Genomic DNA, 46,059 nt, shown 5'->3' with positions numbered 1-46,059 from the left:
CTTTAATATGATTTCTTCTTTGTTTTGGGCTCATAATATTTTTATCCTTCTACAAAGTTATCCACATTCCTGCAAAAGCATAATTTCCTATATAACAAAAAAAGCGACTGCCCAACGGCAGCCGCTCATAAGTAGTTAATTATTTTTTTAGCTCACAGTTTCTTTTATAAATTAGAAGAATTTTCTGAATCACTTAAATTAAAAATTTAAACTGGCAGTGAAATCTTCTAGTGAATCATGTTTTCTTATGGCCTGCTTAATCTCTTTTAATTTATCGTAATCATTTATCTTTTTTATATCCTCTACAACATCCTTGCTGTTCAATCCAAATTTTAACTCAAGTGCAAACTCAATCATTTCTTTCATATTTTCGATTTTACCTTCTTCTCGTCCTTCTTCTTTTCCATCATGATAAATTTTTTCTGCTATAGTCATAATTACAGCACTCCCTTCAGCTGAAATATTTTTGGCTTTTTGATCCAACTCATTTAAAGAGATTTCTTCTCCAATATTTAAAATATACTTCACAACAGTTTCAATATATTCAAGTCCGGTTGTTTTTTCTCTTAATTCAATTAATAACGGCAGAACTTCCCGGAGTCCATCATCAAAATTATCATCGAATATATGAGATATCAACTTCAAAAACAACCTTAACTTAATCTGTCCCTTTATTTCTGCATCAGAATAATTGGAGAAATCATAAAGTAAGTACTTATGATCAGGTAAATAATCTGAAATAGCTTTGGTAGTGTCTTCAATTAATTCCGATAATCTACTGCCGTAATTCCATTTTCTTTCTCCATGATAAATTAAGATAGGTATAATAGGTGGCAATTTCTTGTTTTTAGTCTGATTATTATAAAGCTCCCAGATATCTGTAATATATCCCAGCATCTGGACTGGAGTCATCTTATCAAAATAGCTTTTGTGTTCAAATAATAGATAAATAAAACCATTTTTACCTTCTATACTTACATTATATAAAATATCAGAAAAACTTTCTTCTAATTCCTCGTCAATAAAACTATCTTTGGCTATCTTAATTTCTGTTAAATCTATTTCTTCTAAAATATTATCTGGCAGATAGTTTTCTAGAAAATCTATTGCTACCTCTTTATCTCCAAGAGTTCTTTTGAAAAGAGAATCATGTGGATTTTTAATAACCTTCAATACTTTTCCTCCGTCTCTTCATTTATATTTTACCACAACTTAAAGATCAAGTTCAATGACAATATAAATATTATACCATTATTTGTAAATTATAGCAAATATATAATAAGGAGGTCAATATTTTTTTAAAAAAAGCGACTGCCCAACGGCAGCCGCTCATAAGTAGTTAATTATTATAATAAGAAGCAATAACTTGATCCATTATCTCTGTTGTTCTGGCAGCAGTTTTACCGGTAGAAGGAGAATCCCCTCGTCCAAGCAAACTGGCGACTACCTTTTCCAGAAGGGGCTGCTGCACATGTTCTGGGTAGGCAAATTCTATTTCTTCTCTCCCTGCTTCATTTTCTAAAATTATCGGTTCCTCGTCAAATGATGAAAATAAGAGACGGCCCCTGCTGCCTATAATCTCATTCTGATCGAGATCATGATAACCATTAAAAGTCCAGCTGCCAGTTCCCTGAATCTCATTTTCAAATCTAAAACTCATAACTACATTATCTTCGGCAGGGTAATAGCCTCCCTGATTAATTGCAAAACCAGAAGCTGATTCAATTGGTCCAAAATAATAGTCGAATAAGTCCAGGGTGTGAGCAGCAAGATCTAAAAATTTACCCCCACCTGCAATTTCAGGTAAAACTCTCCAGGGAAGATTGGCTTCATCTTTTTCTATATCCTCAACCGGCTGGGCCACCCTGATATTGACATTCCTGATCTCTCCAATAGCTCCAGAATCAAGTAATTCCTTAATCTTTAAAAATCTGGGCATAGCCCTGCGATAATAGGCTACATGGAGCTGAACCTCACTTTTCTGACAGACTTTAATCATCTTCTGGGCTTCTTTGTAATTTCGAGCCATTGGCTTTTCTACATAGACAGGCAGTCCGGCTTTAGCAGCCAATACAGTATATTTTTTATGGGTAGAAGGTGGTGTTGCAATATAAACTGCATTTACTTCCGGATCATTGATCAATTCTTCTGCCTTATCATACCAGCGAGGCACATTGTGGCGCTCTGCATAATCTTTTGCCAGCTCTCCCGTCCGCCGCATCACTGCTACCAGCTCCGAATCTTTAATTTTCTGGAGTGCCGGTCCACTTTTCTTTTCGGTTACATCTCCACAGCCAATAATTCCCCATTTTACTTTTTTCATTTATAATTACCTCCATTTGAGGGATCCTGTCCCTCTCAATATTGTTGGAATTCTATATTTAAATTCTAAACTCCTTTTAATAAATCAGGTTTATAATCTGCAGAGTTCACTCTATTTCCCTTGATGACCGATTGGCTCAATGTGTACATACACTAAATCTACTTCTTCCAGCTCTTCAACTGCATTCCTTACATCTTCTCCAATTTTATGGGCTTTACTCAAAGGAATATCTCCATCGACATTGATATGCATGTCGACCCTTAATTGAGGGCCTACATATTCAGCCACAATCCGGTGAACATCTGCAACCTCGGATACTGAAAAAGCAGCCTCAGCTATTTTTTCAGTTAATTCCAGATCAGCTCCTCTACCGATTAGATAACCCACATTTTCCCAGGTGATTTCCCAGGTTGCCTTGAAAATCCAGAGGGCTACAATGAGACCAGCAATCGGATCTAAATAAGGATGGATAAAATGAGATCCCCAGACACCTATCAGAGCAAGAGTGGTACTAATAATATCAACCAGATTATCCCGGGCACTGGCCTGAATGGCCGGACTATATACTTTCTCTCCAATCCCGGAAACCAGATAATACATTATATATTTTACAACTATAGCAATCAACATTACAAAAGATGTCCATCCCAGAGCTATAGGTTCTGCCTGCCCCAGAAGGCTTTGAATGCTCTGCCAGACTGCAGCAATTCCTGCAGAAGCCATGGCAGCTGCAATAAAAAGGCTGACCAGGGGTTCAAACTGACTGTGGCCCTGAGGATGTGATTCATCGGCCGGGCGCTGAGATACATAGAGGCCGATCCCCATAATTATACTGTAGAGTGCATCAGATAACGAGTTTGCTGCATCGGAGAAAACAGCACTACTACCTGAAATCCAGGCCAGTATGCCTTTAATGACTGCTAATAAAAGATTGCCTCCAATTGCAAAAATGATTGCCTTGATATATAATCTACTTCGTTTAGAGTCAGAAACATCAGTTCTTACTCTTTCAATATAACTATTATTGTAATATGTTATTTTTTCTCCAGAAGATAAATCATTTTTCTCCTCTACCTCTTCCTGCTTATTCTCTTTTTGATTATTTGTCGACTCCGGTTTAGTCATACCTACAACTCCTTATGCTTCCAATTAATAAAAAACTAAAAATTTAAGGCGGTACTGGCTTGATTAATCTTAATTATATTCTTTTCAACTATGATTTTCAAATAAGCTTTTTACAACAAACTTCTTTATTATGATTGAATTAATAGCTGCCGGTCTTTATAATATTTAAAACTCCCCTTCAATAAACAGATTTTAAAACAATAAATCCGTTTATCTAAAGGGGAGTCTAATATTTAATCTTATTTTTGATAAATTACTTAACAACCATCACTGAAGTTTTAGCATGCCTGACAATTTTATCACTGATACTTCCAAGCAGAAATCTTTCTACCTTACCGTGACCCTTATCAGCTACCACAATCAATTCAAAATCATTTTCTTCTGCATAATCACAGACTGTGTCAGCCGGATCACCGTGAAGCAGCACTTTATCAGGGTTGATACCTTTTTCTTCAAAAAACTCAGCATCATCATCAAGAATTCTCTGCCGTTTTTCTTTAATTGTATCTTCCTGCTGATCCATTATATTTTCTAAGGTTTCAGCAGAGAGATAAGAGGCTACTTCGTTAAACTGGTTAACTGGAATTTCGGCGGACTCTGTATAAACATGGATCAATGTTACTTCTGCCTTTATTTCTTCAGCAAGTTCTGCAGCTTTTTGGGCGGCTTTTTGAGCACTTTGAGAACCATCAACAGCTACCAGAATTTTTTTCATAATATCAACCTCCTCGTATAATTATATTTCGCGATTTGTTGAAAAAGTCCTTTTTTAAAGTTTTAAAATTAAAATTTACTGGTTTTCTCTGTTTTTATAAGCTGTTTTCTTTTTGATATTTAGAAGGAGCAATCCCCATTTCTTTTTTGAAAGTTTTATAAAAATTAGAATAGTCACCAAAACTGAGGCAGTCGGAAACCTCTCCACAGCTGTAGTTCCGGGAAAGAAGTTCTCTGGCCTTCATGATTTTTTTATAATTAATATACTGCATCACAGAAAAACCTGTATTTTCTTTAAAGAGATGGGAGAGATAATATTTATCTAGGTAGAACTTTTGGGCCAGCAAGTCCAGAGAAAAATTTTTTCCTAGATTATTATTAATATACCTTATAATTTTAGTAACTTTTTGATTATAGATTATAGAATCCTGATGATAATTAGTGTCCTTTTCAAAAGCCTGGTTAAGCAAATACAGCATCTGCACAAAAAGAGTTTCGAGCATAATTTTTTTCCCTTTTTCTGCTCTACCCCGATAATCATTTAAAGCAGAAATTATTTGATCAATCTTATGTTCTTTAATTTTAGCTCCCGCAATTCTATTATAGTGTCCGCTTTTTCGCTCCTCAAAACAGGAGAGCAGATTATAATTTTCACTGCTGTATTCTCTAAAATACCAGGGGCTGAAATGGAAAGCCATCCTCTCATAAGCTCTGTTAGAATTAAAGACTGGTTTGTGAAGCTCCTGATTATTGATCAATAATAAATCACCTGCTCCAATCTGATAACCATGTCCTTCTATCTGATAGGTTACATCACCACTTATAAAATAATAAATTTCATATAAATCATGAATATGGAAGCCAAACTCTTCTTCTGACTTTTCTATATCAGTTTTTTTATGAAAAAAATTAAAACTTTCGCTCGCAAAGGAAGAACAAAACTCCTCCATACTAAAAACCTCCCACCTCAATCTAGCTTTTTAAATTATCAATTTTGTCATCTAGCTAAATTATATAACAAGATTTGCAATATATAAAGCAAGATAATTAAAGATATTTACTAATAACTATATTATAATATGATTGTAATAATGAGATAACTATCCAATCAGGAGGGATTAATTTGTATTATACAGGTTTTGCAGATGAAGCAGCTGATTCTATTGAGAAACAGATTGAGGTAACTAAAGAACTGGGCTGGCAGTATATTGAAGCTCGCAATATTGACGGAAAAAATCTGACTGACATTAGTGAAGAAAAATTTGAGGAAGTTTACGAAAAATTAAAAGCCAGCGGAATTAAAATAAATTGTTTTGGCAGTGCAGTTGCCAACTGGGGCAAAGATCCCCGCCAGGAGGAATCCTATACTCAGAGTCTGGAAGAGTTAAAAAGGGCCATTCCCCGCATGCAGAAGCTCGGCACAAAAATGATTAGAGGTATGAGTTTTGGTATCCCCCGGGATCTTTCTCCGAGAAATCCTGAGCTGGAAGAAAAAATTCTGACTAACCTGAAAAAGTTGGTGGAAATGTGTGAGCAAACAGGAATTACCTATGTTCATGAAAACTGTATGAATTATTTTTCGCAGTCCTATGAGCACATGGAACTGCTGCTGGAGGAGATTAAGTCTCCCAATTTTAAAATAGTCTTTGATACAGGAAATCCACTGATGGCTGATAACCGGATGGGAGAAGAACCTTATCAAAAGCAGAGCAGCTGGAAAGCCTATCAAACTCTTAAAGATAGAATCGCCTATATCCACATCAAAGATGGGACTTACTTAAAAGAAACCGGAGGCATTTTCCCGGAAATGGAATACTGCTTCCCCGGAGAAGGTCAGGGGCAGGTTAAAAAAATAGTTAAGGATCTATTGCAGGACGGCTATAATGGTGGGTTTTCTATAGAACCACATATGGGAGCTGTCTATCATAATGATCAGGCAGACTCCGAAGCAGAGGCAAAATATAATACTTATTTAGAATATGGTAAGCGTTTTATGAAATTAATGGAAACAGTAAAAGCTGAAATCAAGGAGGCTAATAATGGCTGAAGTTAAAGTCGGAATTATTGGAATTGGAAATATGGGCAGCAGTCATGCCCGGAATATTTATCAGGGAAAGGTTAAAGGGGCTAAATTGACAGCTGTCTGTGATCTGGATGAACAGCGCCTGCAGTGGGCTAAAACGGATCTGGGAGAAGAAATAGCTTGCTATTCTACCCCTGCAGAATTTTATGCTGAGGCAGAAATTGAGGCAGTTATTATTGCCACACCTCATTATGATCATCCTCCTCTGGCAGTAGAGGGGTTTAAAAGAAATCTCCATGTTTTAATTGAAAAGCCAGCTGGAGTCTACACTAAAGCGGTCCGCGAAATGAATGAGGCTGCAGCAGAGTCAGATAAAGTTTTTGCGATTATGTACAATCAGCGCACCCGGGCCATCTATCAAAAACTAAAAGATTTAATTGACTCCGGAGAACTGGGTGAGATTAAAAGAACCAACTGGATTATTGACTGGTACCGCTCTCAAAGCTATTATAATAACGGCGGCTGGCGGGCCACCTGGGAAGGAGAAGGTGGTGGAGTTTTACTAAATCAGGATCCCCATCAGCTTGATATCTGGCAGTGGACCTGTGGGATGCCGGTTAAAGTTAGAGCTTTTGCCGAAAATGGTAAATACCACAATATTGAGGTCGAAGATGATGTGACAGCCTATGTAGAATACGAAAATGGGGCCACCGGAGTTTTTGTTACTTCCACTGGTATTGCTCCCGAGACCAACCGGCTCGAAATTACTGGTAATAAAGGTAAATTAATTTTAGAGGATAATAAAATAACTTTCAGAAGACTGAGAACTCCCGAAAGAGAATTTAACAAAAATTTTGAGGGAGGATTTGGCAGCCCGGAATGCTGGGAATGCAAAATACCTGTGGCTGATAAAAACCCTGAGCACCTCGGAATTTTAAATAACTGGCTTGATGCAATTTTAAATGGAGCCGAGTTAATTGCTCCGGGAAAAGAAGGAATCAAGGGCTTAACTATTTCTAATGCGATGCACCTTTCTGCCTGGACAGATGACTGGGTGGAACTGCCTCTGGATGAAAATTTATTCAAAGCAAAGTTAGATGAAAAAATTAAGAATTCTACTTTTGTTAAGGAAAGTTCTCAAACAAGCACAATGGATGTTGAAGGTACTTTTTAATTTAAAATTCCGAGCTGAAAATAAATCGAATTGGAAACAGATAATTACTGGTCAGCCAAATTTTCAAACCCAAGAAGGTGAATTTAAAAATGAAAAAGTTAAAGGCAGCCATTATTGGCTGCGGCAATATTTATCCCGTACACGCTGATATTTTAGCCAGCAAAGAAAATGTTGAACTAAAACACATGATTGACATTAAAGAAAATAGAGCTCAAAAAGCAGCTGAAAAATATAACTGTGAGTATTTGACAGATTACAGTAAACTCCTGGATAAAGAGCTTGATGTTGTCCATATCTGTACTCCTCATTTCCTGCACAGCCCAATGGCCATCAAATTTCTTGAATCTGAGATTAATGTCCTGGTGGAAAAACCTCTTGCTTTAAATTATGCAGAGGGCAGAAAATTAATCCAGGCAGCTGAAAAGAGCAGAGCTCATCTGGGAGTAGCCTTTCAAAATAGATTTAACGAAAATAATCAGCGGGCCAAAAAAATACTGGAGGCTGAGACTCTGGGAAAAATTACGGGAATCAAAGGTCTGGTAACCTGGCATCGCGACAGAGACTATTATCTTAATGATGAATGGAAGGGATTTTACAAAACTGAGGGTGGTGGTGTCCTGATTAACCAGGCTATCCACACTCTGGATCTGATTCAGTGGTTTGGAGGTCCGGTAAAAGCAGCGAGAGGAAATGTTGATACCAGAGTTTTAGATGACGTAATCGAGGTTGAAGATACAGCAGATGCTACTCTTTTTTTCGAAGCTGATTTTAACGGCATCTTTTATGCCACCAATGCTTTCAGCAGCAACAGTCCGATCGAGATTGAAATTGACTGTGAAAAAGGCAGTATGAGATTATTTGAAGATCAGCTGCTGATTAAAAAAGACGGCCAAATTGATAATTTCAAAGAAAATAGTGATACTGATTATAAAGCCTACTGGGGCTATGGTCACCAGCGTTTAATCGATGGCTTTTATCAGGATATCTGGAACGATACTCAATCTAATACCATCAATGCTCAAGAAGGAATTAAAACTCTGGAATTAATCAAGGCAATTAACACTTCTTCAAAAAACAGAAGCAAATATTATCTAACAGGAGATGATTCAGCATGAAAATAGCGGCCCAATTATATACAGTCCGAGATTTTACTCAGACTCCAGCAGAGATTGAAAAAACATTGAAAAAGGTTAAAAAAATTGGTTATGATGCGGTTCAGGTTTCAGGTTTTGGTCCAATTGAAGCAGTAAAATTAAAAGAGTTAGTTGACGAGATCGGACTGGAGATTTGTGCCACCCACATCAGTTTTGACCGTTTAAAAAATGATCTTGATAATGTAATTAAGGAACATAAACTCTGGAACTGCAAACAGGTAGGACTCGGTATTATGCCGGAAGAATATCGCAGCAGTGCAGATGGCATTCGTGAATTTTTACAGGAGATCGCTCCAGTGGCAAAAAAATTAAAAGAAAATGAGCTGCAGTTTATTTATCACAATCATAATGTTGAGTTTGCTAACTACGGAGACAAAACTGGAATGGATATTTTACTGGAAGAAAGCGACCCTGATTTTTTTGATTTTGAAATTGACACCTACTGGATTCAGGCGGGTGGAGCTGATCCGGCAGAGTGGATTAAAAAGGTTAAAAATAGAATGGATGTAGTTCACTTTAAAGATATGACTGTTGACGGCTGGGATCCACAGATGGCTGAGGTTGGAGAAGGTAATCTGAACTGGCCAAGAATTATAAAGGCCTGCAGTGATAATCAGGTTGAATGGGCCTGTGTAGAACAGGATGTCTGCCAGCGTGATCCTTTCGAAAGTCTGGCCATTAGTCTGCAGAATTTAAAGGCAATGGGGTTGTAAGCTAAAATTATATTTGCTTAGTCGATAAATGTTCTCTCCAGAAAAGCTCTCTGCCGGTAAATTTACAGAGAGCTTTTTAAATTATTATTTTATTTTGGCGGTGCTTTCTCTTTTAATCAGCTGCACATCAAGTGTCATGTTTTTATGCTTGATTTTTTCGTCTTCTGATTTGTTAAGTCTTTTTAATAATATTTGAGCTGAGATTTTTCCAATATCAGCAATCGGTCTGCCGATAGTAGTCAGGGCCGGACTCGAATATTCGGCAAAGTTTACATTGTCAAAACCAATCACACCGGCTTCCCGGGGCACATTAATCCCTCTTCTTTTTAGTTCTTTTAAAACCCCAAAAGCTGCTGCATCATTGGCCGCAAAAATACCCAGGCGCTTAGACTTAAAATTATTCCCCTCCAAAAAATCTGACATATCTTGAGCCGCTTCTTCTTCCACAAATGAGGAAGAAAGCAGCTTATAATTTTCTTTATCAACCGAATATTTTTGCATACAATCCTTAAAACCACGGGATCTATCTGCTGCCGTTGCAGTAAACCCTGCCCCCTTCAAATGAATAAAATATTGATAGCCAGATTCAATTAAATGCTCGGCAGCCTGATACCCCCCCTTATAATCATTAATTCTAATTTTATCAATTTTATCCGAATTAATCTCGCGATCTAAAACTACCAGGGGAATTTCCTTCTCGGCCAGCTGCTCAATATACTCAGAACTTAAAGAAGTGGAAGCTAAAATAAAACCATCAACCTGTCTCTGAATTAAATGTCTGATATATTCTTTTTCTCTTTTTCCATCCCATTCTGTATTGCCAATTACAGCATAATAGCCGGCAGCTCTCAGTTCTTTTTCAATACTTTTGACCAGGTAGGAATAATATAAATTACCAATATCTGCAATTAAAACTCCGATCGACTTGCTTTTTTTAGTGACCAGTCCCTGAGCCAGGCCATTAGGAATGTAATCAAGTTCATCCACTGCTTTTAAAACTGCTTTTTCCTTTTCACGTGAAACATTTGCATTTTGATTAATGACTCTGGATACTGTAGAAATTGATACATTTGCTCTATCTGCTACATCATTAATTGAAACCACTGTTATCACCTCTTTTACTTAAATTTTAATTTTTTTACAAAATTAATTATCCAGGCTATTTTGAAAGACCAGCTATTATTTCTAAATCACTAACCCAACCAGTTAAACAACCAGCCAGATAAAGATCGGTAGTGTTGCTCCCATAAAAACTATTGTGGCAAAGATTGCAGCCGAGGCAAAATCACTTTGATGACCGTACTTTTCCATAATTACTGAAGAACTCGCAAAAACAGGCATTGCTGCCAGAATTGTCATTACACTGCGTAATAAGGGTTGAATTGGAAATAAACCCAGTCCGAAATAAACTAAGGCTGGAAAAAGCAGAAGCCTCAGTGAAGTAAGCAAATAAACTTTTTTATTACCCATAACCTCAGCAAAGGTGCTTTTGGCAAGCTGTAAGCCAATGAAAATCATGGCCAGAGGAATAGTAATTGCTCCAATGCTGTCAGTAATATTAATAACTGCCGCTGGCATAGAAACTCCGCTGAAAACAACAACTAATCCAAGCAAAAGCCCTACAACTGGAGGTGAAAATATATTAGCCAGAAAATGACTGTCTGCATTCTGACCGCTGTCCTTTAAAAGCCAGATACCGACTGTCCATAAAATTAACTGCATTCCAAAATCATATAAAATAGCTAAAATCAAACCCTGCGCTCCAAATAAAGCCAGGCAGATTGGAGCCCCCACAAAAATATTATTACTGAAAACAGTAACAAAAGCAAACTCCTCCTGCTCTCTTCTGGAGTAGTTTAAACTGCGGGTGACTATAATCACTATCATAATAGAAAGAAGTGTAATAATTAAAGCCGAAAATGGTACTATTAAATACTGTCTAAACATGCTTAAATCAAAATCTTTGACGATATTCGTAAAAATCAAGGCAGGAAAAGCGATATCTATTGTCAGCTCAGCTATTCCTTTTTCTGCTGCCTGCTCAATTTTCCCTGATTGATTTAAATAATATCCCAGAGCTATTAAAACTCCCATCAATAATAATTGTTCTAAAACCGGATACAGATCTGCCATTAAATAAACTCCTTTTTCTTCTTAAAATTCAACTTTTAATAAATTATAAAATTTGCTGTCTTTTTTAAGCTTTAAAATTCATTATTTTCCCATCAAAAGTAAAGCCAGCTCATTATACTCTAATTCTGAAACTTTTCTTGTTCCCTTATTTTGTTCTTCTTTTAAAACGCTAACAAAATCTGAAACTGCAAAGACTTCTTCTATTTCTTTGGTAAAATAGATAATTGTAATCCCTTTCTGCTTTAACTGCTGCATAAAATCAAAAAATATCTGCTTTTCTGACTCAGACAGCTCAATTACAGCCTGATCAATTAAAATAATTTCTGCTCCACAGGATAGAGTTTTCAACAGCTCTACCAGCTGTTTTTCTAAAGGGCTCAATTCCAACATTTTCTGATCTGGATACAACTCTACTTCCAGCAGCTCCAGCAGTTCTGCCGTTTTCTCGATCATTTTTTGATTATCTATTGACTTAAAAAACAGAAATTTTTTTAGTGGTTCTCTGCCAAAAAATATATTTTCAGCTATAGTCATCTCAGGGAAAACTGTCGATTTATTTTCTCCCTCTCCTTTTTTATTGAACTTAAAAATCCCCAGTGGATCTTTGTCTGGATTAACTGCTGAGTATTGATTAATTAAAAATATTTGATCCTGGTAAAGATTTTTAATAACTGAAGGTTTAAGAAGTGTTCCTTGATAGTTCAACTCTGCCTCCACCTCAACCTTTTCTCCGATTAAAAAATCAAGCAGCTGCTTTTTAAGTTTATCATTTTTAAACAAAATAGAATGAATACTATTTTTCTGTACTTTTAAATTAAAATATGTATTTTTAGGCTGCTCTTCAAACTTTAAATTTTTGATTTCCAAAATATTTTGTTCCATCTTTTCACCTCTAAGTTAATGCTTTTTTGGTAGACTACAAAGTTAATATACCATATATCTGCGTTAAGATGAAGTAGAGAGCATAATTAATTTAAATTACTTTCTTAATAAAATGGAAAAAGCCTGATCGGAAAAAGACCAGGCTTTTTAAAAGTTCAATTTAGCTTAGAGCAGATATTTATTTAAGGTGGCTCTAACTGCTCCTTTTTCTGCTATCATTTCCTTAAAGTAGCCTTCTATCTTTTCTCCCAGTCCAACTTCGTAAAGATTAAGACCCATCAGCTTTTCGTTACTTAAAATAGAATGCAGCTTATCTCCTACAGAATCAGGATTACCAAACTCTATTTCCTCCAGCTGTGGTGTTAGCTCATCCAGCATTGGATCTGAACTTAAGGGCATCTTTTGACCCTGATCATCCACTGCCAGCAGATATCTGAGCCAGCCTGCAATAGCCAGGGGTACAACAACTAAATCAGCTGGATCTAAATGATCAGCCTCACGGTAGGACTTAATTGTTTCGCCAAAGCGAATTGCAACCTTCTGGGAGGTATCTTTGGCTATTCTCTGAGGTGTATCTGGAATATAGGGGTTAACCAGTCTTTCTTTTACTACCTCATCGATAAACTCTTCTGGATCAAGTACTCCCGGATCTACAACAACCGGCAAACCTTCTTTGTAACCAATCTGTTCTACTAAAGCTCTAATTTCCTGATCTTCCATTTCTTCTGCAATTGAAGTATGGCCTAAAAGACAGCCATAAACTGCCATTGCTGTATGGAGTGGATTAAGACAGGTTGTGACCTTCATGGTTTCTACCTGGTTAACTGTTTTCCGATCAGTATAAATTGCTCCAGCTTTATCTAGAGGTATTTTACCATTGGGAAAACTATCTTCGATCACTAAATATTCTGGTGCTTCGGAGTTAACAAAAGCTGCTATTTCTGTACTTTTATCTGTTTTAACAATCTCTGTGTTTTCAAAACCGAGTTCTTCCAGCTGCTGCTTCACATCTGGCGCCGGTCCCGGTGTGATCTTGTCGATCATTGACCAGGGGAATCCGACTTTAGAGTCATCATTTAAATATGCCAGAAAATCTTCTTCTACTAAGTCATTTTTAACCCATTTTTCGGCCACAGTTAAAACTGCATCTTTAAGCTTCTGGCCATTATGGGAGCAGTTATCCATACTGGCAAAGGCAAAGGGATAGGCTCCTGCCTGATAGCGTTCATAGGCTAAAGCTGTTACCTTGGCCATCAGGTGATTTAAATCTCCTTCCGGTCCGGCTTCAAAGTCTTCCAGCACAAAGGGAAAGAATTCACCCTCCATATTATCCAGGGAGTAACCTTTTTCGGTTACTGTAAAGCTGGCCATTTTAAGAGATGGTTTTCTAAAAACTTCTTTCAGTTCCTCCCAGTCTTCTTCAAACTGAGAATCTGCTTTGAGACCTTCTGTAATACTGGCCAGCAGAGTTTTTTCCAACTTACCGTCAGCAAACATCTTAACCACCAGGCTTAAATTATCAGCCGGCTGGTACACCTTATCTATAATCTCATAGTCAAAACCTTCGGCTGCTATAATACCAGTCTCTACCTCTCCCTCGTTGAGCAGTTCCTGCTGCAGTCGGGCAATAAAGGCTCTAAAGATATTACCGGCACCAAAGTGGACCCATTCCGGATTTTCTTTTGTCCTGTCAATCAAATTCTGATAATCAAACTGCGGTGGATTAATCCCCGCTTTTTCCCACTGAGCTTTATCTTTCAGTTCTTCTTTTTTTAATTTCAGCATTTTAAAGCTCCTTTCATTTTTTCTGATCAAGTTTAGTTTTAAAATAATCCAGTCAATTGCAAAGTTATTTAAAAAAGAACCCCCTTATATAAATTTAGAATTTTATTAAAAGGGGATTCTTTATTTTAATTTATTTACTGCTTTTCTTAATTGCTTCCCAGAGGCCATTAATATAAGTCGCTCCCAGAGCACGATCATAAAGACCATAACCTGGTTTACCTGTTTCTCCCCAGATCATACGGCCGTGGTCAGGACGCAGTGGTCCCTCAAAACCGACATCATGATAGGCTTTCATGATTTCATAAATATCAAGTGAACCTTTTTCACTTAAGTGAGCTGCTTCTTCAAAGCTTTCTTCACCTGTGATTTTAACATTTCTCACATGAGCAAAATGAATTCTGTCTCCAAATTCTCTGATAATCTCCGGAATATCATTCTCAGGATTAACTCCCAGTGAACCAGAACAGAGATCAAGTCCATTTGCTGGAGAATCAACTAGATTTAGAAGTCTCCGCAGATTTTCTTTACCAACTACAACTCGCGGCAGACCAAAAATAGACCATGGTGGATCATCGGGGTGGATTGCCATTTTAATATTTTCTTCTTCTGCTACCGGAATAATTTCCTTTAAGAAATACTCTAAATTATCCCAGAGATCTTCCTCATCAATTTCCTGATAAGCTGTCATTAGATCATTTAATTCATCTTTTGTATAACTTGTATCCCAGCCGGGAAGGTCAAGTTCCCCACTTAAAGGATCCATTTTATCTACTTCTTCTTTTTTGTAAATTAAGGCTTCTGAACCGTCATCCAACTCGTGGTCAAGCTCTGAACGGGTCCAGTCAAAGACGGGCATAAAGTTATAGGTTACTACTTCAATTCCCGCTTTAGCTAAATTTCTAATGGTTTCTTTGTAGTTTTCAATATAACGGTCCCGCGGCTCGACACCCATTTTAATTGCCTCAGGTACCGGTACACTCTCAATAGCTGTAATTTCAAGTCCTGCTGCCTCAACCTTATCATTTAACTCTTTAATTTTTTCATATGGCCAGGCTTCTCCTGCTGGAATATCGTAAATTGCTGTCACAATTCCTACCATACCAGGAATCTGTCTGATTTTCTCCAGAGTTACAGGATCATCATCACCATACCAGCGAAAAGATAGTTTCATAAGATCACTCCTTTTATTTGATTATTTAGTAAGTTGAAAGCGTTTTCAAAAGTATCAAAAAAATCTTTTTCTCTTATATTAATTTATTCGCTATTAAAGTCAATATTCCTGCATAATTTTAAAACTAAACAAAAAAAGATAGAACAGGCAATAAATTTAAAGAAGCCCGAACAGAATATTAGGTCCGGGCCTTTTATTAAATCTACTTCTCTTTTACATTTACCTTTAAATTAGCTGTTATATCATCATATAATTTCACTTCTACAGTATGCATTCCTAAAGACTTAATAGAATCATCAAGTTCAAGCTTGCGCTTATCAATATCGTAACCTTTTTCTGCTGCTGCGTCGGCAATATCTTTGGTATTTACTGAACCAAACAATCTACCATTATCACCAGCTTTAACTTTGATTACAAATTTTTCTGATTCTAATTTAGATTTTAGCTTCTGAGCGTCTTCTCTTTTTTCTGATTCCAGACGGTTTTGCTTTGCCTCTTTTTCCTTCAGCTCTTTAATTTTCTGCTGAGTTGCCTCTACTGCCAGGCCACGGGGCATTAAATAATTGCGGGCATAACCATCAGCTGCCTCTACAACATCACCTTTAGATCCTAATTTTTCAACATCTTTTGTTAATACTACTTTCATAATTTTTTACCTCCTTAAGCATTTTAACCAGGTTGATTGGTCTGCTTTCTGAAATTAAACCACATATCCAATAATCCCAATAAAATAAGGATGATTGGAACAGGCGGAAAAATAAAAATTAAAAAAATCAAAAAAGATTTAAGTAAAAAAGAACTGCTTTTTTTAGACAAATAATACATTAAAACTGCAAATCCCTGCATAAAAGCCAGGAAAAACATAAAAATATTTATATTCAAAAAAATTGGATTTGAAGTCATTAAAAGAGAAATAACAATCAAAATTGAAACTATCCAGCGGGGAAAATACCAGTTGTTAACTGTTTTATATAATTGGATATTTAATCCTTTTCTTCTTAAATACCAGGCTGAAACATAGTAATTTAAAATACCAGTTATACTTGCAGAAATAGCAAGTAATGCAGGGAAAATCATTCTAATCAAACTCATCTGAGCCGTAATTAACTGTTCCACCGACTGCTGATCAAATTCGCTGCTTAAACTCTCTACTGCCTGCTGCAGAAGAGTCTGGTAATTTAAATTAAGCATTCCAGAAGAAACATAAAATATTAGGCCCTGTGAAACTATTACTGTAAGTACAGCGATAATAATCGTTTTTAGAGGAGATATCCCCTCTTTAATCACATTACCAATTACAAAACCCACCATTCCAAAACCAATTACAGTCATCAAACCCATAACGGTTCCAAATAATAACCCATTTATTAAAGCAGCTATCACAATTACACCAATTACACCACTGCTTTCTTTTTTCTGAACAAGATATACTATTGGCACCGGCCAGAGTATCATAACTGCCATCGATAAAAATGGGATAAAATAATTAACTGCAGTCAGTAAAATTATGTAGGCCAGAGTTCTCATACTGTCTTTATAACTTCTAATATCCATTTAATTTATCACCTCATCTACCGACAAAAATAACAGTTATTATGAAAGAAAGGAGGCGCCATCATAGATTTTGCCTCCCTGGTTAAATACTTATTCTTTTACATAGGGCAGTAAAGCAACTGATCTAGCTCTTTTTACTGCCTGTGTAATCAATTTTTGGTGTTTGGAACAATTTCCTGTTACACGACGCGGCATGATTTTTCCACGATCTGTAAGATATCTATTTAAAGTTCTTAAGTCTTTATAGTCTATTTTTTTATCTTCATTTGCACAAAAATGGCATGACTTATTTCTACCTCTAGGCATTAAAATTTACCTCCTTTTTAAAATGGTACATCAAAATCATCAGCATCAAAATTATCATCAAATTGAGCATCAAAATCATCCTGCTCCTGTTTTTTATTCTGCTGAGCAGAGCTTTTTTGCTGCTGATTTTTATTGTTTTGACTATTTTGAGCCTGTCCCTGATTATTACTGCGGCTATTACTGTTGCCGAAGTCCAGAAAACGCACATTATCGGCGTTAACTTCAGGATTTATATAAGTTCTGTTGTTGTTTTCACTCTTACGAATCTGTAAGGATCCATCAACTCCAACCAGTCTACCTTTTCCGAGATGACGGGCACAATTTTCCGCCAGACCCCGCCAGGTTACAATGTTGATAAAATCAACATCTCTATCTCCATCACGGTTAGTATAATTTCTTTCCACTGCCAGTGTAAAATTGCAGACTGGAGTTCCATTACTGGTATAGCGAAGTTCAGGATCTCGTGTCAGGCGGCCGATTAAAACAATTCTATTTAACAAGAGTATTCACCACCTAAATTTATATTATGCATCATTTCTAACTACTAAATAACGAATTACACCATCCATAATCTTAAAGATTCTTTCTAACTCATTAACTACAGTAGTCTGAGCATTAAATTCTAAGATTGTATAATCACCAGAACGGTAATCTTTAATCTCATAAGCTAACTGCTTCTTACCCCAGGCATCAACCTCGGTTACTTCTCCTTCATGATCTGAAATAGCATCTTTTACACGCTGAAGGATATTCTGCTTTTCTTCATCTTCAAGATCTGGTTTAAGTACAAAAGTTGTTTCATAATCTCTTTTTCTTGCTTCCATTTACATTCACCTCCTCCACACGGACTAAGGCCCTGCTGCTAGCAGAGCATGGATTTTTAACCAATCTAAATTATAACACCTATCAATGTAAGATGCAAGTTTAATTTTACACCTGCCGTTTACGGAACCAATTTTTACCATTCGATGATCTGATTAAATAAAAAAATCCAATCAAAAATTCACTCAGTTTCCCTCACCAAAACTTTTTTGCCAGAAAATCAATTTTCAGGTCAATAATATTATTAATTTTCCTCGTGAAATTAATACCTGTTATGTTTTCTGATAAAACTGCTTCAAAGCTGCTTTTGCTTTACGGAAAAAAGTTTAAAGCTACAAAATGAAAAATCAGGGATATCAGCCAGGCTCCCAAAACATCGGAGGGATAATGTACTCCCACCATTATTCTGGAGAGAGCTGTTGCAGTAGCAGCAGCAAGAAGTATTAGTCCTGCTAAAAGATTAAGATTTAAAACGGCCAGCGCAATAATAAACGAACTGCTGCTGTGAGTACTGGGAAAAGAATGATCATTTTTCTGTTCAACCAGACTCTGGATTTCTAAATCTGCAAAAGGTCGTTTTCGATTATATAAATAGGGAATGGTTTTTGCCAGTAAATACACTACTGCCGGAGCAAAAATAAACTGCTTTAGCCTTACGTCATTAGTATAAATAAGCCAGACCACTGCAGCAAAATAAATAGTTGAGAAGAACCTGGGTGCAAATTTAGTAATCAAAACTGCTGTCCCGGCAAGTCCTGAGTGTTTCTGCGTAAAATTATACAGTTTTAAAAATAATTTTTGATCCAAATTTTTTAGCATAGTTTTATCCTGACTTTATCAGACTGATGTATTAACGAGATTATCAATAGTATAATTTGTGAATTCAATCGGAGTAGATTTTTTATAAATTAAATGCGTATAGATTTTTCAAAATACAACATTACACATAAACATTAGAAAATTTAGTGTTTAAAGCTTTATACCACCTAGATTATTTGAGATATAATTTACAACTTCAATCGTAATAGGCTGAAATATAGCTGATTATGTTAAAATTATTTGCTGTTTGACCGAAGGGAGTTCAAATAATTAATAATCAGCTATCTATTGAAGCCGTAAATGGAGATTGTGTGTAAATTATAACTCAAATAAGATCAGACATTAAACCTGAAGTGACAGATATCTCCGTCCTGCATTATATAATCTTTTCCTTCAAGTCTTAATAATCCTTCTTCTCTGGCCTGAGCCATCGAACCGACCCGCTTTAAATCCTCAAAACTAACAATTTCCGCTCTGATAAAACCTTTTTCCATATCACTGTGAATTCTACCTGCTGCCTCAGGAGCTGTGGAACCTTTTTCTACTGTCCAGGCTCTACATTCTTGTTCTCCTGCGGTCAGAAAAGTCAGCAGATTTAATAATTCATAACCGGCTTTAATTACCCGATCCAGACCAGAATCATCAAGTCCCAGTTCATCTAAAAACATTTCTTTTTCGTCTTCATCCAGCTCAGCAATATCTGATTCAATTTTAGCACTTATTTCTACTACTTTTGCTCCATCTCTCTCAGCATGAGTTTTTACATCTTTGACCAGTTCATTCTGACCGGTATTTATATCCTCTTCATTGACATTAGCCAGATAAATTATCGGTTTAGCACTTAAAAGCTGTAATTCTTTAACCACTCTTTTCCCTGTTTCATCAAGCTCTAATTGTCTAATGTTTTTACCTTCTTCTAAAGCATCAGATATTTTTTCGAGTGCTGCTACCTCTTTAAGATAAATTTTATCTCCACTTTTGGCCTGTTTCCTGGCTTTTTCCAGGCGTTTGTCCACCTGAGCCAGATCAGCCATCATTAATTCTGTATTAATAATATCAATATCTCTATCTGGAGAAATTTCACCATCAACATGAGTTATATTTTCATCGTCAAAGCAGCGCACTACCTGGGCGATGGCATCTACCTCTCTGATATGAGCTAAAAACTTATTGCCCAGACCTTCTCCTCTGCTTGCACCTTCTACTAGTCCTGCTATATCAACGAATTCAATCACTGTAGGTGTTTTCTTTTCCGGCTGATATTTTTCAGCCAGCCAGTCCAACCTCCCATCTGGTACAGGTACAACCCCAATGTTGGGATCTATTGTACAAAAAGGATAATTCGCTGCATCAGCTCCTGCCTCTGTCAGTGCATTAAAAAGAGTTGATTTACCTACATTTGGCAATCCAACAATACCTATTTTCATTAACTAATCTTCCTTCCTAATAATTAAAGTTTTTTCTTAACACTTTTTTCAAATTTATTTCTTGATAGCATAATTACTCGTTCACAGGTCTCACATTTTGCCTTAAAATCCATGCCAACTCTTAAAATTTTCCAGCTCTTTCCCCCACAGGGATGTGTTTTTTTAAACTCAACTCGATCACCAACAGAATAGTCTTTCGACATTTTAAGACCTCCTTTATTTTGATTCCCGTTTAAAAATACAAAAAATATTATGTTAAAAGCAGATAAAGCACCAGAATTAAGGAAACTACTAGAAAAATAACAAAAAGACACCCGGGATCCTTATAAAAAGGTTTGTCTGCATTCAAATGATAACTGAAACTGCCTTTTTTTCTTGCTTTTTTTAGATGTTTAATAGATTCAGAGTAATTACCCTCTTCTCTATAAATAACACCTAAATTATTATAGGCCGGCCCATATTCCTCGTCAATAGCTATTGCCTTCTGATAAAGCTTTTTAGCTCGCTTCAGATTTCCCATTTCTTTTGCAATACTGCCAAGGTTTGTTACTGCTGGTGCAAAATCAGGATCCTGTTCCAGGATTTGATTTAATAATGACTGGGCCTGATTAAGTTCTTTTCTGTAAATATGAATTACAGCCATTTTATTGAGAGCGGGAACAAAATTAGGCTTTTCATCTAAAAATTCTTCCAGTTTTTTAGCAGTTTTTTTTCTGCTTCCTCTCTCCATCAAATCAACACATTCCTGATACTCTTTTTTTTCTGCTTCTGGCAGCTGTTCCTTATAATATGATTCCTTCATATTCTCACCCACTTTTTATTTAACTTCAATTTAATATTATATCATAATTCTACCTTAAACTGCAAAAATGGCCCTCAACCGGGCCATTTGCAAATATCGAATCTATAAAAACATCTCTTTTATTCCATCTGGAGCTAAAATCTATTCTAATTAACTTATTCAAATCATCTTATCTCTAGAATTTAACTACCAATGAAGATCGGGATTTCGGGCTGCTTTTGTCTCATCAAGTTTTCTAACGGTTGTGGAGTGAGGTGCATTGTTAACCAGTTCCGGATCTTCTTTTATTTCCCGGGAAATAGTCAGCATGGTTTCTACAAAGTGGTCCAGAGTTTCGATGTTTTCGGTTTCTGTTGGTTCTATCATCATTGCTTCTTTAACCACCAGCGGGAAATAAATAGTCGGAGCATACTGATCATAATCTAATAGTCTTTTAGCTATCTGTAAGGTTGAAGCTCCCTCTTCTTTCTGGCGGCTGCCGGAAAGAACAAACTCGTGCAGACTATCTTCGGCATAGGGCAGCTCAAAATCTTTTTTGAGCCTGGCTTTTAAATAGTTAGCATTTAAAACAGCATTTTCAGTTGTCTTTTTAAGCCCGCTGCCGCCTAATGTTTTAATATAGGCCCAGGCTCTGAGCATAACTCCATAATTACCATAAAAACTGTGAACTTTTCCGATCGACTTTGGCCGCTGATAATCCCAGTAATACTTTTTTTCATCCTTTTTAAGCAGAGGCCGGGGTAAATATGGTGCTAAAAAATCCTTAACTCCAACCGGGCCAGAACCAGGTCCACCACCACCGTGAGGAGTAGAGAATGTTTTATGAAGATTAAAATGCATTAGGTCAAAATCCATCAAACCGGGTTTGGCATAACCCATAATTGCATTCATGTTAGCTCCATCATAATAAACCAACCCTCCTGCTTGATGAACCATCTCGGTTATTTTTAAGATATCTTCTTCAAAAATACCCAGCGTATTTGGGTTAGTCAGCATTAAGGCAGCTGTCTTTTCGTCTAAAGCTTCTGCCAGAGCATCTAAATCAACCATCCCACGCTCATTAGAAGCAATCTCAACTACCTCAAAGCCAGCCATTGTTGCACTGGCAGGATTGGTGCCGTGAGCCGAATCAGGTACTATGACCTTTGTTCTATTTTCTTCTCGCTCTTCAAAATATTTTTTAACTATCATTAAAGATACAAATTCACCATGAGCACCAGAAGCAGGCTGTAATGTTATCTCATCCATCGCACTTATTTCTGCCAGATCCAGTTTCAACTGATATAATATCTCGAGTGAACCCTGGAGCTGTTCTTCGGGCTGATAGGGATGAATATTTGTTAGCCCTGCTGTGCGGGCAACTCTCTCATTTCGTTTTGGATTATATTTCATGGTACAGGATCCGAGGGGATAAATACCGGAATCAACACCATAATTCATCTCACTTAAAGCAGTATAATGGCGTACTACATCTACTTCACTAACTTCCGGCAGTTCAAGTTCCTCTCTTAAATATCCATTTAATTCTGCTTCCAGATCACTTTTTTCCACCTCAAGTGGAGGTAGAGAATATCCTTTACGACCAGGACTGCTGTAATCTTTGATTAGTTTTTCCTCCACTTAAAGCACCTCCAGTTTTTTTACTAACTTATCCATTTCTGCTTTTGTTCTCTTTTCAGTTGTGCAGACCAAGATTCCATCTTCCCCGATATTTTTCAAATCATAACCAACTATTATATCTTCTGCCAGGAGAGCTTCCATCAGAACTGTGCTATCTTTTTCTGTTTTCAGCACAAACTCATTAAAGAAATTGTCTCGATTAAGAACTTCGAAATCGCTTAAACTGTCAATTTTTTTAGCTAAATAATGAGCTTTATGATAACACTGCTCACCAACTTCTTTAAGACCTTCTTTACCCATTGTCGACAGATAAATAGTGGCCATTAAAGCATTTAAGGCTTCATTGGTACAAATATTTGAAGTTGCTTTTTCTCTCCGAATATGCTGTTCTCTGGTCTGTAGGGTTAAGACAAAACCTTCTTTGCCATCAACATCAGTTGTTTTACCAACAATTCGTCCAGGCAGCTGTCTGAGCATCTTCCTATCATCTTTACAGGCCATAAATCCAAGGTTAGGACCTCCATAATTTAAGCCATTCCCCAGATTTTGTGCTTCTCCAACAACTATATCAGCTCCAAAATCAGCGGGAGCTTTTAATACTCCCAGTAAAATTGGATTAGCGATCACCAGCAGCAGTGTATTTTTGTTGTTTTTAATTATATTAGAGATTTCATCCATTTTTTCTAGAGATCCATAAAAATTTGGATACTGCAGAACCACCACCGCAGTCTGATCATTAATATTTTCTTTGATTTGAGCCGGGTCAATAATTTGCTGCTTACCCTTTAAATCAATAAATTCCAGGTCAGAGCCAGTTCCATAAGTTTTTATTACCTCTCTGTAAGCTGGATTTACAGTATCAGGAAGTAAAACTCGGGAATTGCCTGTAATTCTGGCAGCCATTGTTACAGCTTCTGCTGCTGCTGAACCACCGTCCAGCATCGAAGCATTTGCAATTCCCATCCCTGTTAAATCACAGATCATACTCTGATATTCATAAACTGCTTCCAGAGTTCCCTGACTTAATTCTGCCTGATAAGGTGTATAGGCAGTATAAAACTCGGACCGGGAAATTAAAGCATCAATTATTCCTGGCAGATAGTGGTCATAGGCTCCAGCACCTAGAAAAGAAATCTGTTGATCCAGACTTTTGTTTTTCCCGGCCTGAAACTGAGTTTTTCTCATTAACTCCAGTTCGGAAATACCAGGCTCAATATTTAAGCGGTCATCTGCTGATACTGCTTCTGGAATCATCTGAAAAAGATCTTTAACTGCTTTAATACCGATCTCCTGCAGCATTTTATCCTGTTCTGCTGCAGTATTGGAAATATAATCCATCATTATTCCTCCTCTATGAATTCAGCATACTCCTCTGCAGATAAAAGTTCATCTAATTCTGAATCATCAGCAGGATCAACTTTAATTAACCAGCCATCTCCATAGGGATCATCATTAATCAATTCAGGATTATCAAGCAAATTTTCATTAACCTCCAACACTTTACCGCTTACCGGGATAAAAGTATCCGATACAGCCTTAACAGATTCTAAAACACCAAAAGCATCATTTTTTTCAAACTCTTCCTCAGCTTCTGGAAGTTCTACAAAAACTATATCTCCTAGTTCATCCTGAGCAAAATCAGTAACTCCAATCACCAGATAATCTTCTTCTTCTCTAACCCACTCATGATCTTCTGAATAATATAAACCATCTTTTACACTCATTTTTTATTCCTCCTATTGTGTTATTATAAATTTAAATAGATTAAACTAAAAAAGTTAGCTTCCAGGCTGTTTTTGATTAAATATATGTAGCTCCTAGACAAAAGGACCTTTTAAAACCTCAGCTTTAACCATTCGCTTTCGAATCTTAATTTCAATTTCAGTCCCTGGTTCTGTATATTCCTTATTCAAATAGGCCAGACCAATACTTTCATTCAGGGTTGGGGAATAACTACCACTTGTTACTTCTCCAATTTTTTTTGATTCAGCATAGACCACATATCCATGCCGGGCCATTCCCCTGCCGGTAATTTTAAATGGAGAAAGTTTTCGCTGACAGCAGTTTTTTTCAATCTCTATTAATTTCTCTCTCCCGATAAAATCTCCTTTATCAACAGCAACAGTCCAATTTAATCCTGCTTCATAGGGATTAGTAGTTTCATCAATATCATTACCATACAGCGGGTATGTTTTTTCCAAACGCAAAGTGTCTCTAGCTCCCAGACCACAGGCCTTAAGACCAAAATCCGATCCAGCTTCCATTAGCCTGTCCCAAATTTTTTCTGCAGCTTCAGGCTCAAAATAAAGTTCATAGCCCAACTCTCCTGTATAACCAGTCCGGGAAATAATCATTTCAATTCCTGCTGCCTTAGCCTGCCTGAATCTGTAATAATCCAGAGAATTTAAATCAATATCTGTTAGTTGAGTTAGTATCTTTTTTGATTCTGGACCCTGCAGAGCAAGCATAGCATATTTATTTGAAAGGTTTTCAGCTTTTGTTTTTGCAAGCAGATGATCATTTATCCAATTAAAATCTTTTTCAATATTAGAAGCATTTACAACCATTAAATATTGATCTTCCTGCAGACAGTAAACTAACAAATCATCAATAATTCCCCCATCCGGCCTGCAGATAGGTGTGTAAATGATTTTACCTACCTCCAGCTTCTGATGATCATTTGTTATAATTTTTTGCAGTGATTTTGCAGCATTTTCTCCTCTGACAAGAATTTCTCCCATGTGGGAAACATCAAAAAGCCCAGCTTGATTTCTGACAGCCTGATGCTCCTCAATTATGCCGGTGTATTCAACCGGCATTTCCCAGCCTCCAAAATCAGTCATCTTAGCTCCTAAATTTTTATGTATTTGATTGAGCGGAGTTTTTTTCATCTTTTTTGGCCTCCTTTAAAAACATTTTACTTAGAGTTCTAACTTTAATATTTTTAAACAAATATTTTTGAACATAAATAAATTATAAATAATAATTAATCTTTATCAAATAAAACCTAATTTAATAAAATTAATGAAAATTATTTCCTTTATAAAAGCAGAAAACAGGAAGCCGGAAAGTAATCCGACTCCCTGTTCATAAATAACTAAAATATGTCCAGAGTTACGTCCAGCTGAATTCTTTTTGCCTGAGAGTTTCAGTTCCCCTTGCTCCTTCGGCGCCAATTATGGTCTCTCATCCAGCCTTCACCCGTTATAATTAAATTGTATGACTTAATTATATATTATTATTTTAAATATTGCAAAATTAAAACACAAAAGCAGTAAGTATTACGGCCACCAGCAGAGCGGGCAGCAAATTGCCTGCTTTTATTTTGCTGACTCCCAGCATATTTAAACCAATAGCTGTAATTAATAAACCTCCACTGGCTGTCATAATTCTGATCATATCTTCAGTTAAATAAACTGCTGCCCAGTCTGCAGCCAGAGTTATACTACCCTGGTACAGAAGAATTGGGATTGCTGCAAAAGCAACTCCAATCCCCGTACTGGCTGCAAAAGCAATTGAAGTTATCCCATCCAGCAGTGATTTAGTAAATAAGATGCTGGGATCACTATTTAGCCCATCCTGAATTGAACCCATAATTGCCATGGCACCTACACAATAAATTAAACTGGCCTGGACAAAGCCCTGAACAAAAAGATCATCATCTCCTCCAAATCTTTTTTTCAGGCTTTCCCCAAAATCATTTAGTCTTTTTTCCAGCTGCAGCAGTTCTCCGATAATTGCTCCAATAACAAGACTAAAAATAACAAGTAAGATATCTGGATCCTTCTCAATACTAAAAGCCATCTGCATTCCAATTAATATCACAGCCAGACTTATCCCGTGAATCACAGTTTTCTGCACTTTTTCCGGAAACTTCCCCCTGAAAAGCACCCCAACAGTGCTCCCGGTCAGGACAGAGGCTACATTAACAATAGTTCCTATCATTATTTATCACCTATCTACTCTCTTCTATATCTATTTGTTTCACATGAAACACTACTTTAGTTTTTTAACCAATTCTTTTAATTTATCAACACTATCCAATTCGATGGTCAGTAAATTGTTTTTCTTTCTCTGCTTGATTTTAACCTTTGTTCCTAAATTTTTCTCTAATTCAGATGCTGCCTGCTGCCAGGCCTGATCCAGCTCAGCTTTTTTCTCTTTTTTTTCTTTACCTTTTAAAGGGTTTTTTAGTTTTTCAACATAGTTTTCAGTTTCTCTTACTGTCAAATCCTGAATTATTATATTTTCACAGGCGGCAACCTGAGTTTCCTCTTTTTCTAGTGATAATAGAGCCCGGGCATGGCCAATGGTTATTGTTCCCCGCTGCAGGTGATTTTTAACTTTATCAGACAGTTTTAAAAGTCTGATCATATTTGAAACATTAGAACGGCTTTTACCAACCTGCTTTGCCAGCTCCACCTGAGTTATCTCAAAATTATCAAGCATCTCTTTATAGGCTCTTGCTTCTTCAACTGGATTTAAATCTTCGCGCTGTATATTTTCAATTAAAGCAATCTCCAGCATTTCCTGGTCATCAAAATTTCTAATTACAGCTGGCATTTTTTTGAGTCCAACCAGCTTTGAAGCCCGCCAGCGTCGCTCTCCCGCAACAATCTGATATTTTTCGGCTTTAATTTTCCGAACTGTAATTGGCTGAATTACACCTTTTTCCTGTATGGAATTAGCCAGTTCATTTAGGGCATCTTCATCAAAATTACTGCGCGGCTGAAAAGGATTGGGCTCAATTTGATCAATAAAAATTTCCTCAACTCGACTCTGATCCACATTCTCATCATTATTTATCAGGGCACTTAAACCTTTACCCAGTCTTTTTTTGCTCAAGAGAGATCACTTCCTCTGCTAATTTTCTGTATGCTTCTGCTCCTTTAGAGGAGGAGCTGTAATCAAGTATCGGTTTTCCAAAACTTGGTGCTTCGCTTAAACGAACATTACGAGGAATAATTGTCTCAAAAACTAGTTCAGAAAAATAATCTTTAACTTCATCTATTACCTGTTCCGATAGATTAGTTCTGGCATCATACATTGTCATTAAAACTCCTTCGATTCTCAGATCAGAGTTTAGATTTTTTCTGACAAGCTCAATAGTATTCATCAGCTGTCCCAGGCCTTCTAAGGCATAATATTCACACTGGATCGGAACCATAACACTATCAGCAGCCGTTAAAGCATTTAAAGTTAAGAGGCCAAGAGAAGGAGGACAGTCAATTATAATATAATCATAGTCCTGATTAAGTGTTTTTAATGATTTTTTGAGCCTGCTTTCGCGAGACATAATGGAAACAAGTTCAATTTCTGCCCCCGCTAATTCAATATTGGCAGGAATAATATCTAAATTTTTATTACTGCTCTGCAGTATTGCTTTTGCAGGCGGCTCAGATTCAATTAATAAATCATAGATTGTATATTCAACCTCTGATTTTTCTATCCCCAGTCCACTGCTTGCGTTCCCCTGAGGGTCAATATCAATTAATAAAACTCTGTTATTTTGTTCTGCCAGACCAGCACTTAAGTTTACTGCTGTGGTGCTCTTGCCAACTCCACCTTTCTGGTTGACAATCGCAATTTTTTTAGCCATTATTTCACCTCTTTGTCTTCTTTATTTAGAGAGTTTTATATAATATTCTATGCTATCCTGATCATCACTGCGTTCAAATTCGACACTGATCCCTGAATCTTTAATCTCAGAAATCCTTTTTTCTAATGAATTGGCAAAAAGCCGCAGATCATCGGAAATATGTTTAATCTTTTTCTTCTTTTTAACAGGCAGCTGCTGTTTTTCTATTAATTTTTCGCTTTCTCTAACATTAAGTTCTTTTTTGCTTATTTCTTCAACAACCGCCAGCTGTTCCTCAGCGGTCTCAAGTTTTAAGAGGGCTCTTCCGTGCCTTTCACTTAAATTAGCTGCCAATAATTTTTCTCTAATTTGATCAGGTAAATTTAAGAGGCGCAGTTTATTGGCAATAGTCGACTGACTTTTTGAAATTCTTGCTGCCAGCTCTTTTTGAGTTAAATTGAATTCATCTAAAAGCCTCTGATAAGCCCGAGCTTCCTCTAAAAAGTTCAAATCCTTCCGCTGCAGGTTCTCAATTAGAGCAATCTCTGCCATCTGCTGATTATTAAATTCTTTAATCACAGCTGGAATAACTTCTTTATTTAAAAATTTAGCTGCTCTAAGCCTCCGCTCCCCGGCAATTAATTCATAGCTGTTTTCCTCTTTAGCTTTTCGAACTGTAATTGCCTGAATCAAACCAAAGTTTTTAATTGACTGAGCTAACTCTTCGATTTCAGACTGCTTAAATTCCTGTCTGGGCTGAAAAGGATTGACTTTAATCTGATTTACATTGATTTCTACAATTTGATCCCTGTTATTTTCATTTTCCTGATTAAAAAAAGGAATTTTCATTAAAAATTACCCCCACATAGATTTATATTTCTCTAAACTAGCTAAATATCCTTTTTTAATATTAAAATAGAAGCTTAACCTAAATAGCTCCCATAGTTATTTCCCGGGAAATAACTTACAGGGGACGTTTTTTGGGTATTCCAGCCCGCCGGGGATATTTATTATCAGTTGGATCATTTTTTTCGACAATAATTAAATAGCGTTCAGCTTCCAATCCTGGTACATCAAGCTCTATACTTTCTTTAATTTCTGCGCCTAATGTTTCTAAGGCACTCCGGGCTTCCGTAATTTCTGCCTGATATTCCGGTCCCTTATAAAAATAGGCAAGTCCTCCAACTTTTAAAAAAGGGACTGCATATTCTAATAAAACATTTAAGGAGGCTACTGCCCGGGAGCAGACATAATCAAAAGAGCCCCGCCATTCTTCTAATTTGGCCAGATCTTCTGCTCTACCATGAGTAGCATCAATCCCCTTAAGTCCCAGTTTGTAAATTAACTGATTTAAAAAATTAACCTTTTTAGCTGAAGAATCAAGCAAATAAAAACTATCTCCAGGCAAAAATAATTTTAAAACCATTCCTGGAAAACCAGCTCCAGTACCAATATCAAGCCACCTTTTTCTGTCCTCAAAATCTACCTGATTTAAAATCACAAGGGAATCAAGGAAGTGTTTTTTTATAACTTCCTCAGGTTCAGTAATTGTGCTCATATTATATTTTTTGTTTTCCTCAAGAAAGAAAAGATAATATTCCCACAGCTGTTCGAGCTGTTCACTGCTGTAGGAAATATTTAAAACTTCAATCCCTTCTTTTAACTTTTGAATAAATTTCTGTTTATTGATCTCCATTCTGATCATCCTTTTGCTTTCTATTATACTGCTCTAAATAAATCATTAACGCAGAAATATCAGCAGGTGAAACCCCAGAAATCCTTGAGGCCTGGCCAATAGAAAGCGGTCTGATCTTATTTAACTTTTCTCTGGCTTCCAGACGCAGATTCTCTAATTGATTATAATCCAGTTCTTCTGGTATTATTTTTTCTTCCATTTTTCTGAACTGTTCAACCTGAGACTCCTGCCGCTCTATATATCCTTTATATTTAACCTGTACTTCAACCTGTTCCTGAACATCTTTTTTTACTTCCGGCAGATTTTCTGCAAAAAATTCAAGATCTGTATAGGAAATTTCCGGCCGGCGCAATAATTTTTCTAAACTAACTGGTTTGCTTAAATTACCACTTCCAAGTTCTTCTAATTTAGCTCTAACTTCTTTGGTTGGATTAACCTGATTTTCATCTGCTCTTAAATAAGTTAATGCTTTTTCTACAGCTTTTACTTTTTCCTGGTAATTCTGATATCTCTGATCACTGACCAGACCTATTTCTCGACCAAGTGAAGTTAGGCGCTGATCTGCATTATCCTGACGCAAAAGCAGCCTGTATTCTGCCCGGGAAGTCATAATTCTATAGGGTTCCGGGGTACCTTTAGTAACTAAATCATCAATTAAAACTCCAATATAAGCCTGAGATCTTTTTAAAATTAGAGGATCTTTATCCTGCAGACTCAAGGCTGCATTAATCCCGGCAATTAAGCCCTGACCGGCTGCTTCTTCATAGCCGGAACTGCCGTTGATCTGCCCGGCAGTATAAAGCCCTTTAACCTTTTTTAATTCTAAATCAAGTTTCAATTCTTCCGGATCCACACAGTCATATTCAATTGCATATCCCGGTCTCATAATTTCTACATTTTCTAAACCCGGGATAGTTCTTGCCATTTCAATCTGCACATCATAGGGAAGACTGGTAGAAAGTCCAGAAACATAATATTCGTCAGTTCCTAATCCCTCAGGTTCAATAAATAACTGATGTCTTCCTTTATCAGGAAAGCGGACAACCTTATCCTCTATAGAAGGGCAGTAGCGGGGTCCAACGCCATCAATTACACCACTAAATAATGGGGTTCTCATCTTATTATCACTTATTATTTTGTGAGTTTCTTCTGAGGTATAAGTTAAATAGCACATTGCCTGTTCTCCAGTTAGCGGATTAGATTCAAATGAAAAACTTAAACCTTCCTCGCCTGGCTGGGGTTCCATTTTAGAAAAATCCATAGATTTTTTACTGACTCGAGGTGGAGTACCGGTTTTAAATCTTCTCAGGTTAATTCCCAATTCCTTTAAACTACCCGAAAGTTTATTGGCCGGATACTGCTGGTTGGGGCCGGCATTAAATTCTGCCTCACCAATAATTATTCTTCCTTTTAAAAAGGTTCCTGTTGTTAAAATAACCTTTTTCCCCGGAAAAAAGACTCCAGTTTTAGTTACTACTCCCTTAACCTCGCCATTTTCAACAATAATTTCTTCCGCTATCTGCTGTTTTAAATCTATATTATCTTCCTGTTCTAAAACCTGTTTCATTCTTTTATGATATTCATCTTTATCTGATTGTCCCCGCAGACCGTGAACTGCAGGACCTTTGCTTGTGTTAAGCATTCTAATTTGAATCATAGTTTCGTCCATGTTTTTGGCCATTTCTCCACCCAGAGCATCAATTTCTCTAACTATATGAGATTTCCCGGGACCTCCGAGTGAAGGATTACAGGGCATAAATGCTACATGATCTAAACTAACTGTTAGGGTTAGTGTTTTTAAACCCATGCGTGCCGGAGCTAAAGAGGCTTCACAGCCTGCATGTCCGGCTCCAATTACAATTACATCATACTCCTTTGGATATTTATGAAAATCCATTATATCTCTCCCTTATATTAAAAATTATTTTCCAAGACAAAAATCATTAAATATTCTATCGAGAATATCATCAGCAACTGTTTCTCCTGTTATTTTGCCGAGACCATCAAGACAGTCTTTTAAATCGATGGTTAAAAAATCATAGGGCATATTTGTTTCATGTGAAACAATTACTCGTTCAATTGCTGCTTCAGCTTTAACTAAAGCATCCCGATGTCTGCTCTGAGTAATTACTGCTTCGGCATCTGTATCAATTTCTTCATCCAGAATTTCATCTAAAATATCAGCTTTTAATTCATTTAATCCTTCTTCTTCTAAAAGTGAGATCCAGAGCACACTGTGCTCAAAAAACTCTTTTTCTATTTTTTCTTTTTCTATTTTTGCCGGCAGGTCAGTTTTATTGACAATTATAATCACCGGCTTATCCTTAATTAATTTATATATTTCTCGGTCCACAGAAGTTATTCCCTGATTAATATCCAGCATAAAAAGAACTAAATCTGCCTTTGCTGCTGATTCTCGGGTCCGTTCAACTCCAATTTTTTCTACTTCATCTTTAGTTTCTCTGATTCCAGCAGTATCAATTATTTTTAAAGGAATTCCTTTTAAATTAACGAATTCTTCAATTACATCCCGAGTTGTACCCGGAACATCAGTTACAATTGCTCGTTTTTCTTCTAAAAAATAGTTTAACAGACTTGATTTGCCCACATTGGGTTTACCTACAATAACGGTTTTTAAACCTTCTTTATATATCTTTCCCTGTTTACTGCTTTTTAATAACTTTTCTATCTCTTCTTTTATATAATTAAATTTATCTCCCAGATCTGCAGGAGAAAATCCTTCAATTTCATCTTCTGGATAATCTATTGCTGCTTCCAGATGGGCAAGTATTTCTACAGCCTCTTCTTTTATCTGATCAACTTTCTGCGAAAGCTTACCATTTAATTGATCAACAGCCAGATCCAGACTTTTTTCTGTTTTAGAATTTATAATCTCAATAATTGCTTCTGCCTGAGCCAGATCAATTCTACCATTTAAAAAGGCCCGCTGTGAAAATTCACCGGGCTCTGCCAGGCGAGCTCCATATTTTAAAGTTAAATCCAGCACTGCTCTGAGGGGAGTCATTCCACCATGACAGTCAAATTCCAGTACATTTTCCCCGGTAAAAGAATGTGGCTTTTTCATCATAATTGCTATTACTTCATCGATAATTTTATCACTATCAGGATCCTTGATATGACCATAATGAGCTGTATAAGTATCCTGCTCAGAAATCCTTTTCCCTTGTTTAACTGAACTAAAAATTTTATCTCCAATTTGATAAGCCTGCGGTCCGCTGATCCTTATTTTTCCGGTTCCACCTGTACCAAATGGAGTTGCAATGGCTGCAATAGTATCTTCTTTTAGTATATCCATTTTATTAACACCTCCTAAAACATAACCCAGCAGAGAAATCCCTGCTGGGTTAATGATAAAATCCATCTGCTTCTTTTATTTTCTGTTAATGGATCACTGCACTATAAGCCAGCACAGTTACTTTATATATTAGATAATTATTAATTATCCAATGGTTCTATCATAACTTTACGGTAGGGTTCTTTCCCCTCACTGTATGATTTAACATTTTTATTTTCTTTGAGTTTAATATGAATAATTCTTCTCTCATGTGGCGGCATTGGTTCTAAAACAACTTTTCTCTGTTTTCTTTCTGCTTTGGCTGCCAGTCTTTCTGCCAGTCTTTCTAAAGTTTCCTGACGGCGGTCTCTATAACCTTCTGCATCAAGTAGAACTCTAAAATATTCTTCTAGCTCTTTATTAATATAGATAGAAGTTAAGTACTGCATTGCATCAAGAGTTTCTCCTCGATGACCAATTACTAAACCAAGTTCCTTTTCTCCTGTTAAATTATAAACTACCTGCTCATCATCACTTTTTGCTTCCATAATTTCTACACCAACATTAATCTTGGCTTTATTTAAAAGTGTTTCTAAGAATTCTTTTCCTTTTTTGACAGGATCAAAAATTTCCTTTACTTCTACAACAGCATCTTTGGTACCAATTAAACCAAGTAACCCTTTACTTCCTTTATCAATAACATTAATTTCTGCTTCTTCTCTGGTAATTCCAAGTTTAGTCAGGGCTTTTTCTACTGCTTTTTCTACATTTTTAGCTTCTACTTTTATGCTTTTCATTTTTATTATGCATCCCCTTTGATTCTGCTAGGTTCTTTGGATAAGAAATACTGCTGACCTACAGTAAATAAGGTTGATGTAAACCAGTATAATAAAACACCGGATGGTAATGAAAAACCAATAAATACAATAAAGAGAGGCATCATATACATCATCTTATTACTTTTGCCCTCTCCACCAGAAATTTTCTGGGTCATATGAGTCTGGCCTAACATTACAAGTGCATTTAAAAGAACAATTGCGATATCTGGCTCAGCTAAGGAACCATTAGTTATTGTTCCAATCCACAAAAAGGACTCAGCTGCCATTTTATCCCCTAAAGCAAAAATGGTTCTGTATAAAGGAATCAAAATAGCCATCTGAACAATCATTGGCAGACAACCAGCTGCTGGATTAACACCATGTTCCTGATAAAGTTCCATCATTTTTTCCTGCTGCTTTTCTTTATCATCTTTATATTCTTCCTGTATTTTCTGCATTTCCGGCTGGATTTCCTGCATTTCTCTCATTGAACGAGTCTGCTTAGCAGTTAAAGGATAAAGTACCAGCTTAATCAACAGGGTAAATATAATAATTGCAAGACCGTAATTACCAACAATATTGTAAATAAAATCTAGAGCATATGCCATTCCATTAATTAACCAATCAAACATTTAATAAATTCCTCCTATTCTACCGGATCATAACCACCTGAATTAAAAGGATGACAGCGCAAAATTCGCTTTAATCCCAACCAACCACCTTTTATAGCCCCATATTTTTGAATTGCCTGCCTTGAATATTCCGAACAGGTGGGACGAAAACGGCAGCTTTTTGGAGTCCAGGGTGAAATAATCTTTTGATAGATTTTAATTAAAAACAAAAATATTTTTTTCATTTTTATCACCTTAATTTAACCAGTTTCATAATCATTTTAATAATTATGTAAAAATAATAAAAAAGCCAACAAATTATTAACTCTTATGTAATTCAAATTATATTCATTTTTTTATACAGCTTTTTTACATCTTTTTTTAGATGCTGATAATTAAGTTGAATAACCGGCTTTCGGGCAATAAAAATTATATCATAACCTTTAAATTCTTTTTCTTGCTCAAACTCTCTAATAATTTCTCTCAATCTTCTTTTTAATTTGTTTCTAACCACAGCATTTCCAATTTTTTTGCTGACGGATAAACCATAGCGATTTTTTTTGCCTTTTTCATAATTCAAACAGTAAATTACCAGATTTCGAGTAGCATATGATTTTCCATTTTCATATACTTTTTTAAACTCCTTATTTTTTTTGAGACTTTCCACCAAATAACCTCCAGCTAAAATAATCCACAACTAATACAATTATTAATTCATACATTTAAAATTATATGCTATTTAGATAGTAGAGTCAAGCAAATTTAATCTTATCCACAAGATAAATTTTTTCAGCCTTTGTTGATAATTTGTTGATAATCTGTTATTATTAATATGGTTATTTCGAATTAAAAGTTAATCTTGACTGAGTTAATAGTTAAGAGGATATTAACAATTTGTTTATAAAATAATCAACAATGCCCTTAAATACAGAAAAATACACGTAGTTATCCACAATTACTTGGTTTTTTATCCACAAACTGTTAATAACAATTGTTCTTTGTGGATATCTTTTCTCTTTTTATTAACAAGTTTTTATTCTTTTTTTGAATTCAAAAAGTTATTTTACTGCTTTAACAGTAATCTTTAAACTTAGCTTTATGTGGATAACATCTTGACTTGTCCACAATTTTGTGGATAAAGTCCTATTTATCCCCGTTAATTGGGGATAACTTTAACTTAAGCACAATTTTTTTAGAATTACAGGAGGTATTTTATGTCTTTCTCGCAAAAAGAATTAGACCACATCTGGAAAAAAACATTAGAAAATATTAAAGAAAAAATTACAAATCCAAGTTTTAATACCTGGTTTTCCGAAACAAAAGCAGTAATGACCACCGCTGAAAATCAGCTCGTACTCCAGGTACCCAATAATTTTATTCAGGAATGGATAGAAAGTCAGTATACCGATTTAATTGAGGAAATATTAGAAGATCTAACAGGAAATAAATGGACTTTAATTCTTTTAACACCAAAAGAGGTTAAAAAATTTAAAGAAAATAAAAAAACTAATAATGTAGAAAATAAGGAAGATCAGGAAGCTGAAGTAGTTGAAGAAAATAATATAGAAGAATCAGAGTTAGAACAAAATGGTTTTAATCCCAAATATACTTTTGATACTTTTGTGGTAGGTAACAGCAACCGTTTTGCTCATGCAGCATCCCTGGCAGTTGCTGAAGCACCAGCAAAAGCATACAATCCTCTCTTTATCTATGGAGATGTGGGACTTGGTAAAACTCATCTTATGCAGGCAATAGCTCATTTTATTTTAAAAAATAATCCTGATTATAAGGTAGTTTATGTTTCATCTGAAACATTTACTAATGAATTAATAAATGCGATAAAAGATGATAATACTGTTAATTTTAGAGACAAATACAGAAATATAGATATTTTACTGGTTGATGATATTCAATTTTTAGCCGGTAAAGAAAGAACCCAGGAAGAATTTTTTCATACCTTTAATACCTTACATGAATCAAATCGTCAGCTTATTATATCCAGTGACCGACCTCCAAAAGAAATTCCAACTTTAGAAGAAAGGCTCCGTTCCCGCTTTGAATGGGGTTTAATCACTGATATTCAAAAACCAGATTTAGAAACCAGAATTGCCATTTTAAGAAAAAAAGCAGATATAGAAAATTTAACTATTCCAAATGAAGTAGTAATCTATATTGCAAATAAAATTCAATCAAACATTAGAGAATTAGAGGGTGCTCTGGTTAAGGTAATTGCTTATTCTTCACTTGTGGACAGGGAGATTGATGTTGATTTAGCCCGGGAAGCTCTAAAAGATCTGGTTAATAAAAAGAAGAATGAATCAATTGAAGTTAACATAGAAAGAATCAAAAAAATCATAACAGATGACTATAATTTAAGAATGGAAGATATGCAATCTAAAAAACGAACTCAAAATATAGCTTTTCCCCGGCAGATTGCTATGTATTTAAGCAGAGAATTAACCGATTTTTCTCTTCCTCATATTGGAAACGAATTTGGAGGCCGGGATCATACGACTGTAATTCATGCTCATAATAAAATCAAAGAAAAAATAGAAAATGAGGATGATTTTAGTAATAAAATAGAACGATTAATTGACACAATTAAACATGGTTAAACTAAATAAATCTGTTCTATTTCTCATTTTTAAAAGTCTTTTTTCTGTCTTTTTTTCTATCAACAATTTTTGTGGATAATTATCAAGGTGGCTGTTGATAGAATGTTGATAAATTAAAACTGTTAGTATGTGGATAACTCTTATCATATCAGCTAACATATTATCTACAGGCAAAATCAGGCTCTCATTAGTATAGATGGGCTTATCCACATATTCACAGCCCCTACTACTATTACTACTAGTTTTATTAATAAATTAACCATAATTATAGTTTTTCGATTTTGTTAATAACTTTTAATTTGGAGGGATCAACTTTGAAATTTTCAATTAATCAAAAGGTTTTTTATAATGCTTTAAACATAGTCAGAAGAGCTGTAGCAAAAAATCAAACCTTACCTATCTTAACAGGAATATTTTTAAGCTTAGAAAAAAACACTTTAACTTTAAAATCAACTGATCTGGAACTTGGTATTAAATATAACTTAAAAGTAGAAGGTCAAATAGATGGATCAATTGTCATGCCAGCTACTCAATTTTTAAATATTATTCGTGAACTTCCAGATGAGGAAATAAAAATAGAGCTAAATCAGGATAAATGGCAGCTGCAGATTAAATGTCTTAACTCTCTATTTAAAATCAATGGATTTGATCCGGATGAATTTCCTAATTTACCTCAGGTGGAAGAAAGTGCAAATTTTAATTTTCCTGCCAGTAAGTTTAAAGAAATGATAAAAAAGGTAAGAATCTCGACTTCAAAAGATGAAACTCAACCTGCTCTAACTGGAGCTTTGTTTGAAGTAGAAAAAGAAAAAGTAAAAATGGTTTCTACCAATACATATCGTTTATCCTATATTGAAGCTCCTCTAAAAACTAATGTTGATGAAAAAATAGCTGTTATCTTACCGGGAAGTACACTGCAGGAACTAAATAATCTTTTAGAAGATGAAGGCAGTGTAGATATTGAAGTTGACAGCAATTATGTTCGTTTTACATTTAATGGTATAGAAGTTATATCAAGGTTAATAGAAGGTAAGTTTCCTAATTATGAGCTGGTAATTCCGGATGAATCAAACAGCAAATTTAGGGCTGAACTTTCACAGCTGCAGGGAGCGGTAAAAAGAGCATCTTTAATTGCCAAACTTGATGCAAATATAATTAATATTTTTGCAGATGCAGGTTTGATGGAAATTAATTCAGCTGAAGGAAGTTCTGGTTATGCTCACGAAGAAGTAAAGATTGATCTGGAGGGTCCTGATCAGAAAATTAATATTGATGCAGGCTATTTTATTGATGTTTTGAAAGTTTTAGATGATGATGAGATTAATATAGAAATGATTGGGCCTTTAAATCCTCTGGTTGTAAAATCAGAATCAGAAGCTGGGGATAAGTTTATTTATTTAATTATGCCTGTTCGGTCACAATCATAAAAGAATTTAAAAAGTGTATTGGTCTGTGGAAATGTGGATAGTTATTCAGAGGGTACACTTAATGTAAATCAAGGAGGAAATTATAAATGGAAGCAGTAAATATAACAAGTGATACAATTAATTTAGATCAATTTTTAAAATGGGCTAATATCGTAATGAGTGGTGGAGAAGCTAAACATTTAATTCAGGCAGGAGAAGTAGAGGTTAATGGCGAAATAGAATTAAAGAGAGGAAAGACTTTAAAAGTTGGAGATATTGTTTCTTTAACAGCTGAAGATAAAAAATATAAAGTAAGTCGGGGATAATTAATGTATTTAGAAAGAGTTCTCTGCCGAAATTTTCGTAATTTTGAAGAGTTAATGATTGATTTAAATCCAAATTTAAATATTTTTCTGGGTGCCAATGGTCAGGGTAAAACAAATTTTTTAGAATCAATTTATTTAATGGCCACCGCTAATTCCCATCGAAGCAGTATTACTTCGGAAATGATAAGCTGGGAAAAAGAAAAAGCACTTGTTCAGTTGCTTTTAAGGCGCAGAGAAGGTAAAATAAAGTTAGCCATGCGTTTAGAAAAAAATGGACGTCAGGTTGAAATTAATGATAATCCTCTGGATAAAGTAAAAGAACTGCTGGGATATTTAAATGCAGTTTTATTTTCTCCTGAGGATTTAAAGCTAGTTAAAGAGGGTCCTTCTCACAGACGCGATTTTATAGATCTTGAGATTTCCCAGGTGAGCCGTTATTATAATCATCTTTTAAGTAAATATGATCATATATTAAAACAGAGAAATAATTTATTGAAATCAATTAGAGATGGTAAATCAACTGACAGAGAGATGCTTTCAGTCTGGGATGAACAGATTGCTGCGGTGGGTTCCAAAATTATTTTAAAAAGGGTAGAAGTTATAGATAAATTAAAAATTCTGGCCAGACTTTCTCAGCGTAAAATAACTGAGGGCAGAGAAAATTTGGAACTTGAATATGATATTTCTCTAAATAATTTTTCAAAAAAACTGGGAGAAGCAGAATTAAGAGAACTTTTTATAGATAGTTTGATAGCAAAACGGGATCAGGAGATTTCCCGTGGTTATACTGTAATTGGTCCCCATCGAGATGATCTTATTTTAAAGGTAAATGAGATGGATTTACGTAAATATGGTTCTCAGGGACAGCAGAGAACTGCTGCTTTAGCCTTAAAACTGGCAGAACTGGAATTTATGAAATCAGAGACCGGAGAATATCCCGTTCTGCTCTTAGATGATGTTTTTTCGGAATTAGATGGTTTAAGAAGAAAAGCATTGATTAATATTATAGCTGATAAAATTCAGACTATAATTACAGCAACAGATGGTGAAAATTTATCCGGACTTAAAAACAACTCCTATAATGTTTATCAGGTCAAAAAGGGGAGAATAAAAAAGAGGGTGAATTAGAGATATGTTTTTACATCTTGGTGATGGTTATATGATTCCATCAAAAGAAGTAGTATTAATTGGTGATTTAGAGAGTACGACTTCATCTGAGATAACTGAGGAATTTTTGGAGATTTCTGATGAAGAAGGATTTATTGTTGATTATTCGGGGGGAGATCCCCGTTCTTTTGTGTTGACAGGAGAGACGATTTATCTTTCAATGATCTCATCTAAGACACTTGGAGATAGAGTTGATAGATTTACAGAAGAAAATGGGGGATATTGATGGATATTAAGGACAGAAGTAATTATGAAGCAGAACATATACAGGTACTGGAGGGACTGGAGGCAGTTCGTAAAAGACCTGGAATGTACATCGGTTCTACAAGTATAGAAGGGCTGCATCATTTAGTATATGAGGTAGTTGATAATAGTATTGATGAAGCAATGGCTGGCTATTGTACAGAAATATCTGTTGAAATAAAGCCGGGAAATGTAGTTAAAGTTCAGGATAATGGACGTGGAATTCCGGTAGAAATTCATCCGAAGGTAGATAAACCTGCAGTAGAGGTGGTAATGACTACCCTGCATGCCGGAGGTAAATTTGGTGGAGAAGGCTATAAAGTATCCGGTGGTTTACACGGAGTTGGTGTTTCTGTAGTAAATGCACTGACTGAGTGGATGGAAGTCGAAATTGCCTGGAAAGACGGAAAAGTTTATAAACAGAAGTATGAAAGAGGGGTTCCCCAGCATGAGTTACAGGTAATTGGAAGCTGTGATAGTGAAGAGACAGGTACTACAATTGAATTTAAACCTGATCCTTTAATTTTTGAGGAAATAGATTTTGAATTTAGAATTCTGGCTCAGCGCTTAAAAGAGCTGGCTTTTTTAAATAAAGGAACAACAATTAAAATTACAGATAGCCGTCAGGAAGAACCTGAATCAGAAGAGTTTCATTTTGATGGTGGACTGGTTTCTTTTGTTGAATATTTAGCACAGAGTAAAAAACCTTTACTTTCTGAACCAATTTACATAGAAGATGAGGAAGCAGAAGGTTCAATTGAGGTTGCAATTATGTATCATCAGGGATATAATACCTCACTTTATACCTTTGCCAATAATATTAATACCAAAGAGGGTGGAACTCACTTAAGTGGTTTTAAATCTGCTACTACCCGGACTTTTAATGATTATGCCCGCAGTAAAAATCTTTTAAAAGATGATGATGATAATCTAAAAGGTGAAGATATTAGAGAAGGTATGATTGCAATTATCAGTGTTAAATTATCTGAGCCTCAGTTTGAAGGTCAGACCAAAACTAAACTGGGTAACAGTGAAATGCGGGGTTTCGTTGATTCTGCAGTTTCTTCATTTTTGAAAACATATTTAGAAGAAAATCCAAAGGTTGGAAAAGCAATTATTGAGAAAGCAATTAGTGCGGCTCAGGCGCGAAAAGCTGCCCGTAAAGCCAGAGATTTAACCAGAAGAAAAAGTGCTCTAACTTCTACAGCTCTACCGGGTAAACTTGCAGATTGTTCCCGTCGAAAAGCTGATGATACAGAAGTCTATATTGTTGAGGGTGACTCGGCTGGTGGTTCTGCTAAACAGGGACGTGATAGAGAGTTCCAGGCTATTTTACCGCTTAAAGGTAAAATTTTAAATGTAGAAAAATCACGTTTAAATAAAATTTTAAATAATGATGAGATCAGAGCTTTAATCACTGCCATAGGTACAGGAGTGGGCGAAGAATTTGATCTAAATAATATTCGTTATGATCGGATTATAATTATGACTGATGCAGATGTCGATGGAGCTCATATTAGAACCTTACTTTTGACCTTCTTTTATCGATATATGCGTCCTTTACTCGAAAATGGAAATATATATATTGCACAGCCGCCTTTATATAAGGTCAAAAAGGGTAGAAGAGAAGAATATGTTTATAATGATAAAGCATTGAAAGAGCTGCTGGAGGAGATAGGAAAAGATAGAGTTTCTATGCAGAGATATAAGGGTCTTGGTGAAATGAATCCCAGTCAGCTGTGGGATACTACTATGGATCCAGAAAATCGTATTTTACTCCAGGTAGATATAGAAGATGCAATCATGGCTGATGAGACATTCTCTATTTTGATGGGGGATAAGGTAGCTCCCAGACGTGAATTTATTCAAAAACATGCCCGAGAAGTTAAAAATCTCGATGTATAATTTTTTAGCTAATAAAAGATAAAGGTTGGTGAAATATTTTGGATCAAAAAGCAGCAAGAGTAAAAAAAATTGACATAGATAAAGAAATGAGAACCTCCTACCTCGATTATTCGATGAGTGTAATTGTAGGTAGAGCCTTACCTGATGTTAGAGATGGATTAAAACCTGTGCACAGAAGAATTTTATATGCCCTGGATGACCTGGGGATGACTCATACTAAACCACATAAGAAATCTGCCCGTATTGTCGGGGAAGTACTTGGTAAGTATCATCCTCATGGAGATTCAGCAGTATATGATACAATGGTCAGAATGGCTCAGGATTTTTCTTATCGCTATATGCTGGTAGATGGACATGGTAACTTTGGTTCTATTGATGGAGATAGTGCAGCAGCTATGCGTTATACAGAGGCTCGAATGGCTCCAATTGCCTCTGAGATGATGACTGATATCAATAAAGAAACGGTTGATTTTATCCCTAACTTTGATGAATCTTTAGAAGAACCTGAGGTTTTACCAGCCAGATTCCCAAATTTACTGGTTAACGGTACTTCCGGGATTGCAGTTGGAATGTCAACAAGTATTCCCCCTCATAATTTAGGTGAAGTGATTGATGGGGTTATAAAATTAATTAATAATCCAGAGATTACTACCAAGGAATTAATGGGAACTATTAAGGGTCCCGATTTTCCTACAGGTGGTCAAATTATGGGTCGAGGCAGTATTTACAAGGCCTATAAAAATGGGCGCGGTAAATTAACTGTGAGAGCGAAAACCAGAGTTGAAGATTTATCAATAAATAGAAAACAGATTATTGTAGATGAACTTCCCTATCAGGTAAATAAAGCTCGCTTAATTAAGAGAATAGCAGAGCTGGTTAAGGATGAAAAACTGGAAGCAATTTCTGATATTAGAGATGAATCAGATAGAGATGGAATGAGAATAGTAATTGAATTAAAAAGAGAAGCTACTCCCAAGGTAGTTTTAAATCAATTATTCAAACATTCCAGGCTCCAGGTTACCTTTAGTGTAATCATGATTGCTCTGGTAGATAAAGAACCAAAGGTCTTATCCTTAAAAGAAATATTAGAACATTACTTAGAACATCAAAAAGAAGTTGTCAGACGCAGAACCCAGTATGATCTGGATAAAGCTCTAGATAGAGCTCATATTTTAGAAGGTTATAGAATTGCTCTGGCAAATATTGATGAGATAGTAGAAATGATTAAAAATGCTGATGAAGTTGAAACAGCCAGAATTAATCTGATGGAAAACTATGAGCTTTCTGAAACCCAGGCAAATGCTATTTTAAGAATGAGACTGCAGAGCCTGACTGGATTAGAGAGAGATAAAATAGAAGCTGAATATGAAGATTTAAAGGAAAAAATAACATATTACAGATCCATTTTAGCAGATGAAGAAAAGTTATTAGAAATTATTGAAGAAGAAATTATGACAATTAAAGATAAATATAATGATGAGCGCAGAACTTCAATTATGAATAGAGTTACAGATTTAGAATTAGAAGATTTAATTGAAGAAGAACAAATTGTGGTAACTATGACTAATCAGGGTTATATTAAGCGGATGCCGCTTGATCTTTACCGCAGTCAGCGCCGTGGAGGTAAGGGTGTAATTGGTATTAGTACCAAAGAAGAAGATTTTGTGGAAAACATCTTTACAACCACTACCCACTATAAATTCTTGTTTTTTAGTAATCAGGGAAGAGTTTATAGATTAAAAGGTTATCAGATACCGGAAACGGGCCGACAGGCTAGAGGTACTGCAATTGTTAATCTACTGGAATTAGAAGATAATGAAAAAATTAATGCAGTAATTCCTGTTAAAGAGTTTCCAGAGGATGCCTATCTAATTATGGCCACTAAAAATGGTTTAATTAAAAAGACCGCTTTAGAGGAGTATGATACCAATTATACAGGTCTGATTGCTGTTAATTTAAGAGAAAATGATGAACTAATTGGAGTTAGAATTATTGAAGAAGATGAAAATATCTTCTTAATTACCCGTAATGGAAAAGCTATTCACTTCAATGAGTCTGATGTTCGCTCTGTGGGTAGAAATTCATATGGAGTTAAAGGAGTTAATCTGGCAGAAGACGATCAGGTAATAGATATGGGAGTAGATTCAGCTGGTGAAGAATTACTGGTAATTACCGAAAATGGTTATGGTAAAAGAACACCTATTTCGGAATATAGAATCCAGAATAGAGCTGGTAAAGGAATAATTACTGCTAATATTACTGAGAAAAATGGTAAACTCGCTGGGGCTAGAATTGTCGATGACAGCCTGGAAATGATGGTTATAACTCAGGATGGAATTATCATTAGAGTGCCTGCAGCTGAGATATCTACTACCGGCCGTAACACAATGGGAGTTAAGATAATTAATGTTGGAGAAGATGATAAAGTTGTATCTTTAGCCAGGATTAATGATGATATCTTAGAAAAAGAAGAAGTTGATGACCAGGAAGAAAAAGAAGAATTAACCCCAGAAGAAAAAGCTGAAGCTCGCTTTGATAGAATTGTTGAAAAAATAGATAGGGAAGAAGAGCAGGCTCTGGCTGAAGAAAATGAAGTTGAAGAAGATACAGAAGAAGATATAAAAGAATAACTATTAAAAATGACTCCACAAAATTTTCATTTTTGTGGAGTTTTTAAATTAAATTCATAAAGTGTAATTTATTTTACATTCAGAAGCAATAATTTATCATAAGATATAACTGAGTTAAAAAGTTGAGAGAAATACTCAAATTAATTTCAATAATTGTTAATTACTTTACATCATAATAATTTAGATTCGATATAATGTACTCAATAAGAAAATAATAATAAAAATTTATAAGACCTATAATTCCAATAATATTATAAGAGGTGATATAAGATGTTAAAAAGAGTAAAAAAATTAATTATTGAAGCAGCTGAGCTGGAAATGGAAGCAAGAGGTTATAAGCACAAAAAGTAGTTTTTTAGTAGAATAGTGATTTAAATTACTGTTTTAGTACAAACCTATAATTTTAAATAATATTATAAGAGGTGATAAACATGAGAAAATTTGAAGAAGTTGTTAATGAATTTGCTGAAATCGCTGCATTTGGATTTGGTGTTAGAGCCAATAAGAAAAATGATAATAGTGATGACTATATAGACTATCTTGGTTAAAACAATTAATAAATAAGTAACAGATAACTTTATAATTTTATAAGAGGTGATAATTATGATTAAAGAATTAACTAATCAATTAGTCAAGATGGAAGAAACTGCATTCGATCTTATGTTAAATAAGAAAGCTAACAATAAAAAAACAGATTCTTATATTGACTATTTTGGTTAAAACTAAAAATAAGGAATTTGATAATAATATGAAAAAAACAAATAAAAAATATAAGGACAATAAGAACTTCCTTTATAGTAGCCAGGAATAATTTTAATTATTCCCTGCTTGAAGGAAGTTTTTTTATATTTTCCTTGACACAGGTTATTATTGATGGTATTCTATTAATTGTCGCCGAAAAAGATATACTGATTTCTGGCCGACAAAATTATCTTAAAAAGTTCTTGACAAAGCAAAAGGAGACTGATAAGATAATAAGCGTCGCACAAATAATCTCCAGCAAAAATTGAGAGTTAAATTGATCTTAATCTGGAGGTTGAAAAGAACTTGAGTTTCAAACTTGAAAATTTCTCTTCTTTATATATATAAGAGAAAAGGCAGAGTTTTGAAGCGGAGAAAATTTTTAAAAGTTTTTCTAAAAAGTTCTTGACAAAGTGAGGCACAGTTGATAAGATATTAAATGTCGCTGATAAAAAATGCGGCAGAAACAAAAGAAGAAATT

Annotated in this window: 46 protein-coding genes and 1 riboswitch; of the genes, 11 read left to right on the top strand and 35 right to left on the bottom strand. The window is 35.5% G+C overall.

Annotation, left to right across the window (positions count from 1 at the left end; translation table 11 throughout):
- Positions 1-198: 198 nt before the first annotated feature.
- The 5 genes from C7958_RS13255 to C7958_RS13235 all read right to left on the bottom strand — a co-directional run bounded on the left by C7958_RS13255 (position 199) and on the right by C7958_RS13235 (position 5,112).
- Entirely contained in the window at positions 199-1,173 is a 975-nt protein-coding gene (locus C7958_RS13255; RefSeq protein ID WP_111573160.1) for an Rpn family recombination-promoting nuclease/putative transposase, read from the bottom strand.
- A 166-nt stretch (positions 1,174-1,339) separates the two neighbouring features.
- Positions 1,340-2,323 carry a Gfo/Idh/MocA family protein gene (locus tag C7958_RS13250; protein ID WP_111573159.1) on the bottom strand — a complete coding sequence of 328 codons (984 nt, stop codon included), beginning with the start codon at positions 2,321-2,323 and terminating at the stop codon, positions 1,340-1,342.
- Between the two features lie 111 nt (positions 2,324-2,434).
- Positions 2,435-3,448: a cation diffusion facilitator family transporter gene (locus C7958_RS13245; protein ID WP_111573158.1), complete on the bottom strand. Its 1,014-nt coding sequence runs from the start codon at positions 3,446-3,448 to the stop codon at positions 2,435-2,437.
- A 253-nt stretch (positions 3,449-3,701) separates the two neighbouring features.
- Positions 3,702-4,163, bottom strand: a complete 462-nt coding sequence (locus C7958_RS13240; RefSeq protein ID WP_111573157.1) for a universal stress protein — start codon at positions 4,161-4,163, stop codon at positions 3,702-3,704.
- Between the two features lie 94 nt (positions 4,164-4,257).
- A complete protein-coding gene (locus C7958_RS13235) occupies positions 4,258-5,112 on the bottom strand; it encodes a helix-turn-helix domain-containing protein (RefSeq protein ID WP_111573156.1) in 855 nt (284 codons plus the stop codon).
- A 173-nt stretch (positions 5,113-5,285) separates the two neighbouring features.
- On the opposite strand from C7958_RS13235, the gene C7958_RS13230 reads away from it, so the two are divergent.
- From C7958_RS13230 to C7958_RS13215, 4 genes are all read left to right on the top strand, one after another.
- Positions 5,286-6,209: a sugar phosphate isomerase/epimerase family protein gene (locus C7958_RS13230; RefSeq protein WP_111573155.1), complete on the top strand. Its 924-nt coding sequence runs from the start codon at positions 5,286-5,288 to the stop codon at positions 6,207-6,209.
- The gene (locus C7958_RS13225) at positions 6,202-7,359 is read left to right on the top strand and encodes a Gfo/Idh/MocA family protein (protein ID WP_111573154.1); all 1,158 of its coding nucleotides are present in this window, start codon (positions 6,202-6,204) and stop codon (positions 7,357-7,359) included. Before C7958_RS13230 ends, C7958_RS13225 begins: the two co-directional genes overlap by 8 nt.
- Positions 7,360-7,448: 89 nt before the next feature.
- Positions 7,449-8,474, top strand: coding sequence for a Gfo/Idh/MocA family protein (locus C7958_RS13220; protein ID WP_111573153.1), 1,026 nt, complete (start codon positions 7,449-7,451; stop codon positions 8,472-8,474).
- Positions 8,471-9,226, top strand: a complete 756-nt coding sequence (locus tag C7958_RS13215; RefSeq protein WP_111573152.1) for a sugar phosphate isomerase/epimerase family protein — start codon at positions 8,471-8,473, stop codon at positions 9,224-9,226. Before C7958_RS13220 ends, C7958_RS13215 begins: the two co-directional genes overlap by 4 nt.
- Before the next feature lie 84 nt (positions 9,227-9,310).
- On the opposite strand, the gene C7958_RS13210 is transcribed toward C7958_RS13215, so the two are convergent.
- The 29 genes from C7958_RS13210 to rnpA form a co-directional block, all read right to left on the bottom strand.
- Positions 9,311-10,330, bottom strand: a complete 1,020-nt coding sequence (locus C7958_RS13210) for a LacI family DNA-binding transcriptional regulator (RefSeq protein ID WP_166668553.1) — start codon at positions 10,328-10,330, stop codon at positions 9,311-9,313.
- 102 nt (positions 10,331-10,432) lie between these two features.
- Positions 10,433-11,359 carry an AEC family transporter gene (locus tag C7958_RS13205; RefSeq protein WP_111573150.1) on the bottom strand — a complete coding sequence of 309 codons (927 nt, stop codon included), beginning with the start codon at positions 11,357-11,359 and terminating at the stop codon, positions 10,433-10,435.
- Between the two features lie 81 nt (positions 11,360-11,440).
- Positions 11,441-12,241 (bottom strand): hypothetical protein, encoded by an 801-nt coding sequence (locus tag C7958_RS13200; protein ID WP_111573149.1) that lies wholly within the window; start codon positions 12,239-12,241, stop codon positions 11,441-11,443.
- A 165-nt stretch (positions 12,242-12,406) separates the two neighbouring features.
- Positions 12,407-14,026 carry a mannitol dehydrogenase family protein gene (locus tag C7958_RS13195; RefSeq protein ID WP_111573148.1) on the bottom strand — a complete coding sequence of 540 codons (1,620 nt, stop codon included), beginning with the start codon at positions 14,024-14,026 and terminating at the stop codon, positions 12,407-12,409.
- Positions 14,027-14,156: 130 nt separating this feature from the next.
- On the bottom strand, positions 14,157-15,197 hold the full coding sequence (uxuA, locus tag C7958_RS13190) for a mannonate dehydratase (protein WP_111573147.1): 1,041 nt from the start codon (positions 15,195-15,197) through the stop codon (positions 14,157-14,159).
- A 202-nt stretch (positions 15,198-15,399) separates the two neighbouring features.
- Positions 15,400-15,843, bottom strand: coding sequence for a 50S ribosomal protein L9 (gene rplI, locus C7958_RS13185; protein WP_111573146.1), 444 nt, complete (start codon positions 15,841-15,843; stop codon positions 15,400-15,402).
- Between the two features lie 23 nt (positions 15,844-15,866).
- A complete protein-coding gene (locus tag C7958_RS13180; protein WP_111573145.1) occupies positions 15,867-16,751 on the bottom strand; it encodes a DUF2232 domain-containing protein in 885 nt (294 codons plus the stop codon).
- A 90-nt stretch (positions 16,752-16,841) separates the two neighbouring features.
- Positions 16,842-17,057 (bottom strand): 30S ribosomal protein S18, encoded by a 216-nt coding sequence (gene rpsR, locus C7958_RS13175; protein WP_073157999.1) that lies wholly within the window; start codon positions 17,055-17,057, stop codon positions 16,842-16,844.
- Positions 17,058-17,074: 17 nt separating this feature from the next.
- Positions 17,075-17,557, bottom strand: a complete 483-nt coding sequence (locus tag C7958_RS13170; protein WP_111573144.1) for a single-stranded DNA-binding protein — start codon at positions 17,555-17,557, stop codon at positions 17,075-17,077.
- 24 nt (positions 17,558-17,581) lie between these two features.
- Positions 17,582-17,881, bottom strand: a complete 300-nt coding sequence (gene rpsF, locus C7958_RS13165) for a 30S ribosomal protein S6 (RefSeq protein ID WP_111573143.1) — start codon at positions 17,879-17,881, stop codon at positions 17,582-17,584.
- Positions 17,882-18,191: 310 nt separating this feature from the next.
- Positions 18,192-18,698: a phosphatase PAP2 family protein gene (locus C7958_RS13160; RefSeq protein ID WP_111573142.1), complete on the bottom strand. Its 507-nt coding sequence runs from the start codon at positions 18,696-18,698 to the stop codon at positions 18,192-18,194.
- A 335-nt stretch (positions 18,699-19,033) separates the two neighbouring features.
- Entirely contained in the window at positions 19,034-20,125 is a 1,092-nt protein-coding gene (gene ychF / locus C7958_RS13155) for a redox-regulated ATPase YchF (protein ID WP_111573141.1), read from the bottom strand.
- 23 nt (positions 20,126-20,148) lie between these two features.
- Positions 20,149-20,328, bottom strand: a complete 180-nt coding sequence (locus C7958_RS13150; protein WP_111573140.1) for a DUF951 domain-containing protein — start codon at positions 20,326-20,328, stop codon at positions 20,149-20,151.
- A 47-nt stretch (positions 20,329-20,375) separates the two neighbouring features.
- Positions 20,376-20,927, bottom strand: a complete 552-nt coding sequence (locus tag C7958_RS13145; protein WP_111573139.1) for a tetratricopeptide repeat protein — start codon at positions 20,925-20,927, stop codon at positions 20,376-20,378.
- A 186-nt stretch (positions 20,928-21,113) separates the two neighbouring features.
- Positions 21,114-22,547 (bottom strand): aminomethyl-transferring glycine dehydrogenase subunit GcvPB, encoded by a 1,434-nt coding sequence (gene gcvPB, locus C7958_RS13140; protein WP_111573138.1) that lies wholly within the window; start codon positions 22,545-22,547, stop codon positions 21,114-21,116.
- The gene (gcvPA, locus tag C7958_RS13135; RefSeq protein WP_111573137.1) at positions 22,548-23,885 is read right to left on the bottom strand and encodes an aminomethyl-transferring glycine dehydrogenase subunit GcvPA; all 1,338 of its coding nucleotides are present in this window, start codon (positions 23,883-23,885) and stop codon (positions 22,548-22,550) included.
- Positions 23,886-23,887: 2 nt separating this feature from the next.
- A complete protein-coding gene (gcvH, locus tag C7958_RS13130) occupies positions 23,888-24,271 on the bottom strand; it encodes a glycine cleavage system protein GcvH (protein WP_111573136.1) in 384 nt (127 codons plus the stop codon).
- A 93-nt stretch (positions 24,272-24,364) separates the two neighbouring features.
- Entirely contained in the window at positions 24,365-25,438 is a 1,074-nt protein-coding gene (gcvT, locus tag C7958_RS13125) for a glycine cleavage system aminomethyltransferase GcvT (protein WP_111573135.1), read from the bottom strand.
- A gap of 226 nt (positions 25,439-25,664) precedes the next feature.
- Positions 25,665-25,748, bottom strand: a riboswitch (glycine riboswitch).
- 57 nt (positions 25,749-25,805) lie between these two features.
- Complete coding sequence (locus C7958_RS13120) at positions 25,806-26,492, bottom strand: DUF554 domain-containing protein (RefSeq protein WP_111573134.1); 687 nt, start codon at positions 26,490-26,492, stop codon at positions 25,806-25,808.
- A 51-nt stretch (positions 26,493-26,543) separates the two neighbouring features.
- Positions 26,544-27,392: a ParB/RepB/Spo0J family partition protein gene (locus tag C7958_RS13115; protein WP_111573133.1), complete on the bottom strand. Its 849-nt coding sequence runs from the start codon at positions 27,390-27,392 to the stop codon at positions 26,544-26,546.
- Positions 27,370-28,146, bottom strand: coding sequence for a ParA family protein (locus C7958_RS13110; protein ID WP_111573132.1), 777 nt, complete (start codon positions 28,144-28,146; stop codon positions 27,370-27,372). Before C7958_RS13110 ends, C7958_RS13115 begins: the two co-directional genes overlap by 23 nt.
- Before the next feature lie 21 nt (positions 28,147-28,167).
- Complete coding sequence (locus tag C7958_RS13105) at positions 28,168-28,974, bottom strand: ParB/RepB/Spo0J family partition protein (RefSeq protein ID WP_111573131.1); 807 nt, start codon at positions 28,972-28,974, stop codon at positions 28,168-28,170.
- Positions 28,975-29,089: 115 nt separating this feature from the next.
- Positions 29,090-29,821, bottom strand: coding sequence for a 16S rRNA (guanine(527)-N(7))-methyltransferase RsmG (gene rsmG, locus C7958_RS13100; RefSeq protein WP_111573130.1), 732 nt, complete (start codon positions 29,819-29,821; stop codon positions 29,090-29,092).
- On the bottom strand, positions 29,808-31,718 hold the full coding sequence (gene mnmG, locus C7958_RS13095) for a tRNA uridine-5-carboxymethylaminomethyl(34) synthesis enzyme MnmG (RefSeq protein ID WP_111573129.1): 1,911 nt from the start codon (positions 31,716-31,718) through the stop codon (positions 29,808-29,810). Before mnmG ends, rsmG begins: the two co-directional genes overlap by 14 nt.
- A 24-nt stretch (positions 31,719-31,742) precedes the next feature.
- On the bottom strand, positions 31,743-33,137 hold the full coding sequence (gene mnmE, locus C7958_RS13090) for a tRNA uridine-5-carboxymethylaminomethyl(34) synthesis GTPase MnmE (RefSeq protein WP_111573161.1): 1,395 nt from the start codon (positions 33,135-33,137) through the stop codon (positions 31,743-31,745).
- Between the two features lie 140 nt (positions 33,138-33,277).
- Positions 33,278-33,913, bottom strand: coding sequence for an RNA-binding cell elongation regulator Jag/EloR (gene jag / locus C7958_RS13085; protein WP_111573128.1), 636 nt, complete (start codon positions 33,911-33,913; stop codon positions 33,278-33,280).
- A gap of 5 nt (positions 33,914-33,918) precedes the next feature.
- Positions 33,919-34,566, bottom strand: a complete 648-nt coding sequence (locus C7958_RS13080; RefSeq protein ID WP_111573127.1) for a YidC/Oxa1 family membrane protein insertase — start codon at positions 34,564-34,566, stop codon at positions 33,919-33,921.
- Positions 34,567-34,580: 14 nt separating this feature from the next.
- On the bottom strand, positions 34,581-34,790 hold the full coding sequence (yidD, locus tag C7958_RS13075; protein WP_111573126.1) for a membrane protein insertion efficiency factor YidD: 210 nt from the start codon (positions 34,788-34,790) through the stop codon (positions 34,581-34,583).
- A 92-nt stretch (positions 34,791-34,882) separates the two neighbouring features.
- The gene (gene rnpA, locus C7958_RS13070) at positions 34,883-35,212 is read right to left on the bottom strand and encodes a ribonuclease P protein component (protein ID WP_111573125.1); all 330 of its coding nucleotides are present in this window, start codon (positions 35,210-35,212) and stop codon (positions 34,883-34,885) included.
- A gap of 547 nt (positions 35,213-35,759) precedes the next feature.
- On the opposite strand from rnpA, the gene dnaA reads away from it, so the two are divergent.
- A complete protein-coding gene (gene dnaA, locus C7958_RS13065) occupies positions 35,760-37,160 on the top strand; it encodes a chromosomal replication initiator protein DnaA (protein ID WP_111573124.1) in 1,401 nt (466 codons plus the stop codon).
- On the opposite strand, the gene C7958_RS13060 is transcribed toward dnaA, so the two are convergent.
- A complete protein-coding gene (locus tag C7958_RS13060) occupies positions 37,134-37,370 on the bottom strand; it encodes a hypothetical protein (protein WP_111573123.1) in 237 nt (78 codons plus the stop codon). The genes dnaA and C7958_RS13060 overlap by 27 nt on opposite strands.
- A gap of 104 nt (positions 37,371-37,474) precedes the next feature.
- On the opposite strand from C7958_RS13060, the gene dnaN reads away from it, so the two are divergent.
- From dnaN to gyrA, 6 genes are all read left to right on the top strand, one after another.
- Positions 37,475-38,587, top strand: coding sequence for a DNA polymerase III subunit beta (dnaN, locus tag C7958_RS13055; protein WP_111573122.1), 1,113 nt, complete (start codon positions 37,475-37,477; stop codon positions 38,585-38,587).
- Positions 38,588-38,673: 86 nt separating this feature from the next.
- The gene (locus C7958_RS13050; RefSeq protein ID WP_111573121.1) at positions 38,674-38,892 is read left to right on the top strand and encodes an RNA-binding S4 domain-containing protein; all 219 of its coding nucleotides are present in this window, start codon (positions 38,674-38,676) and stop codon (positions 38,890-38,892) included.
- 3 nt (positions 38,893-38,895) lie between these two features.
- Positions 38,896-40,020, top strand: coding sequence for a DNA replication/repair protein RecF (gene recF / locus C7958_RS13045; protein WP_111573120.1), 1,125 nt, complete (start codon positions 38,896-38,898; stop codon positions 40,018-40,020).
- Between the two features lie 4 nt (positions 40,021-40,024).
- Positions 40,025-40,285 (top strand): extracellular matrix regulator RemB, encoded by a 261-nt coding sequence (gene remB, locus C7958_RS13040; RefSeq protein ID WP_111573119.1) that lies wholly within the window; start codon positions 40,025-40,027, stop codon positions 40,283-40,285.
- Positions 40,285-42,207, top strand: a complete 1,923-nt coding sequence (gene gyrB / locus C7958_RS13035; protein ID WP_111573118.1) for a DNA topoisomerase (ATP-hydrolyzing) subunit B — start codon at positions 40,285-40,287, stop codon at positions 42,205-42,207. Before remB ends, gyrB begins: the two co-directional genes overlap by 1 nt.
- A gap of 38 nt (positions 42,208-42,245) precedes the next feature.
- Complete coding sequence (gene gyrA / locus C7958_RS13030) at positions 42,246-44,837, top strand: DNA gyrase subunit A (RefSeq protein ID WP_111573117.1); 2,592 nt, start codon at positions 42,246-42,248, stop codon at positions 44,835-44,837.
- Positions 44,838-46,059: the final 1,222 nt, after the last annotated feature.

Origin of the sequence: Halanaerobium saccharolyticum (assembly GCF_003259895.1) — a bacterium.
GTDB lineage: Bacteria > Bacillota > Halanaerobiia > Halanaerobiales > Halanaerobiaceae > Halanaerobium > Halanaerobium saccharolyticum_A.
This window is presented reverse-complemented; position numbering and strand designations above follow the sequence as displayed.

Excerpts from the sequence above, each read along its gene's own strand:
- C7958_RS13250 (WP_111573159.1), bottom strand. The coding sequence starts at position 2,323 with ATGAAAAAAGTAAAATGGGGAATTATTGGCTGTGGAGATGTAACCGAA.
- C7958_RS13245 (WP_111573158.1), bottom strand. The coding sequence starts at position 3,448 with ATGACTAAACCGGAGTCGACAAATAATCAAAAAGAGAATAAGCAGGAA.
- C7958_RS13240 (WP_111573157.1), bottom strand. The coding sequence starts at position 4,163 with ATGAAAAAAATTCTGGTAGCTGTTGATGGTTCTCAAAGTGCTCAAAAA.
- C7958_RS13235 (WP_111573156.1), bottom strand. The coding sequence starts at position 5,112 with ATGGAGGAGTTTTGTTCTTCCTTTGCGAGCGAAAGTTTTAATTTTTTT.
- C7958_RS13225 (WP_111573154.1), top strand. The coding sequence starts at position 6,202 with ATGGCTGAAGTTAAAGTCGGAATTATTGGAATTGGAAATATGGGCAGC.
- C7958_RS13220 (WP_111573153.1), top strand. The coding sequence starts at position 7,449 with ATGAAAAAGTTAAAGGCAGCCATTATTGGCTGCGGCAATATTTATCCC.
- C7958_RS13215 (WP_111573152.1), top strand. The coding sequence starts at position 8,471 with ATGAAAATAGCGGCCCAATTATATACAGTCCGAGATTTTACTCAGACT.
- C7958_RS13205 (WP_111573150.1), bottom strand. The coding sequence starts at position 11,359 with ATGGCAGATCTGTATCCGGTTTTAGAACAATTATTATTGATGGGAGTT.
- C7958_RS13200 (WP_111573149.1), bottom strand. The coding sequence starts at position 12,241 with ATGGAACAAAATATTTTGGAAATCAAAAATTTAAAGTTTGAAGAGCAG.
- C7958_RS13195 (WP_111573148.1), bottom strand. The coding sequence starts at position 14,026 with ATGCTGAAATTAAAAAAAGAAGAACTGAAAGATAAAGCTCAGTGGGAA.
- uxuA (WP_111573147.1), bottom strand. The coding sequence starts at position 15,197 with ATGAAACTATCTTTTCGCTGGTATGGTGATGATGATCCTGTAACTCTG.
- rplI (WP_111573146.1), bottom strand. The coding sequence starts at position 15,843 with ATGAAAGTAGTATTAACAAAAGATGTTGAAAAATTAGGATCTAAAGGT.
- C7958_RS13180 (WP_111573145.1), bottom strand. The coding sequence starts at position 16,751 with ATGGATATTAGAAGTTATAAAGACAGTATGAGAACTCTGGCCTACATA.
- rpsR (WP_073157999.1), bottom strand. The coding sequence starts at position 17,057 with ATGCCTAGAGGTAGAAATAAGTCATGCCATTTTTGTGCAAATGAAGAT.
- rpsF (WP_111573143.1), bottom strand. The coding sequence starts at position 17,881 with ATGGAAGCAAGAAAAAGAGATTATGAAACAACTTTTGTACTTAAACCA.
- C7958_RS13160 (WP_111573142.1), bottom strand. The coding sequence starts at position 18,698 with ATGCTAAAAAATTTGGATCAAAAATTATTTTTAAAACTGTATAATTTT.
- ychF (WP_111573141.1), bottom strand. The coding sequence starts at position 20,125 with ATGAAAATAGGTATTGTTGGATTGCCAAATGTAGGTAAATCAACTCTT.
- C7958_RS13150 (WP_111573140.1), bottom strand. The coding sequence starts at position 20,328 with ATGTCGAAAGACTATTCTGTTGGTGATCGAGTTGAGTTTAAAAAAACA.
- C7958_RS13145 (WP_111573139.1), bottom strand. The coding sequence starts at position 20,927 with ATGAAGGAATCATATTATAAGGAACAGCTGCCAGAAGCAGAAAAAAAA.
- gcvPA (WP_111573137.1), bottom strand. The coding sequence starts at position 23,885 with ATGGATTATATTTCCAATACTGCAGCAGAACAGGATAAAATGCTGCAG.
- gcvH (WP_111573136.1), bottom strand. The coding sequence starts at position 24,271 with ATGAGTGTAAAAGATGGTTTATATTATTCAGAAGATCATGAGTGGGTT.
- gcvT (WP_111573135.1), bottom strand. The coding sequence starts at position 25,438 with ATGAAAAAAACTCCGCTCAATCAAATACATAAAAATTTAGGAGCTAAG.
- C7958_RS13120 (WP_111573134.1), bottom strand. The coding sequence starts at position 26,492 with ATGATAGGAACTATTGTTAATGTAGCCTCTGTCCTGACCGGGAGCACT.
- C7958_RS13110 (WP_111573132.1), bottom strand. The coding sequence starts at position 28,146 with ATGGCTAAAAAAATTGCGATTGTCAACCAGAAAGGTGGAGTTGGCAAG.
- C7958_RS13105 (WP_111573131.1), bottom strand. The coding sequence starts at position 28,974 with ATGAAAATTCCTTTTTTTAATCAGGAAAATGAAAATAACAGGGATCAA.
- rsmG (WP_111573130.1), bottom strand. The coding sequence starts at position 29,821 with ATGGAGATCAATAAACAGAAATTTATTCAAAAGTTAAAAGAAGGGATT.
- mnmG (WP_111573129.1), bottom strand. The coding sequence starts at position 31,718 with ATGGATTTTCATAAATATCCAAAGGAGTATGATGTAATTGTAATTGGA.
- mnmE (WP_111573161.1), bottom strand. The coding sequence starts at position 33,137 with ATGGATATACTAAAAGAAGATACTATTGCAGCCATTGCAACTCCATTT.
- jag (WP_111573128.1), bottom strand. The coding sequence starts at position 33,913 with ATGAAAAGCATAAAAGTAGAAGCTAAAAATGTAGAAAAAGCAGTAGAA.
- C7958_RS13080 (WP_111573127.1), bottom strand. The coding sequence starts at position 34,566 with ATGTTTGATTGGTTAATTAATGGAATGGCATATGCTCTAGATTTTATT.
- yidD (WP_111573126.1), bottom strand. The coding sequence starts at position 34,790 with ATGAAAAAAATATTTTTGTTTTTAATTAAAATCTATCAAAAGATTATT.
- dnaA (WP_111573124.1), top strand. The coding sequence starts at position 35,760 with ATGTCTTTCTCGCAAAAAGAATTAGACCACATCTGGAAAAAAACATTA.
- C7958_RS13050 (WP_111573121.1), top strand. The coding sequence starts at position 38,674 with ATGGAAGCAGTAAATATAACAAGTGATACAATTAATTTAGATCAATTT.
- recF (WP_111573120.1), top strand. The coding sequence starts at position 38,896 with ATGTATTTAGAAAGAGTTCTCTGCCGAAATTTTCGTAATTTTGAAGAG.
- remB (WP_111573119.1), top strand. The coding sequence starts at position 40,025 with ATGTTTTTACATCTTGGTGATGGTTATATGATTCCATCAAAAGAAGTA.
- gyrB (WP_111573118.1), top strand. The coding sequence starts at position 40,285 with ATGGATATTAAGGACAGAAGTAATTATGAAGCAGAACATATACAGGTA.